General features: G+C 55.1%; 56 protein-coding genes and 1 tRNA gene. 18 read left to right on the forward strand and 39 right to left on the reverse strand.

The window, feature by feature from the left end:
• On the reverse strand, positions 1–906 hold a 906-nt coding region (locus QFX31_RS01135), incomplete at its 3' end, for a potassium transporter TrkG (RefSeq protein WP_348530313.1).
• A 359-nt stretch (positions 907–1,265) separates the two neighbouring features.
• Here QFX31_RS01135 and QFX31_RS01140 point away from each other — a divergent pair.
• Positions 1,266–1,343: transfer RNA gene (locus QFX31_RS01140), tRNA-Glu, on the forward strand.
• A 329-nt stretch (positions 1,344–1,672) separates the two neighbouring features.
• On the opposite strand, the gene QFX31_RS01145 is transcribed toward QFX31_RS01140, so the two are convergent.
• The 4 genes from QFX31_RS01145 to QFX31_RS01160 all read right to left on the reverse strand — a co-directional run bounded on the left by QFX31_RS01145 (position 1,673) and on the right by QFX31_RS01160 (position 5,286).
• Positions 1,673–2,392, reverse strand: coding sequence for an ABC transporter permease (locus QFX31_RS01145; protein WP_348530429.1), 720 nt, complete (start codon positions 2,390–2,392; stop codon positions 1,673–1,675).
• 61 nt (positions 2,393–2,453) lie between these two features.
• Positions 2,454–3,425: an ABC transporter substrate-binding protein gene (locus QFX31_RS01150; protein WP_348530430.1), complete on the reverse strand. Its 972-nt coding sequence runs from the start codon at positions 3,423–3,425 to the stop codon at positions 2,454–2,456.
• A 221-nt stretch (positions 3,426–3,646) separates the two neighbouring features.
• Positions 3,647–4,042 (reverse strand): molybdopterin-guanine dinucleotide biosynthesis protein B, encoded by a 396-nt coding sequence (mobB, locus tag QFX31_RS01155; protein ID WP_348530431.1) that lies wholly within the window; start codon positions 4,040–4,042, stop codon positions 3,647–3,649.
• A gap of 20 nt (positions 4,043–4,062) precedes the next feature.
• On the reverse strand, positions 4,063–5,286 hold the full coding sequence (locus QFX31_RS01160) for an ArgE/DapE family deacylase (RefSeq protein WP_348530314.1): 1,224 nt from the start codon (positions 5,284–5,286) through the stop codon (positions 4,063–4,065).
• Positions 5,287–5,480: 194 nt separating this feature from the next.
• Between QFX31_RS01160 and QFX31_RS01165 the strand changes: the two genes are divergently transcribed.
• Positions 5,481–6,908 carry an MFS transporter gene (locus QFX31_RS01165; protein ID WP_348530315.1) on the forward strand — a complete coding sequence of 476 codons (1,428 nt, stop codon included), beginning with the start codon at positions 5,481–5,483 and terminating at the stop codon, positions 6,906–6,908.
• A gap of 338 nt (positions 6,909–7,246) precedes the next feature.
• Here the strand turns inward: QFX31_RS01165 and QFX31_RS01170 are convergent, their stop codons facing one another.
• Positions 7,247–9,187, reverse strand: a complete 1,941-nt coding sequence (locus QFX31_RS01170) for a NosD domain-containing protein (protein WP_348530316.1) — start codon at positions 9,185–9,187, stop codon at positions 7,247–7,249.
• A 336-nt stretch (positions 9,188–9,523) separates the two neighbouring features.
• On the opposite strand from QFX31_RS01170, the gene QFX31_RS01175 reads away from it, so the two are divergent.
• Together QFX31_RS01175 and QFX31_RS01180 are read left to right on the forward strand one after the other, a co-directional pair.
• Positions 9,524–10,690 (forward strand): FprA family A-type flavoprotein, encoded by a 1,167-nt coding sequence (locus tag QFX31_RS01175; RefSeq protein WP_348530432.1) that lies wholly within the window; start codon positions 9,524–9,526, stop codon positions 10,688–10,690.
• A 64-nt stretch (positions 10,691–10,754) separates the two neighbouring features.
• Positions 10,755–11,402: an N-glycosylase/DNA lyase gene (locus QFX31_RS01180; protein ID WP_348530317.1), complete on the forward strand. Its 648-nt coding sequence runs from the start codon at positions 10,755–10,757 to the stop codon at positions 11,400–11,402.
• 182 nt (positions 11,403–11,584) lie between these two features.
• Here QFX31_RS01180 and QFX31_RS01185 read toward each other — a convergent pair whose 3' ends face one another.
• From QFX31_RS01185 to QFX31_RS01195, 3 genes are all read right to left on the reverse strand, one after another.
• Positions 11,585–13,078 (reverse strand): thiamine pyrophosphate-dependent enzyme, encoded by a 1,494-nt coding sequence (locus QFX31_RS01185; protein WP_348530318.1) that lies wholly within the window; start codon positions 13,076–13,078, stop codon positions 11,585–11,587.
• Positions 13,075–13,995 carry a methanogenesis marker protein 11 gene (gene mmp11, locus QFX31_RS01190; protein WP_348530320.1) on the reverse strand — a complete coding sequence of 307 codons (921 nt, stop codon included), beginning with the start codon at positions 13,993–13,995 and terminating at the stop codon, positions 13,075–13,077. Before mmp11 ends, QFX31_RS01185 begins: the two co-directional genes overlap by 4 nt.
• Before the next feature lie 276 nt (positions 13,996–14,271).
• Positions 14,272–14,661, reverse strand: coding sequence for an ArsR family transcriptional regulator (locus QFX31_RS01195; RefSeq protein ID WP_297759059.1), 390 nt, complete (start codon positions 14,659–14,661; stop codon positions 14,272–14,274).
• 375 nt (positions 14,662–15,036) lie between these two features.
• Here QFX31_RS01195 and QFX31_RS01200 point away from each other — a divergent pair, with 375 nt between their 5' ends.
• Complete coding sequence (locus QFX31_RS01200) at positions 15,037–15,897, forward strand: phosphate ABC transporter substrate-binding protein (RefSeq protein ID WP_348530433.1); 861 nt, start codon at positions 15,037–15,039, stop codon at positions 15,895–15,897.
• A gap of 150 nt (positions 15,898–16,047) precedes the next feature.
• Positions 16,048–16,896, forward strand: coding sequence for a deoxyribonuclease IV (locus QFX31_RS01205; protein WP_348530321.1), 849 nt, complete (start codon positions 16,048–16,050; stop codon positions 16,894–16,896).
• Here QFX31_RS01205 and QFX31_RS01210 read toward each other — a convergent pair.
• From QFX31_RS01210 to QFX31_RS01220, 3 genes are all read right to left on the reverse strand, one after another.
• Positions 16,874–17,278, reverse strand: a complete 405-nt coding sequence (locus QFX31_RS01210; RefSeq protein WP_348530322.1) for a response regulator — start codon at positions 17,276–17,278, stop codon at positions 16,874–16,876. The genes QFX31_RS01205 and QFX31_RS01210 overlap by 23 nt on opposite strands.
• Before the next feature lie 74 nt (positions 17,279–17,352).
• A complete protein-coding gene (gene twy1, locus QFX31_RS01215) occupies positions 17,353–18,279 on the reverse strand; it encodes a 4-demethylwyosine synthase TYW1 (protein ID WP_348530323.1) in 927 nt (308 codons plus the stop codon).
• 51 nt (positions 18,280–18,330) lie between these two features.
• Positions 18,331–19,560, reverse strand: coding sequence for a malic enzyme-like NAD(P)-binding protein (locus tag QFX31_RS01220; RefSeq protein ID WP_348530324.1), 1,230 nt, complete (start codon positions 19,558–19,560; stop codon positions 18,331–18,333).
• 321 nt (positions 19,561–19,881) lie between these two features.
• On the opposite strand from QFX31_RS01220, the gene QFX31_RS01225 reads away from it, so the two are divergent.
• Positions 19,882–20,820 (forward strand): nucleoside recognition domain-containing protein, encoded by a 939-nt coding sequence (locus tag QFX31_RS01225; RefSeq protein WP_348530325.1) that lies wholly within the window; start codon positions 19,882–19,884, stop codon positions 20,818–20,820.
• 60 nt (positions 20,821–20,880) lie between these two features.
• Here the strand turns inward: QFX31_RS01225 and QFX31_RS01230 are convergent, their stop codons facing one another.
• The 11 genes from QFX31_RS01230 to QFX31_RS01280 form a co-directional block, all read right to left on the reverse strand.
• Positions 20,881–21,867, reverse strand: a complete 987-nt coding sequence (locus QFX31_RS01230) for a cation diffusion facilitator family transporter (protein ID WP_348530326.1) — start codon at positions 21,865–21,867, stop codon at positions 20,881–20,883.
• Positions 21,864–22,712, reverse strand: a complete 849-nt coding sequence (locus tag QFX31_RS01235) for a ribose-phosphate diphosphokinase (RefSeq protein ID WP_348530327.1) — start codon at positions 22,710–22,712, stop codon at positions 21,864–21,866. The genes QFX31_RS01230 and QFX31_RS01235 overlap by 4 nt, the downstream gene beginning before the upstream one ends.
• 65 nt (positions 22,713–22,777) lie before the next feature.
• Positions 22,778–24,109: a TldD/PmbA family protein gene (locus QFX31_RS01240; protein WP_348530434.1), complete on the reverse strand. Its 1,332-nt coding sequence runs from the start codon at positions 24,107–24,109 to the stop codon at positions 22,778–22,780.
• A complete protein-coding gene (locus QFX31_RS01245; RefSeq protein ID WP_348530328.1) occupies positions 24,090–24,857 on the reverse strand; it encodes a proteasome assembly chaperone family protein in 768 nt (255 codons plus the stop codon). Before QFX31_RS01245 ends, QFX31_RS01240 begins: the two co-directional genes overlap by 20 nt.
• Positions 24,854–25,036 (reverse strand): RNA-protein complex protein Nop10, encoded by a 183-nt coding sequence (locus QFX31_RS01250; protein WP_348530329.1) that lies wholly within the window; start codon positions 25,034–25,036, stop codon positions 24,854–24,856. The genes QFX31_RS01245 and QFX31_RS01250 overlap by 4 nt, the downstream gene beginning before the upstream one ends.
• Positions 25,037–25,038: 2 nt before the next feature.
• Positions 25,039–25,812 carry a translation initiation factor IF-2 subunit alpha gene (locus QFX31_RS01255; protein ID WP_348530330.1) on the reverse strand — a complete coding sequence of 258 codons (774 nt, stop codon included), beginning with the start codon at positions 25,810–25,812 and terminating at the stop codon, positions 25,039–25,041.
• Positions 25,813–25,817: 5 nt separating this feature from the next.
• Positions 25,818–25,988 (reverse strand): 30S ribosomal protein S27e, encoded by a 171-nt coding sequence (locus QFX31_RS01260; RefSeq protein ID WP_296609665.1) that lies wholly within the window; start codon positions 25,986–25,988, stop codon positions 25,818–25,820.
• Positions 25,985–26,266, reverse strand: a complete 282-nt coding sequence (locus QFX31_RS01265) for a 50S ribosomal protein L44e (RefSeq protein WP_297759471.1) — start codon at positions 26,264–26,266, stop codon at positions 25,985–25,987. The genes QFX31_RS01260 and QFX31_RS01265 overlap by 4 nt, the downstream gene beginning before the upstream one ends.
• The gene (locus QFX31_RS01270) at positions 26,244–26,852 is read right to left on the reverse strand and encodes a hypothetical protein (RefSeq protein ID WP_348530331.1); all 609 of its coding nucleotides are present in this window, start codon (positions 26,850–26,852) and stop codon (positions 26,244–26,246) included. The genes QFX31_RS01265 and QFX31_RS01270 overlap by 23 nt, the downstream gene beginning before the upstream one ends.
• A gap of 30 nt (positions 26,853–26,882) precedes the next feature.
• Entirely contained in the window at positions 26,883–28,070 is a 1,188-nt protein-coding gene (gene priS / locus QFX31_RS01275) for a DNA primase catalytic subunit PriS (RefSeq protein WP_348530332.1), read from the reverse strand.
• Positions 28,071–28,093: 23 nt separating this feature from the next.
• Positions 28,094–28,831 (reverse strand): nitrilase-related carbon-nitrogen hydrolase, encoded by a 738-nt coding sequence (locus tag QFX31_RS01280; RefSeq protein ID WP_348530333.1) that lies wholly within the window; start codon positions 28,829–28,831, stop codon positions 28,094–28,096.
• 198 nt (positions 28,832–29,029) lie between these two features.
• On the opposite strand from QFX31_RS01280, the gene nifB reads away from it, so the two are divergent.
• Entirely contained in the window at positions 29,030–29,929 is a 900-nt protein-coding gene (gene nifB / locus QFX31_RS01285) for a nitrogenase cofactor biosynthesis protein NifB (RefSeq protein ID WP_348530334.1), read from the forward strand.
• A gap of 87 nt (positions 29,930–30,016) precedes the next feature.
• On the opposite strand, the gene QFX31_RS01290 is transcribed toward nifB, so the two are convergent.
• The 6 genes from QFX31_RS01290 to QFX31_RS01315 form a co-directional block, all read right to left on the reverse strand.
• The gene (locus QFX31_RS01290; protein WP_348530335.1) at positions 30,017–30,904 is read right to left on the reverse strand and encodes a hypothetical protein; all 888 of its coding nucleotides are present in this window, start codon (positions 30,902–30,904) and stop codon (positions 30,017–30,019) included.
• A gap of 123 nt (positions 30,905–31,027) precedes the next feature.
• Entirely contained in the window at positions 31,028–32,575 is a 1,548-nt protein-coding gene (locus QFX31_RS01295; RefSeq protein WP_348530336.1) for a hypothetical protein, read from the reverse strand.
• Entirely contained in the window at positions 32,572–33,153 is a 582-nt protein-coding gene (locus QFX31_RS01300; protein ID WP_348530337.1) for a hypothetical protein, read from the reverse strand. The genes QFX31_RS01295 and QFX31_RS01300 overlap by 4 nt, the downstream gene beginning before the upstream one ends.
• Positions 33,150–34,604, reverse strand: a complete 1,455-nt coding sequence (locus QFX31_RS01305) for a hypothetical protein (RefSeq protein ID WP_348530338.1) — start codon at positions 34,602–34,604, stop codon at positions 33,150–33,152. The genes QFX31_RS01300 and QFX31_RS01305 overlap by 4 nt, the downstream gene beginning before the upstream one ends.
• Positions 34,605–34,608: 4 nt before the next feature.
• A complete protein-coding gene (locus tag QFX31_RS01310) occupies positions 34,609–36,222 on the reverse strand; it encodes a hypothetical protein (RefSeq protein ID WP_348530339.1) in 1,614 nt (537 codons plus the stop codon).
• A 278-nt stretch (positions 36,223–36,500) separates the two neighbouring features.
• Positions 36,501–38,798 carry a vWA domain-containing protein gene (locus QFX31_RS01315; RefSeq protein WP_348530340.1) on the reverse strand — a complete coding sequence of 766 codons (2,298 nt, stop codon included), beginning with the start codon at positions 38,796–38,798 and terminating at the stop codon, positions 36,501–36,503.
• 212 nt (positions 38,799–39,010) lie between these two features.
• Here QFX31_RS01315 and QFX31_RS01320 point away from each other — a divergent pair, with 212 nt between their 5' ends.
• From QFX31_RS01320 to QFX31_RS01355, 8 genes are all read left to right on the forward strand, one after another.
• The gene (locus QFX31_RS01320; RefSeq protein ID WP_348530341.1) at positions 39,011–39,361 is read left to right on the forward strand and encodes a hypothetical protein; all 351 of its coding nucleotides are present in this window, start codon (positions 39,011–39,013) and stop codon (positions 39,359–39,361) included.
• Positions 39,362–39,378: 17 nt separating this feature from the next.
• Positions 39,379–39,663 carry a SemiSWEET family transporter gene (locus QFX31_RS01325; RefSeq protein WP_348530342.1) on the forward strand — a complete coding sequence of 95 codons (285 nt, stop codon included), beginning with the start codon at positions 39,379–39,381 and terminating at the stop codon, positions 39,661–39,663.
• A 306-nt stretch (positions 39,664–39,969) separates the two neighbouring features.
• Positions 39,970–41,154, forward strand: coding sequence for a tryptophan synthase subunit beta (trpB, locus tag QFX31_RS01330; RefSeq protein ID WP_348530343.1), 1,185 nt, complete (start codon positions 39,970–39,972; stop codon positions 41,152–41,154).
• Positions 41,141–41,929: a tryptophan synthase subunit alpha gene (gene trpA / locus QFX31_RS01335; protein WP_348530344.1), complete on the forward strand. Its 789-nt coding sequence runs from the start codon at positions 41,141–41,143 to the stop codon at positions 41,927–41,929. Before trpB ends, trpA begins: the two co-directional genes overlap by 14 nt.
• Positions 41,926–42,531: a GDSL-type esterase/lipase family protein gene (locus QFX31_RS01340; protein WP_348530345.1), complete on the forward strand. Its 606-nt coding sequence runs from the start codon at positions 41,926–41,928 to the stop codon at positions 42,529–42,531. Before trpA ends, QFX31_RS01340 begins: the two co-directional genes overlap by 4 nt.
• A gap of 236 nt (positions 42,532–42,767) precedes the next feature.
• A complete protein-coding gene (locus QFX31_RS01345) occupies positions 42,768–44,045 on the forward strand; it encodes an ATP-binding protein (protein ID WP_348530346.1) in 1,278 nt (425 codons plus the stop codon).
• On the forward strand, positions 44,042–44,779 hold the full coding sequence (locus tag QFX31_RS01350; RefSeq protein ID WP_348530347.1) for an MBL fold metallo-hydrolase: 738 nt from the start codon (positions 44,042–44,044) through the stop codon (positions 44,777–44,779). The genes QFX31_RS01345 and QFX31_RS01350 overlap by 4 nt, the downstream gene beginning before the upstream one ends.
• 160 nt (positions 44,780–44,939) lie before the next feature.
• On the forward strand, positions 44,940–45,614 hold the full coding sequence (locus QFX31_RS01355) for a 16S rRNA methyltransferase (RefSeq protein ID WP_348530348.1): 675 nt from the start codon (positions 44,940–44,942) through the stop codon (positions 45,612–45,614).
• Between the two features lie 81 nt (positions 45,615–45,695).
• Here the strand turns inward: QFX31_RS01355 and QFX31_RS01360 are convergent, their stop codons facing one another.
• From QFX31_RS01360 to QFX31_RS01375, 4 genes are all read right to left on the reverse strand, one after another.
• Positions 45,696–45,962 carry a winged helix-turn-helix domain-containing protein gene (locus QFX31_RS01360; protein ID WP_297759402.1) on the reverse strand — a complete coding sequence of 89 codons (267 nt, stop codon included), beginning with the start codon at positions 45,960–45,962 and terminating at the stop codon, positions 45,696–45,698.
• A gap of 679 nt (positions 45,963–46,641) precedes the next feature.
• A complete protein-coding gene (locus QFX31_RS01365; protein WP_348530349.1) occupies positions 46,642–47,109 on the reverse strand; it encodes a hypothetical protein in 468 nt (155 codons plus the stop codon).
• Positions 47,110–47,286: 177 nt separating this feature from the next.
• Positions 47,287–48,609 (reverse strand): heterodisulfide reductase-related iron-sulfur binding cluster, encoded by a 1,323-nt coding sequence (locus QFX31_RS01370; protein ID WP_348530350.1) that lies wholly within the window; start codon positions 48,607–48,609, stop codon positions 47,287–47,289.
• 49 nt (positions 48,610–48,658) lie between these two features.
• Complete coding sequence (locus QFX31_RS01375; RefSeq protein WP_348530351.1) at positions 48,659–49,411, reverse strand: heterodisulfide reductase; 753 nt, start codon at positions 49,409–49,411, stop codon at positions 48,659–48,661.
• A gap of 720 nt (positions 49,412–50,131) precedes the next feature.
• Between QFX31_RS01375 and QFX31_RS01380 the strand changes: the two genes are divergently transcribed.
• Positions 50,132–50,548: an ArsR family transcriptional regulator gene (locus QFX31_RS01380; RefSeq protein WP_348530352.1), complete on the forward strand. Its 417-nt coding sequence runs from the start codon at positions 50,132–50,134 to the stop codon at positions 50,546–50,548.
• Here the strand turns inward: QFX31_RS01380 and QFX31_RS01385 are convergent.
• A complete protein-coding gene (locus QFX31_RS01385; protein ID WP_348530353.1) occupies positions 50,523–50,732 on the reverse strand; it encodes a MoaD/ThiS family protein in 210 nt (69 codons plus the stop codon). The genes QFX31_RS01380 and QFX31_RS01385 overlap by 26 nt on opposite strands.
• Positions 50,733–50,737: 5 nt before the next feature.
• Entirely contained in the window at positions 50,738–50,884 is a 147-nt protein-coding gene (locus tag QFX31_RS01390) for a hypothetical protein (protein ID WP_324302409.1), read from the reverse strand.
• 293 nt (positions 50,885–51,177) lie between these two features.
• Here QFX31_RS01390 and QFX31_RS01395 point away from each other — a divergent pair, with 293 nt between their 5' ends.
• Positions 51,178–52,029: a presenilin family intramembrane aspartyl protease PSH gene (locus QFX31_RS01395; protein WP_348530354.1), complete on the forward strand. Its 852-nt coding sequence runs from the start codon at positions 51,178–51,180 to the stop codon at positions 52,027–52,029.
• 152 nt (positions 52,030–52,181) lie between these two features.
• Here QFX31_RS01395 and QFX31_RS01400 read toward each other — a convergent pair whose 3' ends face one another.
• The 4 genes from QFX31_RS01400 to truA form a co-directional block, all read right to left on the reverse strand.
• Complete coding sequence (locus QFX31_RS01400; protein WP_348530355.1) at positions 52,182–53,339, reverse strand: hypothetical protein; 1,158 nt, start codon at positions 53,337–53,339, stop codon at positions 52,182–52,184.
• Between the two features lie 75 nt (positions 53,340–53,414).
• On the reverse strand, positions 53,415–54,695 hold the full coding sequence (locus QFX31_RS01405; RefSeq protein WP_348530356.1) for an alkaline phosphatase: 1,281 nt from the start codon (positions 54,693–54,695) through the stop codon (positions 53,415–53,417).
• Positions 54,695–55,873, reverse strand: a complete 1,179-nt coding sequence (locus QFX31_RS01410; RefSeq protein WP_348530357.1) for a bifunctional 5,6,7,8-tetrahydromethanopterin hydro-lyase/3-hexulose-6-phosphate synthase — start codon at positions 55,871–55,873, stop codon at positions 54,695–54,697. Before QFX31_RS01410 ends, QFX31_RS01405 begins: the two co-directional genes overlap by 1 nt.
• 359 nt (positions 55,874–56,232) lie before the next feature.
• The gene (gene truA, locus QFX31_RS01415) at positions 56,233–57,036 is read right to left on the reverse strand and encodes a tRNA pseudouridine(38-40) synthase TruA (protein WP_348530358.1); all 804 of its coding nucleotides are present in this window, start codon (positions 57,034–57,036) and stop codon (positions 56,233–56,235) included.
• Positions 57,037–57,058: the final 22 nt, after the last annotated feature.

A 57,058-nucleotide genomic window follows, 5' to 3' on the forward strand; every position in this document is an offset into this window, starting at 1 on the left:
CCTCTCCTCGTATACTGTCCTGTAATGGAGCGCGAAGTTTGCTCCTGCCAGGAACATGAATAAAACTACTATGTATTCGATCACAGGGCTTCCGTAAGCCTCGATGCTCATGGACTGAGGAGAGAATCCGCCTGTGGCCATCGTGGCAAATGTGTTGCATACGGCGTCGTAAAGCGGCATTCCGGCCACTTTGAGGAGAACGACCTCGATGATGGATAGAGCGATGTATATACCCCAGAGCAGCTCTGCGGTCTGTCTTATCCTTGGCCTCAGCGACTCCTTATCAGGTCCCGGAACCTCTGCCCTGTAAAGCTGCCGGCCTGCAACCCCGAGCCTGGGGAGTATCGCGACGAACAGCAGGATGATGCCCATTCCGCCCAGCCACTGGGAGAAAGACCTCCAGAAGAGGAGGCCATAGTAAGTGGGTTGTTCGGGTAGCATCGCAGATACAGTTGTGTTCGTTGTCGCCCAGAGGAGGTACTCGACGGCTCCAGCAACTGCGAATGCAATGCTCTGGTTTGCCAGCTCTCCATCTATGATCCAGTACCCATCGCTGTTGCTCTCAGTGAGCACAGATGCGCCGGTCGTGGTGAATCCGGACATCGATTCGAAGAGCGAGTCTGTGAGCCCCATCCCCAGCAGCATGTATGGTATCGCGCCTATCATCGCAGCGGCCAGCCAGCCGAATGCCACCAGCGCGAACCCATCCTTTATGCCGAGATCTCCCATCTCGCCGCGCCTTCTGAGAAAAGAGCTGGATCCCATCGCGATTATCGATGTGAATGCGAAGGCCACCACGCCCTCAGGCTCTCTGTAGTAGGCTGCGACCATGCCAGGAAAGAGCATAAGTATGCCTATTATCCTGAGCAGGTCCCCGAATGAGTACAGGAGGACTTTTACATTCATGCAGATGCCACTTGATCCAGAGCTACCGGAGCCATCCCAGCGGCTCCAGCACCTCACATCAGGTCCTGGGACATATCATGTTCTTGATCTTATAGCTTACCATTGCAGCATCAGGTGATGATCAAAGGCAGAGCTCAAACACATGTCCACCAGACGGAGCCTGTCATCCAGTTGGCTCGCGTGCTTGAATCACTGAATAGAATTTCAGGAATCAGCACTGACTAGCACAGCAGATCACAAATCCTTAGATGTCACTTGCTGCTGGGTTCGATGATCTGAGCATACAACCTGCGAGCCGTATCCTGAAGCACAGATCCGGCCAAAAAGGTTAAATGATTGAAGGACTACCATTGCTCCGCGCTCCGGTAGTGTAGCTCGGCCAATCATGAAGGACTCTCACTCCTTCGACTAGGGTTCAAATCCCTACCGGAGCACCATTCTTCTGGCAGGGCTGCAGTTGTGGTAGTTGGTTCATGCGGTCGGATCGTTGGATATGCGAATTCTGGTAGTTCCAATCAATGGCATTAGACTCTGTCTCTTTCTACGAGATCACCAGTCCGCTGAATCACCGGGATGAGCCTCCGCCATATTTAGGCAGTCTACCCCTTACTTGTTTCTGGTATTGCCAAGTCACAAGTTCGCAGGGTATCCTGGATTCGGCCAGCCCGGCGGCCATGGTTGGCTGTGGATCCGGGCTGCCAGGACATTCTCGATAAAGATCCTGGACAGCCTGCGGACAGGTGCCTAAAAATTTGCAGGTGCGTGCTCACTGTGTGAGCCCGACCCGCCATCTGAGAAGCCGGTCCTCGATTATGCCCCTGAACGCCTTGTCGATGAAGAGGCCGAGCAGGCCCAGAACGATCATGTAGAGCAGCACATGATCCATCTTGTGCAGATAGTAGTAGGACCATATCCTGTATCCGAGACCGCTCGTGCTGACGCCGAACATCTCGGCTGCAACAAGACACATCCAGGCGATTCCCATCGCGATTCTTATTCCAGCGGCTATGGATGGGAGCGCATAGGGAAGCGCCACATACCGTATCAGATCCCTGTCCCTCGTCGCTCCCAGGACCATCGCAGATTCCACATAGACCCTGGGCAGGTTCCTGAACCCGACATATGTGTTTATCAGTATTGGGAAAACAGCGCCCACGAATACTATGAATCCCGCCGATTCATGTGTGAGCCCGAACCAGACGATCGCGAATGGTATCCAGGCCAGGGGTGGTATCGGCCTGACCACCTCCACTATGGGATCAACGATCCTGTCCAGTGACCTGGACCATCCCATGCCCATGCCAAGAGGCATTGCTATGACCATGCCTGAGAATATCCCCAGGAAGAAGTGCAGAAGACTTACAGGCAGATCCTGAAACAATATGTCCCCCCAGCTGGAGCTGAAGGCGCTCACCACATCGAGAAAGCTTGGAAGCACAAGCGAGTCGTTCACGAGCATGGCAGAGATCTGCCACACTGCCAGCATTCCTATGAGGGAGAGGGGCTGAGCCCACTCCCTTCTGAGCTTACCGGATCCGCTGCTTATCTCACTCACCCCTTGCCTTTTCGTAGAAGCTCACATCGAAGAGCTCCTCTTCAGATGGCATTCTGCTTATGTACTTCAGCTCGTAGTTGACTCTGGCGTACTCCATCGTCGATGGAATCTGCACATGAGGATCGCTTATCCAGGTGCCATCCCAGTGCCTCATCGAATACTCCACAACGCTCAGATCCTGCTTCGTGCGGTTGGCGTAGATCCTGGCCGCCTCCTCAGGATGCTCGTACACATACTCTGTGGCCTTGATGTGCGTCTTTACGATCTGCTCAACAAGCTCCGGATGCTCCCTGATGAGCTTGCCGCTGACGACCAGGCTGCAGCAGGCATGGTTCGGCCACATCTCTCCGGAGTACACAACGACCTTCCCTTTGTTTGCCATCTCAATCACCGATGGCGATGGCTCTGGCAGGAATGTGCCATCGACCTGGCCGGCGAAAATCGCTGTGACAGCATCACCCGGCCCCATCGGAAGCACCTTCACCTCAGACGGATCGACGCCGTTCTCCTTCAGCCACTTTTTGAGGACTGTATCCTGAATCGAGCCTGGCGGGAACGTCGCTATGCTCATGCCCTTCAGCGACTGGGGGCCCCTGTATTCCTTATCGGGAGCAAGTGCAAGCGCAGAGCCGTTGGTGTTGACTCCGGCGACTATCTTCGCATCGAGACCTCCAGCGATCGCAGATATCGGCGGGGCAGTGCCCACATAGGCCACGTCCAGGCTGCCGGCCAGCATCGCCTGCATCTCTGGCGGTCCTGATGGAAACTCGTACTCCTCAACTGCTGTAACTCCAAAAGGCCTGAGATCCTCGAGCCACCAGCCCTTCTCCATCGCGACCATCTCCGCTATCTGATGGGTGCTCGGCTGGTAGCCGATTCTGAGTGTTATGTTCTCGGAGGGTGTTTTTGTTATGCAGCCAAGCGAGGCCACAACCACCACCCCGACGATCAGTAAGACAAGCATGTACCTCAATATCCTCACCGCTCTACTCAGGAGATCGCTCGCTATAAAGTGTTTTCCATAAAGTGGAAAAAGGTTTCCTGATTTGGAGAAAACACTATAATGTTTATACAAAAATGAAAAATTGCTGCGTGAACCGGCAGAGCAACTCCACGCACATCATCAGGGATCGTGTAAAAACGCATCCTATGGAAGATCTGCGTCTGAATGTGCCACTGACGGCATCACAGCGAGAGAATCATTCTCACCAGATGATTCACAGTGGAATCGCTCACATCATGCACATCGCATATCTTGTTTGGTACATCTATCCCGCCGATGGCTATCTTCGGGTACCGGCTGCTCTTGAACCCCTCGAGTATGACGAAATCGATACCTCTGGTTTTCATCTCCTCTAGAGCAGACTCGAGGCTCCCGTCTGGGGTCACCACGATCTGACCCAGCCCGATGCCAACGACAACATCTGCTCCGGCCATGAGATGCCTGTGCGTGTCGCCGTGGTCGACATGGTGCCCCGGCATGTGCTTCACAGTCCCGACGCGGCCATGCTTCTTGAGGGCTTTTACGAGAGCCTCGATCAGCGTGGTCTTCCCTGATTTGTGGTGACCGACAACAGCCACTACCTTCAACCCATCATCACCTAAAGAAGAAGCTCCCCGATGAACCGCATGTAGCTCACGAGATCCTCGATCCTGACGTTCTCATCGATTCCATGCGCGTTGCTCTCGAGCTGCCTCCCGACACCGTAGACCGCTGCAGGGATCTTTGTGACCTCTGTCGCATACGCCTGATCAAGGCTCCCCTGTGCTCCCGACAGATGCGGCTCTGATCCCGTTGCTCTTCTCACCGCCTCCCTCACCTCAAGAACCCACGGGTGCTCCGGATCTATCCTCATGGGAGGATAACCCGGCCACATTCTAATGCTGATATCCGGGCCGAAGCGTTTGACGATATCCTCAAGCTCATTCATCGCATCCTCCATCCTCTCCTCCGGAATCACCCGCCTGTCCCCACGGAAGACGCATCTGTCAGGCACGATGTTCTCCTTTATGCCGCCATGTATCACGTTTATGTTCAGTATCGCCATCATGCGATCTATACCCTTACCCCTCAGCACAGAGCTTGCGGGAAGCGAGGATCTCTTCTTCTCGACCTCACGCTTGTGTTTGAGTATCGCGTCGATCACGGGAAGCGACTTCTCGATCGCATTGTCTCCGAGAAAGCTGGATCCGCTGTGCGCCGCTCTTCCTGTCACAGTGACCTCCCATGTGATTATGCCGTTCGAGCCTATCACGACATCATCAGAGAACCCATCCATGCAGAGCATCTTGTCTCCCCGGACCAGTCCGGAATCAGCGAGATAGCACAGCCCGGAGTAGCCACCGACCTCCTCGTCAGTGGTCAGAAGCAGGCGAAGGTTGTACTTCGGCTTTCTGTTTCTCAGAATACCTCTGAGGGAGGCGATCAGCGCTGCAACAGCCCCCTTCGAGTCCGAGACGCCCCTGCCGTACGCTCTGCCGTTACTGACCGTCAGGGAGAACGGATCTGTGGACCAGCCGTCTCCAGGAGGCACGACATCGAGGTGAGTGTATATCACAAGCCACTCTGGCCTGCCGAGATCCATATCTGCGATCAGATTGACCCTGTCCCCTGAGAGCCTGGGATCAGAGCATCTGGACTCGAAGACATCTGAAGGCATTACAAGCTTCTTCGTCGCAAACCCCATCTCACTGAGCAGCGGAACAAGGTAATCCACTATCTCATGGTAGAAGCTGCCAGGTGGTGCAACAGTCCTGAAGGCCACGAGATCTCTGAGGAGATCCAGCATGTATCCAGAGTCGAACATCTCGTCAGCTGCGCTCATGTGTGTCCCTATGCCAACGCGGTTTAAAGTTTTAACTCGGCGGGATGGTGAGGTCAATCTTAACAGCGACGATTCGTAATGAAATTTATTTATGTATTGCTTAACAGCTGCACGGTGTCTCATCTGATGACATCCGCATTACCGAAAGCAATACATCCTTGCAGATGCAAATGGGCGCATGAGCAGGTATCAGCATGAGTCTCTGCCGAGAGGATAGCGAAACAGAACGCCTACAGAGCTGCGCCCTTGTTGTCTCTGTGATCGGCTCATTCCTCACAGCCTTCATGTCTTCATCCATAAACATTGCGCTGCCAGCTATCAGCAGTGAGTTCTCGATGGATGCTGTGATGCTCAGCTGGATCTCAACCGCGTTTCTTCTGGCTGCTGCTGTCTTCCTGGTCCCGTTTGGGCGTCTGGCCGACATATACGGGCGGAGGAGGATCTTCGGCTACGGGATCGCGCTCTTCACCCTGGCGTCGATACTCGCGCCCGCTTCTCGATCCGCCAGCATGATCATAGCCGCAAGATTCGTTCAGGGAATCGGAGCTGCGATGATCTTCGGCACCGCTGTCGCGATACTGACCTGCGTATTCCCTATCCGCAAGCGCGGCAGGGTTATCGGGATCAATGCGGCCTCTGTCTATCTCGGGCTCTCACTTGGCCCCGTCCTCGGCGGGATTCTCACCCAGTATCTGGGCTGGAGAAGCCTGTTCACAGCAACGGTTCCTCTCGGAGCTCTGGCGCTTGCACTGCTGATTCTGAAGCTGAGGGGGGAGTGGGCTGATGCGCGGGGCGAGCGGTTCGACCTTGCTGGATCTCTCGTCTACGCCATATCCATCATGGCCCTCGTGTATGGCATGTCGCTGCTCCCCTCCAGCGCCGGTCGTTTTGTGGCAGCCGCTGGATTGGCCGGGCTGATCCTGTTCCTGTATCTGGAGATGAGAGCCGAGAGCCCTGTTCTCGAGGTCGATCTCTTCACATCCAACCGTATCTTCGCCTTCTCGAACCTCGCGGCGCTGATAAACTACAGCGCGACCTTCGCGACAGGGTTCCTCCTGAGCCTTTACCTGCAGTACATAAAGGGTCTGGATCCCAGAAGCGCGGGCCTGGTGCTCCTTGCACAGCCGCTGATGATGACGATCTTCTCCCCCTTTGCCGGCAGGCTCTCCGACAGGATGGAGCCGAGGCTTGTCGCCTCTGCTGGCATGATCATAACGCTGCTAGGCATTCTGCCGTTTGTGTTTCTCGACGAGCGGACACCGGTGTGGCTCATCGGCGCTGTGCTTCTCCTCCTCGGATTCGGGCTGGCCCTCTTCACGTCGCCAAACACAAACGCGATAATGAGCTCTGTTGATAGAAAGTACTACGGGATAGCATCAGCGACGCTCGGAACAATGCGTCTTCTGGGCCAGATGCTAAGCATGAGCCTGGCGATGGTGATCTTCGCCATATATATCGGAAGGGTCGAGATAACCCCTGATACCTATTCCAGCCTCATGGAGAGCTGCAGGATCGCCTTTGCGATATTCTCTGTGCTCTGCTTCATAGGCATATTCGCGTCTCTGGCCAGGGGAGAGCTTCGCAGCGGCTCTGCAGCGCGTGGAAGTGGAGAGGATCTGTGAATTCATGACGCTCTTTGAAACGCTGCATGCGACATTAGAGGCGTGCCAAAAGGATGAAAGCGTTTGAGATGCGGGTTGGTTTCGTCCAAACAACCCGACAAGGAAGGTCAACCCTCCATGTCGTGCTTTCATGGTAAATGATCTGTTCTGCTGTGAGCTTCGCCGCACACCAGCATGTTTGATGCAGCTGAGTCGCCTCGAAACTGCATCAGCAATGAACTGCGATCTGTGATCTCAGCGCCTCGGTGATCCAGACCCGTCATGAAATCCATGTATGGCTGCTGGCTGTTTGAGCAAGGCTTGCGTAAAAAGTGAATGCGGAGGCGAGGACATCGCCTCTACACCACCCGCACGACGTTGCTGGCGCCCATGTGCTTCCTGTAGACGTTGTTCTCGAAGAGCCTGAAGTCGTAGTTGCCCTTGCCGTATGGAGCCCTGAATGTCAGGGTCCCGCATGACGGGCCGCCGGTCGGCTGCATGTTTATCCAGAACTTGTCCGGCCTCGTGACCCCATACATCCCTATGACGCTGTCAGGCATCGCACCCCAGAAGTGCACGTATATCGCCTGGCCTGGAGAGACCGTCTCCGGCTCAGCCACTATCCTCACTCCTGCGTTCGGCTTCACCGTGACAGAGTCGCTGATAGCTAGAAGCCTGTAGCCATCATCCGCGAACATCCGCACGTTGTATGTTCCAGGTGTGCTTGGCGTGTACAGCACAAACGAGCCGTTTGTGCTCCCATCGAGGTACTTTCTGGAAAGCGGCGAGCGATCGCCTGCACCCACAGAGAACATCCCTATCCAGTCACCCTCGTAGCCCGGAGCCCCTGAGTAAGTCACGTTGATCGGCTCGCATGCCTTCACCTCTGCAGGTGCGATATGAACCTCAGGGATCTCAACGCTTATCGGGAGAGATACCAGCTCCTCCGTGGAATACATCCGTATCTCGTAGGATCCCACCATCCTAGGAGCCTCGAGTGTTATTTCCCTCAGAGTGCTGTTCGCGGTGGTGTAGGATATTGCCTTCGCCCTGTCGGGAGCGCCATGGGGCTCGCCGGCAGGCAGTATTCCTATCCAGGCGGTGATGTTCTCAGGAACAGAGAGCCTGAGATCTATCCTCTCACCGGGCATGAAGACCATCCTGTCCAGGCCGAGGTACGCGCCGTTCTTCTTTGACATGAACCTCGCCTTCATCGGATCCTTCGGCGAGAGCGGATGCCTGTCTGTGGACATCCCGCCTTCGATCTCGTGAGCAGAATCGCACATACCATCGCGGTTTCTGTCCCTGCACCCCTCCTCGGGCTCATCGAAATCGCTGTAGTGGTTCCCGAGTATGCCGTTGTCCCACTGGTTGTTCCCATCGTCGATGGCGTTCACCTCGTTGTCGATGAGCGTGTTGTTGTAGATTGTGTTGGTCGTGTACGCGCTCAGATCCTTGTCCCTGACGTCGTAGCTCTCGATATCGCTGTTCGGCTTGTACTTTATCGAGACGCCACCGTACTTGCCCGGATTCTCAATGGGACGGATGGATTCCGTGTCATTGCGGTTTGCTATTTTTATCCCTATGCTGTTGTTGCTGGCGAGGTTCCTGGTTATGTTGTTCCCTCTGGAGGTCTCCAAAAAGACGCCTATCTGGTTGAATCTGATTATATTATCGGAGATGAGATTCCTGTTGCTTGATCTCTCCACAGAGATGGCTTCAAGGGTGGTATTCGATATGCTGTTTTCTCTTATAGTGTTCGACTCAGATGATACCAGTCTTATGCCGCGGATGTTGTTCTCCAGCCTGCTTCTGATGATGTTATTGCCCGTGGAGTTGTCGAGGAGTATTCCCGCCTCGCTGCTTGCCTCAGCCAGTATGTTCTCAAGCGTGCAGCCCTCCGCGAAAGAGAGCACTATCCCGTATCTGTTGCCTGAGACCTGGCAGTCAATCACGCGGTTGTTCTTTCCCGTTACGAGTATCCCCGCGTCCATCGAGGCCATCCCCGAGCCGGTCGCCCTGATCCCAGTGATCACAACATCGCTTCCAGAGATCGTGACAGCCGTTCCGGATCCGCCTGCGTTCACCTCAGGATACCCGGATGTGGTGTTGCCTCTTATGATCAGGCTCTTATCCACCGCTATTCTCTCCGAGTATATGCCACCCTGAATCTCTACTGTGTCTCCGGATGATGCTGAGTTTATAGCTGCCTGGATGCTGCTGCCGGGCGTTACCACAATGGTTTCCGCTTCTGCTGTTGTGATCAGAAGGAGCACAAGAAGACAAGGTGCGTATCGCATGTGCATAGGTTACGGGGAGGATTTACAGGTATAAAGAGTATCGGTGCACCGATGAGTGACAGGGCGTCCATTTCGCATCTGAAAAGCCAGGCCGCAGGATCGAATCAACTTGCCTGGCAGGCAACAGGTCCGCAGCATAAGGACAATATGAGCATGCGAGTGGTGACTTCCTCTCCGGCCTGAAGGCCGGAGCTTGCACCCTGTTATTCTCTGCCACATGCGATCGATCTCGAACGCAAGATCACATCAAACACGTTCCTAATCCCCAGGTGTCCACTCCCAATGGCTAATGTTAAGTTGGATGAGTGCTACCTTCAATTAAAGGTCGGGTTGGACATGATCCGAGAGATATGTAAGAACGTCTTCCAGGTGGGCGCGATCGACTGGGACAGGCGGCTCTTCGATGCGCTCATACCACTGCCGGAGGGCACCAGCTACAACTCGTATCTAGTAAAAGGCAGCGAAAAGACCGTGCTGATAGATGCGGTTGATCCCAGCAAGAAGGACGTGCTGCTTGAGAACCTCCAGGTGCTACATGTTGATCACATCGATTACATAATCTCCCAGCATGCGGAGCAGGACCACTCCGGCGCGATAAAGTTCCTGATCGAGAGGTACGGTTCCACAGTTCTCGGATCGCAGAAGTGCATCGAGCTTCTTCTCGACTTTGGCATCGCCTCAAAGGATCACCTGCGCTCTGTGAGCGATGGCGAGACACTCTCCCTGGGAGATATGACACTTGAGTTCATAAGCGCGCCATGGGTCCACTGGCCTGATACAATGTTCACGTATCTCCGGGAGAGGAGAGTGCTCTTCACATGCGACTTTCTAGGCGCACATCTCGCGACCAGCGATCTCTTCGCATGGAATCATGAGAGCGCAAAGAGGTACTACGCTGAGATAATGATGCCATTCAGGGCTAACGCGAGGAGGCATCTCGAGCGTGTCAGAGCGCTGGCACCAGAGATCATCGCGCCGAGCCACGGCCCGTTACACAACAGGCCAGATATCGTGATGAATGCATATTCAGATTGGACATCTGATGATGTGAAGAATCTGGTCGTGGTCCCGTTTGTATCGATGCACGGCTCCACGGAGAAGATGGTGACCCATCTGGTAGATGCGCTGATCGATCGAGGTGTCTCAGTAAGACGGTTCGATCTCACGAAGACCGATACCGGCGCGCTTGCAGCATCGCTTGTGGACGCTGCCACCATAGTCTTCGGGACTCCTGCGTTCATAACAAGGCCGCATCCTCTGATCTCATACGCTGCCATCCTGGCGAATGCGCTGAGGCCGAAGGCGAGGTTCGCATCGATAATCGGATCCTATGGATGGGGGGCAAGGATCGTTGAGGAGATGAGATCGCTCATGCCAAACCTGAAGATGGAGATCATTGAGCCTGTCATAGTTAAGGGATATCCAAAGGATGACGATCTCAGGGCGATCGAGCGGCTTGCAGATGAGATCCTGCGGAGGCACAGGGAAATCGGGCTGCTCTGAGCTCCTGAGCCATATGCTGAGCACCCAGATTTGACGCCGGCGATCACAACGAGATGGTTGCACCATGACCACACACGAGATCGAGCAGCTGAAGGAGCTGCACGGTGAGCTGGAGGATGTCATAGAGGCCAGGCTGAAGGAGTTCGATCAGCTCTGGCTGAATGCCGATGAGGATAGGCTCTTCGAGGAGCTGGTCTTCTGTCTCCTGACGCCACAGTCGAGAGCAAGATCATGCTGGGCAGCAGTCGAGAGACTATCATCGATGGGAAAGCTCCGCTGTCCAGCTCATGGTGAGATACAGAGGGAGCTGAGAGGAGTCAGGTTCAGCCGCAGGAAGGCAGAGTACATATGCATGGCTAGGAAGCTGTTCACAGTGGATGGAAGGCTCTCGGTGAGATCTCACGTGGATCCCAAGAATCCATTACAGACGCGCGAATGGCTCGTCGGAAACGTGAAGGGGATGGGATACAAGGAGGCGAGCCACTTCCTGAGGAACATCGGCCTTGGCAGGGATCTGGCAATACTCGACAGGCACATCCTGAAGAGCCTGGTCCGGTTTGGAGTTATACCGGACATCCCGAAATCGATGAGCAGGAGCAGGTATCTCAAGATAGAGGCAGCGATGGCGGATTTCGCGCGCAGCATCAGCATACCGATGTCGCATCTCGATATGGTCCTGTGGTACATGGGTGCTGGGGAGGTGTTCAAGTAAAATCCAGCTGCGCACATGAATTATTGTGCGATGCTAATGCCTCATGAAACCTGGGTCATATCAGCCAATAGTTCCCGAATTTTATCCTGAACATGAAACCAGCGCAGGCCTGCATGTAAAATTTGGGGATCGGCTATTTGCCGATCAATCGCCGCATTTGTTTCGCTTTGCCTGACGGCAGATCAGGAGGGATGCACATAGACATCATGTTCACCTGTCGACTCATTCGCATCCTGCGGACTGATCGATCGGCTGCACCTGCCCTTGAATATCACAAGCGATACTCCCGGGGACCTGAGCTCCTCTCTGAGAATCCGCTCGATCTCCTGCTCCGGTGCTGGCATCTCCACAACCCTCAGCCAGGGAACAAGAGCTTTGAGGATAGGCTCGAGATCGAAGACCTCCTGGAAGCCGGTCATTGCAGCGACGCGGTTCCAGATCACGCCCACAAGCACATTCTTTCTGTGCCAGATCGCATTGATCAGTCCCTGAAGGCCGGTGTGAGCGAGCGCGTAATCCCCAACGATCGCGATCCCCTTCTCCCTGAAGCCAGATGCGACTCCGATCGATGAGCCGAGGCCGTAGACCATGTCCACGGCCCCCATCCTCAGGGAGAGTATCGTGCATCCCGCATCACCCGCGATCGGGAGATACATCCTTGAGAGAACAGCGTAGAGGGGCATAAACGGACACCCCTGACAGATGGATCTCCTTGCGGGACGGCCGGCAGCGGTCTCCATCTCCATGCTTCCTCTCAGATCGGAGATGTGGATCAGGCTGATCGCAGTTCTGAGATCCTTTTCTTTGATGGATCCATACGGCAGATGGCCTGTAAGCCGCCCGCGCACGTCTTTCAGATGAGACTCCATGAACGGCGCCGGGCCCTCTGCCACAAGGACGAGCCGGTGCATGCGCAGGAACCGCTCGATAGCCCTCATGGGAAGCGGATGGGAGTAGAGCGTGGCCAGCAGCGACGATCCGGTCTCCTCGCAGACAGCCTCCGCCAGCGGAACCACAGAGCCAGAGGCTATCACGCCCGTATCCCCGCGTAGCTTTATGCGGGTTGATGACTCAGAGGCCTCGCTCAGAGCCGGTAGAACCCTCACAAGGTGCCTCTGGTGGCGCCCCTTTGCTGTCAGATCCCAGATGGATCGGTCGAAGCGCCTGGGCGTCTGCTGGAGAGATGCAGGTATATTCTGCCCGGTAGCTGGCTCAGTGCTTGAGTCCTCCAGCACATCTGATGTGATTCTTAATATTGCAGGTATGGATAGCTCCTCTGATACCCGGAATGCCTCGGTAACAGCTCTGTAGAGATCTTGAGCTGATGGATCGAGAACCGGCAGCTCTGTCAGCGGGCCGTAGTACCTGCTGTCCATCTCGACCTGCGAGCCCCTCGGGCCGAGATCGTCGCCGACCAGGACCACGATACCAGCACCGGTGGTGTGGGTCGCGGAGATGACAAGCGGATCAGCGAGTATGTTCATGCCCAGCTGCTTCACGATGACCAGAGATCTGACGCCGGTGGCGGACGCCCCCAGTGCGCACTCGAATGCGACCTTCTCGTTCACAGCGATCTCTGCGCCTAGGGACTGAGCGAGATCTGTTACCGGATAGCCTGGCACATATGCCACGTAACCCACGCCCACATCCCTCAGGGCCTGATGTATCTGCTTCAACGCTCCTCGCATAGCCACTCCGGCACAACAGATCTATCAGATTCTGCAAAGTACGGAACCGCAGCGACCGCGCCGATGAGGCCCTGCCCGTCCATCACGATCTCCAGCCCCGCGCTCCTCGCAGCGTTCAGAGCGTCCTCATAGCTCACCCTTTGCAGCCTGCACCGCTTTGCGTATTCAAGCAGCATGGAGGGGTCAAAGCTTCTGCACACCACCATTCCCGTCTCATCAGAGACCGTGTATCTCTCAAGAAGCTTCCTGAAATCCTCGACCATCTCCCTCTCCCTTCCGGGGATGCAGGCGAACTCCACCGCGGTCGAGACGCAGTTCTGGGTCTTCGTGGGCACAGGGAAGAGCTGGACCAGCGAGTGGGAGATGTACCTGGCCTCGTATCTATCAACCTTCTCTGCGATGTTGTGCACAAGAGACCATGTCGCCCCTGTGGTCTTCGAGTCTGTGTTGTCAACCCCTATCACCAGGCGCTCCCTTCTCGGGACAACTATGGTCCCAGTCGCCACCCTCCCCCCGCCGGCCTCTGTGGTTCTCGACCTTATCACGTCTCCAGCCCTCGCCCTTGTGAATGTCGCACCGACTCCACCTCCGCCGAGGCCGGTGTAGGTTATCTCGACCTCATCGCCCTTCACGAATACAGAAGAGATGCCAGCAGATCTCCTGGAGGATATGAGATCAAGATCCACCTCTCCCGTTCTGACAAGATACCTGAACCACTCGCCGAGGTTTCTTGAGGAGACAACAAGAGGGCCCTTGCTGTAGTGATACCTGGCCCACGCAGAGCCGCCATAGCAGCTGGACCTCTCAAGTATCTCCACCATCTCCCCGGACGGGCTGGATATGGCATGGATCTGCCTGTATGCCACTACATAGGGATCATCCAGATCGAGGACCACCCGAAGCACCTCTCCAGATCATGTAACCACGAAAGAGCTCATCTGCAATCATAAAAGATCCAGCAAATCGAACCCAATATCCAAATACATCAATGGGAGTGATGGCTCACCCCCATAAAAAAGCTCCGCTGGACGAGAGCATCTCCAGCAGCGTACAATCAGCGGCACAGCTCAGAAAGTGACTTTCTGTCCGGCCTGAAGACCGGAGTTTGCGCCCTGTTTATTCTCTATCACACTGCTCTCAGCCGGTGAATCTCCACGGGCAGGGGGATGGCGGATCATTGTTCACGAGGATCCGCTCTGGCTGAGCAGGGCTCTGAGCTTCTGTATCCGCTCCATGGCTCTGTTCGCCTCCTTGAGCTTCTCCTCCTCGTAGTACTTCAGTATCTCGTCTATCGATGCTCTGAGCCTGTAAACCTTCACCGGCCTGCCTGTGCCGTCGTTCCTGCGCACGCTCTCCTCGATCCAGTTGTGCTTTCTCAGGGTCCGCAGGGCTATGCTCACCTCTGGCTGCCTCAGATCAGATCCCCTCTCGATGTCTCGAGACGTGGCCTCCTCCACGTTTGCCAGGTAAGCAAGCATGTTCGAGACCTTTCTTGGAACCCCCAAGCTCCGAAGGATCTCGACCACCTGCATATCCCTAGAGTCGAACTTCATCACATATGACTCCTTCATGCTACTCCCTCAAGATTGTACCCTTCAGGATGTAAGGTGGAGTTTATACTATAAATAGTTTATTTCTGTTAAATAATTCTAATCAATCTTTGATACTTTGGTACATGATATTAATAGTAAACAGCATATGCGCAGCCACTTGAGAATGAATTTTTGAGCTTTCATGAATACATAACATACGATCAAATCTCGGCATGTCTGTGGAGCGTTCTGATTATGCCAGGAGATGCTATCGCATTCGATTGCTTACGAACGCCACCTTCCTGTTTTGTTCATCGCCCGGTCGCCAGGCAACCGTAAGAGGATGCGATTTGTCTGCGATCACCCCATGCGACCGCAGCCGGACGATCCTGCTGGACGTCGCAGTTATATATGATGCTGGTGAGAGTGACTGCAATGGTGGCCTCTAAGTCAGTGGTTTCAGTCAGCATGCTCATCCTCATGCTCATCCTGCTCGCCATTCCATCAGACGGTGTGGGGCGGGTTCGAGTATCCGGATCCACCACCGTCATGCCCCTCGCAGAGCTCTGCGCCGAGGAGTTCAACTTCATGTGCAGGGAGTACATGGTGACCGTCACAGCTGGCGGATCCGGAGTGGGGATAATCGACGCTGCCGAGGGAAGAGCGGATATAGCAATGTCCTCCAGGGAGATTAAGCCCTCGGAAAGGGCGCGTTACGAGCGGCCTGACCGCAAGTTCCGGGAGATTGTGGTCGGATACGATGCGATAATAATAGTCGTGAGCCCGCAGATATATAACAGCGGTGTGCAGAGCCTCACATCGACAGATGTCAGAAGGATATATTCCGGGGAGATAAGAAACTGGAAGTCCGTCGGAGGGCCTGATAGAGAGATCATGGTGGTTGGAAGGAAGGCGGGCTCCGGTACTAGGGACACATTCAATGAGATCATCATGGGATCCGCGGCTGCTGAGACGCCAGGCGTGAGCATCGAGGCCATGGACAGCTCGGAGGTCAAGACCGCGATAGTCGGGAGCGACAGGGCCATAGGCTACCTGGGATACAGCTACGTCAGGGCCGGCGGGGTTATGCCAGTAGCTCTGAATGGTATTCATCCAACTATGGACAACATAAGGAGCGGAAACTACACGCTCGCGAGGAAGCTGTACTTCTACACATTCGGCGAGCCGACCGCCGGAGCGAGGACATTCATAGACTTCGTTCTCGGCCCGGAGGGCCGCAGGATAGCGGAGATGAACGGATTCATACCGCCATGAGCTGAATCACCTGAGGATAAAGGGGTGACTTACGGAGATATCGGTTATACACGATAACTCTCCCTGAGCAGAGCATGTTGCGGATGGAGGAAGCACGAAACGGATCATCTGTAAAATTATGGGATGCCAGAATGCTCCGGGGATGGTAGCTTGGCGAGATTTGGAGTGCATATATCGATAGCTGGTGGCCTGCACCTCTCTGTGGGAAGGGCGGTCGAGCTGGGCTGCGAGACATATCAGATATTCACATCGAATCCGAGAGGATGGCGCAAGAAGAGGCTTTCAGAGGACATCATAGAATCTTTTAAAAGCCAGCTCAGCAGCTCGGGAATATGGCCTGTGGTTGGTCACATGCCGTATCTTCCGAATCTATCCTCCCCAAAAGAGAGCGTTTACTCCAGATCCGTACAGGCGCTGAGGGATGAGCTTGTGAGATGCAGCGCCCTGGGGATTCCGTATCTGGTAACGCACATGGGAAGCCACCTTGGATCTGGAAGGGATTCTGGCATATCTCGCATAGTCAGCGCGATCGAGGCTGCCCTCTCTAATTCAGATGGCACGAAGATCCTGCTTGAGACCACATCCGGATCGAGGAACAGCATCGGTGGCAGGTTCGAGGATATCGCAGATGTCCTGGAGAGGGCTGGCTCCGATCTCCTCGGCATCTGTCTGGATACATGCCATGTATTCGCTGCTGGCTACGATCTCAGAGATGAGAAAAGCCTGGATGAAACTCTAAGGGCATTTGACCACACTGCTGGACTGAAAAATCTCGTGCTGATCCATCTCAACGATTCCGTGGGCGATCTCGGATCCGGCCTGGACAGGCACGAGCATATCGGCATGGGGAAGATCGGACTGAACGGGTTCGCAGCTGTGATAAACGATCGCCGTCTGAGAGAGCTCCCCATGATAATGGAGACGCCTGTCGATGATAGGAGGGACGACCGCGGGAACCTGGAGGTTGTCCGTGGACTCAGCCGAAGAGGGCCCTCATGACCAGCATCATCGCGTCCCTTGAGACCGGCTTAACGAGATATGTGCTCGCTCCAAGGTCGTAGCTCCGCTGGATGTCAGAATCCGCGTTGGAGCATGTCAGCATCACCACAGGTATCCTGGAGAAACGCGCATCGCCCTTGATGCTCTTCAGCACCGTCATGCCGCCCATGTCCGGCAGGTTGATGTCGAGAAGAATCAGATCCGGAAGGTGCTCTCCCGCTCTGAACATATCCTCAAGAATGCGCAGAGCCTCCGCGCCGTCTCCTGTGATCTGCATGTCTCCATCGAGACCGCTCTTCCTCAGAACCTTTCTTGTGAGGAAAACATCCTCCGGGTTGTCCTCCACAAGGAGTATCCTGAGCTTTCTTGTATCTTCAACCATAACGCAAGCACTTCTTGAGCCCATACTGCACCTGAGCTTTCTGAATCTTTTTAGCAGGCCCTTGGTCCTTCACCTCAGGGTTTATCTAGTTTTCTATGGATATCTCCTCTCGATAAAAGCGCAACCCTGCTGAGGCTCACCTGATCCTCCAGGGAGTATCCGATGGATTCGGAGAGCTCTGATGCGAAGCTCACGACCTCCTCATGTGATGGCATCGCGTCTCTCTGTAACCTGTATCTTGATCTGCCGAGATGCATGTAGGCCTTGACCTCTATGAAGTCCGGCTCTGCGTCATCCAGAAGTTTGGCGTATGCCTCAGGAGCAAACATGTTCAAGCCTCTTACGAGCGTGATCCTGATCACGGTCCTGCACCTCAGATCGTGCATTATGGAGAGGCTCTCCAGGATGCGACCCCAGTATCTTCCACCAGAGACCTTCCTGTAGGTATCCTCGTCTGGGGCGTTCAGGCTGATGTAAAGCTGTGTCGGCTCCAGATCGTCCAGAGCATCCGGATTGGTGCCGTTTGTGACCAGGAAGGATGTCATACCCTTCGCCTTTATTGCCTTGATCAGTCCTCTGAGATGCGGGTAGAATGTGGGCTCCCCCATGAGCGATATCGCCACATGTTTTGGTGTGGACGCCTCGTGGAGCCTCGCGCGGTCGACGAGATCAGAGCCCCAGTAGCCTGAGAGTATCCTCCGCTGCTCCCTGAGCACCTGCTCGAGAAGATCCTCCGGCTCGGTCCACCTCTCAGGCAGTGGGATCGCCTCATCCACAGGCCGCCAGCAGTGGAGGCAGAGGTGGTTGCAGTGGAGCACCGGCGTCATCTGCACGCACCGATGGCTCTCAATCCCGTAGAAGTGATGCTTGTAGCACTGCTCCCCTCCTCTAAGACTTCTCTTCAGCCACAGGCAGGGTTTCACAGCGCCCTCTCCCACAAGATGGTAACCCTGTCGCTCAAGCACCGCGGGATCCATACCGTCTCCGTTCAGCTCGCGCATATCTCTTCAGATCACTCGCTGTCCTGATTCTAAATACTATCTGAGTTATCACTACAGCGATCGACCCCACTCCTTCGATACAAGCTCTACCGTATGAGCCCTCACCTCCGAGGGGTCGAGAGGCACGCGCGCCACGCCGCTCTCAATTGCGGCCTCTGCCACCGCCTCTGCCACCGCAGGAACAACTCTTTGATCCAATGGGGATGGGATTATGCGGTCCTCACCGATCTGATCCACCAGGGACGCTATGGCCATGGCGGCAGCCTTCTTCATGCTCTCGTTTATATCGCTGGCCCTGACATCTAGCGCGCCGCGGAATATGCCCGGGAAGCCGAGAGCGTTGTTCACCTGGTTTGGATAGTCGGACCTTCCGGTGGCGACTATCCTGGCGCCCGCCCTCTTCGCCTCGTCAGGCATTATCTCAGGCACGGGATTGGCCATTGCAAACACTATCGGATCCCTTGCCATACCCTCGACCATATCCCTGGTGACTATTCCACCGGCAGAGAGCCCTATGAAGACATCCGCGCCCCTCATCGCATCTCTCAGTGAGCCGGTCATTCCTCCTGGATTCGTGAGCTCGGCCAGCATTCTCTTTATGGGGCTGAGATCTTCCCGCTCTCTATGGATTATGCCCTTCCGGTCGCAGACCCTGATGTCCCTGACGCCGAAGTCCAGGAGAAACTTCGTCACAGCGACCCCTGCGGCACCGGCTCCTGATACAGCGACCGATATCTCCTCAAAGCTCTTGCCGACGAGCTTCAGCGCGTTTATGAGGGCTGCAACCGCAACAACGGCGGTTCCATGCTGGTCGTCATGGAATACGGGAATGTCCAGCATCTTCTTGAGCTCATTTTCTATCTCAAAGCACCTCGGCGCGCTGATATCCTCCAGGTTTATGCCGCCGAAGACCGGAGAGATCCTCACCACGGTCTCCACGATCTCTGATGGATCTGTGGTGCTCAGAGCGATCGGAAATGCATCGATACCCGCAAGCCTCTTGAATAGAAGCGCCTTGCCCTCCATGACGGGTATCGCCGCCAGCGGACCTATGTCACCGAGTCCCAGAACCGCGGTGCCGTCTGTGACGACCGCCACCATGTTTCCCTTCGATGTGTAAAGATACACATCATCCGGGTTCCTGCTTATCGCGAGGGACGGCTCTGCCACACCGGGTGTGTAGGCGAGGCTGAGATCGTCAGCATCTTTCAAAACGACTCTGCTGCAGATGGCAATCTTGCCCATCCTGTGGTACCTGAGAGCATCATCTTGAAGCGACATCGCTGGGCATCTGGATGCATTTGAGATAAATATTGCTGTGAATTCTGATGGTGCCAGGGCCGGGGGTTAGATTTACCGGAAATTGGTACGAAAATGGTCATTGAATGCGGACCATTTTTCATCCACAGGGGTGACACTGCGTCATGTGCGCTGGAACTGGTATCCAGTGGCAGAATACCGAGTTCTGGGAGCCAACATAGTGTCGATCCCATGGTTCGAGTGCACATTGTGGGCAAACAACAAGGTATGGCTCCGGGTCACACTCATATGCAAAAGCCCGACCAGCAATTTGATCTACGATCACTTTAAGAGAAACCTGGGATGCTCGACCTGCTGCTCAGAGCTCTGGACACCGCGATACCTGTGCTGGTGACCATATTCCTCGGGCTGTTTCTAGCGGGCATGCTCATGGAGCTTGGCATTCTCGATCGACTCTCAGTCCTATCAAAACCGCTCGTGTCCATGGCGAACCTGCCACCGATATCCGCATCATCTTTCCTGGTCTCTCTCGGCTCAGCGGTCGCAGCAAACTCGATGATCGCAGAGTTCAAGATGCGTGGCGCCCTCGACGACCGCGAGACAGTGCTATGCGCAATGATGAACAGCATACCTGTGTACATCCGAGAGATACTCACATACCAGATACCGGTGGTTGTCCCGCTTCTGGGACCGGTGGTCGGTGTTTTCTATGCTGGCGTGTTCATAACAACGGCAATCGTCAAGATCATCATAGTGATAGTGCTCGGCAGGCTGATGCTGAGAGGGAGAAACGGTGCGGAGATCCACTGGCAGCCACCAGAAAGAAACGGGAACCCGATTGAGGCCACGCTGAAGATCCTTCGCACACAGATGAGGCCTTTCGCCAGGATCTCCATAACATACATGACCATGACTCTGCTGGTCCTCTCGCTGAACGATCATGGATTCTTCGAGAGGCTGAGTGTTCTCCCGATAGCCCAGACATTCGGCCTCTCCCCTGAGGCTATAGTGCCCCTTACGACATACGTCGCGAGCCCGCTCATCGGGATATCCCTGCTCAGCCCGATGATCCAGAGCGGTTCCCTGACAGAGATACAGGCAGCGACCGTGCTCATGCTTGGCAGCATCTTCATGCTCCCGATCTTCGCCATGAAGAGCATGGTGCCGAACTACACCGCGATATTCGGCGCTCGGGTCGGCCTCATGATCGTCACGATATCAACAGGCCTGAGCGTCATGGTGCGCGCCATCTTCCTGCTGGCGCTTCTGAGCATCGGATGATCTTGTTCGTGACATCCTCGCCGGCCTGGAGACCGGAGTCTGCGTCATTCTGTTCTTCGATCAGTCGGCACTGACCGCTCTCATCCCACGTGCAGACCCCTCGATCTCTCTTCTCTCATCCTCGCTCAGGATGCATCCCTCAACACATCCCGGGTCACAGCAAAGCCTGCACGGCTCCACATGTATTGTGACGAAAGAGCACGGGTACTGCTCGCGTATGGCCCTGGTGAGCATATCTGTCAGCTGATGCGATTCCTCAACAGTCATGTCCGAGTCCACCAGGATGTGGAACTCAGCAAACCTGTACGAGCCGGAGCGCCTAGTTCTGAAGGCGTGAAAGCCACGAACGTCCGGCTTCATGGAGACGATCTTCTCCTTTATGAGGGTCTTCTCATCCTCAGGCAGGCTCGAGTCGAGGAGATCGCGCGCAGAGGCGATTGTGAGATGGAGAGCAGCCTTCAGGATCAGCAGGGATACTAAGATTGCGGCAAGCGGATCCAGAATCCTCAGGTCCATGGATATTCTCTCGCCCATCCAGATAGCCACGAGCCCCAGCATCACGCCCAGGGATGTGTATACATCGGTTCGAAGATGCCACGCGTCCGCCTGGAGGGCAACAGACTCAGTTTCACGTCCTACAGAGAAAAGCCTGCGGGAGACGAGTGTGTTTACAATCGCAGAGACGAGCATGACGCCAGCGCCGAGCCACACCGTCTCGATCTCCGTGGGGTTCATGATCTTCGACCAGGCCTCGGAGAGTATCCAGTAGGCGGCGAGAAAGATCAGCAGCGCCTCCACGGTGCCTGAGATGTTCTCGACCTTCCCGTGGCCGAAGGGATGGTCATCGTCCGCAGGCCTGCCGGCGATCCTGACGGAGAGATATGCCATGAGGGCTGCGATGAGATCCACTGCAGAGTGTGCGGCCTCCGAGATGATCGAGACCGAGCCGATCATCAGCCCGACGGCCAGCTTGAGGGCCACAAGAAATGTGCAGGCTACAACGGAGAGCCTGGCCGCCCTTCCCTTTACCTCTGCTCTGCTAATCATTTCGCTCCGGCGATCAGCGGCGCTACAGAGACGGTGCTCACCCCGCGATCGAGCGTGTCTGTGGCTATGACCCTGTCAACGCCGGCGTGATAGAGCTTTAAGAGCGCGTTCCCAGTGAGCACAGGATGGACCGCTGCCAGATGAACGCTCTGAGCGCCCTGCCTGCGGAGCATCGAGATCGCAGTGGCCATCGTGCCTCCTGTCGCTATCATGTCATCCATTATCACGACATCCCTGCCCCTGACATCGATCTCCTTCGGCGCGATCGAGACCTCTGTGCCGCTGTGTCTGGTCTTCTCCAGATGATCGAACTCGCATCCAAGGATCTCAGATGCCCTGGATGCCATCGCTATCGCGCCTTTGTCCGGCGAGATCACAACAGGATCCCTCAGATCGAGCCTGCGGATCTCCTCTGCGAGAAGAGGAGTCGCATCCAGGCTCTCTGCTCTGCACCTGAAGTGCGAGAGCACAGACTGCGCGTGAATGTTCACCGTGAAGACCCTGGAGCCGGCATCAAGGAACGGGTTCAGGGCGCCTGCGATCGCCCTCGCGGTCAGCGGCTCCCCGGGCTTGAATATCTTGTCCTGCCTTGCGTACCCGAAGTAGGGTATGACCAGCGTCACATTCCTTCCTCTGACTATATCGAGGAGCTGGAGAAGATAAACGATATCCCTGTCCGACGGGGTGCTCTGTATGACAACAACATCATCATCGATCTCGGACTGGAGCTGCGTGTATGCTTCCCCATCCGGGAACGTCCTGTACTCGCAGAGCGCCACCCTCTCACCGAGGATCGAGGCGACCCGCCCGGCGAGCAGCTGCGAAGATGGACCTCCTATGATCATGATAACCTCCCACGGCGCAGGTGCAGCGAACCCCGGTGATAGCGGGTATGACCACCTGGCCGGTGTCAGCACACCACTCTCATCCGCACCCTGACGAATGGAGTCAGGATCGGGCCGACAGCTCTCGCGTCTCCTCCGACATCCATATGCTTCATGAGGTCGAATATGTTCCCTGCGATCATGGCAGATCGAACAGGCTCTGCGACCTCACCGGCGCGGATGCGAAATGCGTTTCTTGCCTCAACTGAGAAGTCTCCGGATATGGGGTTTGCGGTGTGCGCCCCTATCACGCTGTTCACAAGAACGCCCTCGTGCACACCCTCCAGCACATCCACAGGCTCCTTTGAGGATACGATCAGGTTTCGGATCCCGATCCTGGGCATCTCCGAGTAGCCTGATCTGACGGAGTTTCCTGTGCTCGCCCTCCCCTCCTTTCCGGCTGTGTAGGTATCATAGAGGTAGCACCTCAGGATTCCGTCCTCAAGGAGCACATTTCTCTGTGATGGTACACCCTCTCCGTCGAACGCAGAGCTCCCCATGCCCGCGGGGAGCGCTCCATCATCAATCAGCTGTATCCTGGGATCGGCTATGCTCTTGCCCAGCATGCCGGCAAGCGCTGACCTTCCCTTCTGGACGTTCTCTGCGGAGACCGACGGAGCAAGCGTGTTTTCAAGGATCTCCGCAAACGCAACCGGCGAGAGCACAACATCGTAGGTATCGGTCTTTATAGATATGCCATCAATAGAGCGTCTTGCGAGATCCGCGGCTCTCTCACCCACAGCTCTTGCATTTACGCTGAAACTGCGCGAGTTATCGAACTCGCTCCCGGTCGCAACCTCAGAGCCCTTTCTGGTGATCGTCTCCAGTGCGATATGTATCGATGTGCCCTCATCAGAGAGGTCAACACCTCTGGAGTTGATCAGGATCTCCAGGCTGTGCGTGCATGATATGCCGCCTGATACCGGCTCGACCCCCTCAACAGAACTGCATCCGCTGAGAAGCTCCTCCGCGATCTCCAGCAGCGCATCCGCCTGGACCTCTGCGATCCTCCTGTCGAAGACGCCCTCCACAGGGGTGACCGGCGATCTTCCTGGGAGACCCTTCCAGAGGCTGTCCGGCCCGAGGATGCGGGCAGCGCTCACCGCAGCTTTAGCAACATCATCGATCCTGCTCAGATCTGATGTGCTTGAAAAACCAACGCCGCCATCGATAACAGCGCGCAGCCCCAGTCCCCTGAGAACGCTCTCGCTGACGCTCTCCACTTTCTCCCTCCTGAGCTCGAGCGTCAGGTTCCTGCTCCAGACCCCGAAGACCTCGGCCTCATCAGCCCCCAGGCGCAGAGCCTTCTCGAGCAGCCTCTCCGCAGCTGTTCTCAGATCATCCGATGTACCTGAGATCCTCCTCGCCCCCGCTCTCGTAAGGTACCTGTGCCCTCTCCATCTCCTGGAGCTTGCTCACTATCCGCTCCATCTCGCCCGCCCGCTCCTCGAGCGCCTGCATGCTGACCTCGATCCCGAGCGCCCTGCAGAGTATCTTGAGGACAGCATGCGCAGACTTCGGATCAACCAGATACCCGCTCGTGGTGCCCATGAGACAGATGGCATCGATGCCCCTCAGGCCGCCAAGCCCCACAAGGAGACCGCTGACCCCGATGATCCCTCCGCCAGGCTCGTTCTCGTGGAAGACCACCCCCAGCCCCTTCATTTCCTCAACAAGCTCCGGCCGGTTCGTTGCTCCGATCACCTGCGGCTCCACGAACTGGCCTGTCCCGTAGCCCCCGAGTGTGTAAATCCTCCGGACGCCGAACTCCTCTGCTATGTCAAGAAATATTCCGGTGAGCTCGTAATGCCCCTCATTCGTGGCGCTCTGGTAATCTCCCACAAGGATCAGCAGATCCGGCTCTCCGTCAGCACCCTTGTATGCGTAGATCTCGTTCCTGACCTGCCGGACTGTGCCATCGGCCTGGACAAGGACCTGCGGAGGGAAGTGCGGCGAGTATATCTCGATGATCTTCTCAGCTTTGAGCTCCTCTATGAGATGCTCAGCGACAAGCTTTCCAACGTGCCCGACCCCGGGCAGGCCCTCCACCAGAATGGGGCTATCAAGAGATACTTCCTTGAGCCTTCGAACAAGAGTCTTCTTCATGTTTTTCCCTCTTCACGCCCGCTTTCGGAGAACAGAGCACGCCGGTACCTGCCGTACCGGTCCTCAGGCGAGAACCTGGCCGGCTTCGTGCCGCTTGTGCGGGATCCACATCTCGGGCAGGTCTCCTTGAGGGTGTAGAGCCTGCACCGCTCGCATCTCAGTATCTTTGATCTGACCAATGCTAGGCCTCTCTCACGAATGCGCCCTCTCCACCGTGCTGCTCAATGTACTTTATCGCAGCCTGTGCCGACTTTTTCAGGGCAGCCTCAGCATGCTTGTAATCGGGGGCGATCACCTTTATCCTGTACCTCGGCGCGCCGACGTACCTTATCTCGAGCGTCGCATCCTTGTCCCGTATACGCTTTGCCTGCTTCAGAGCCTTTTTGATGATCTCCACACCATCCGGCGCGAAGGATCTAAGATCCACATATCCGGAGATCTCGACCGTCGGTATCTTGACGTTCTCCTTTGCTAGGCGGGAGATTATCTTTATGTCCTCCTCTGTGAGGCCACTCTCGGAGAGGCTCTCCTCGCCGCTCATCGCGGCCTCCTCCAGGGCCCCGTACAGGCTGCTGTAGTTTTTCATCAGCGTATCCTTGACGCGCTTCAGATCCTCCTCCCGCCCCTCATACGCCATCTGAAGCCATTTCCAGGCCTTGAGGTCGGCCTTCCAAGCCTGGATCTTCTCCCTCCGCTGGTGCTCGTTGACGTCCTTCAGGGAGAGATCGATGTGATGCTTCGATTTATCGACATTCAGGACCTTGCAGACGATCTTCTGCCCCTCCCTGACGTGATCGCGGATGTACTTGATCCAGCCGCTCGCCACCTCTGAGATGTGGATGAATCCCTTTCTATCGACATACTCATCCAGCGTGACGAACGCACCAAAATCCAGGACCTGATCAACGGTGCATACAACCAGATCCCCAGGCTCCGGCCAACCTTCGCGCTGCATTCAGATCACTCTAAGACCTCGAGAACCTCTGTCTTGATGTCAGCCTTGCCGCCTCTCGGCTCAGCAAGCGTCCTTCCGCAGACTAGGCACTTCACCACAGTGGCCGCCCTGCTGAATATCACCTGCACGTTCTCGCAGTCGTTGCACTTGACCCTGAGAAACTTCGACAGACTCATCCCTCCACAAGCTCGAATCTTCCGAGGCGTATTCCCTTCCTGTTATGAGCCTTCTTGCACAGGCCGCACCTGTATCTGAGGTTGACCCTCTTGGTCGGCTTGTCGCCGCCAGGCACCTTTGAGAACTTGCCCTGGTTGCCCGTACCATTCGCCCTGGCCTTCTGCCTCGCGATACGCGTCATGGAGCGCGCCTGTCCCCTTCTGACCCTCTCCACAGTATGGGTTGTGTGCTTGTTGCAGAAAGGACAGTGAGCCTCAATCTCCTTTGGCATCTTCATGATTCATCCTCACTTCCACAGCAATCTTTTTGCTACACAGGTTCCTCGCATGGATCTCCGGGAGCATAACAACATCATCTTTCCTCAGAGCATACCGCTTCCCGTCGACCCCTACAAACATCGGGACTGTCTCCAGCAACCTCACAGCGATGTATTCCTTGGCTATATCTTTTTTGCCCGTTAAAGGTCTTTCGGTGCCGGGACGCGCGAGATGCGAGAGTATGTTCTCCCTGCATCTTGTCAGCGCCTCCAGTATGGTCTTGTAGAGCTCGACCTCCTCCTCTGTCATGCCGTCCGGGGGCTTTGAAGGCGTCGAGGAGCTGGCCTGCATCATCGCCTTCTTTGCTATCTTTTTTATCCTGAGATCTATGAGCTTGCTGATGCTCTTCCTGCTGGACTTCAGCTCATCCTCTATTATCTGAGCCTCCACGCTGAAGTGGTCCTCGAGCTTCTCCAGATCCTTCTCGAGAGACGCTATGTGCTCTCCAGCAATCCTGTAGAAATCGCCCTCGAGATGCTGGAGCTCTGCCGACCGTCTCTCTCCCCTCAGGAGGTTTGCCAGGTCAAGCTCCATGATAACCCGCATTAGTTCTCTCAGACCAGCACTTAACCTTTATCAGCCCAGCTCACCGAGACCTCTTGCCATGAGGAAGACAGCGGCATACTCCGGAATCTCTGTATTTCCCTCGATGAGATCGAAGCGCTCGCCCATCAGCTCCAGGGTTGCAGGGCGGATGATCCTCACGGAAACAGGATCATCTCCGAAGACGACCGCATCATTCAGCGGGTCAAACGCGCGCAGCGAATCGATGCTCAGCTTCGTGACCCTGAGACCCGTGCCGCCATGCAGGCTCTCCGGGAAACGTATGAGACGGTGCACATCTGCTGTCACAGGCTCATCTGTCTCGCCGCTCAGAGCGCGAACAGACTCCTCCATGAGGTAAGGTATTATCAGCTTCCATATACCTGAGGCGTGCTTGAAGAAGTCGAGGTTTCCGGCGCGGATGCTCTTTATCGCGTTCTCCTCTCTGATCTGCGAGAGGAACAGCCTGGCCTTCTGAGATCCTATACCCTTCACGTTTTTCAACAAACTCAGCGCCTCCTCATCATCAAGCTCTCTGAGATGCACGACCATCGACTCGATCGCTTTGTTGATCCTTCCGCCCCACCCAGGAGTGTCGGATGCAGGCCCACGCAGGGATCTCGCCCTCTCGACTCCGGCGTCACCATCGACATCGATCTTGTGGATGAACCTCTCCGGATCCAGGCCTCTTCCTGTGAGGTAATCCACGATCTCGCGCCTGGCATCGCTTTTCATCTTTAAGACCGAACCATCGCGGACGTGTATGTGGTAGCCCCTGCCTCCGGAGAAGACCACACTTATCGTCCTCTCATCAAAACCGAAATCGCCCAGCAGGAACTCCAGGAGCTTCATGGTCTCTCTTTTAACACGCTCCAGCATCTCCCCGTAGTCTCTTCTCCCAGAGTCCCTGTACTCTGCGAGGTGATCAGCATCCAGATCGAAGATCAGATCCGCGCCCCTCCAGATCTTCTCCTTCATCGTGGGAGCATCCGGCTTTAGGTAGTACGCAGCTGAGTGATATACATGTGCAGGCACAGTGCTCCTGATGTAATCGACCAGCTCCTTCCTGCTGCTGAAAGACCTGTGCCGCCGCATCCCAGGCATGTCGTAGAATATGAACCCCCATTCCCTGGCCTCCATTCCAGGCGGAGCATCCATCGATGCTGTAAGATAGTATTCCCTGAACCTGGCGCGCAGGTAGCTTGCGGTCCTGCTCTCCAAATCACCACCTCAGCAGATGCCACTCAGTATAGCTCTGGCCTTCTGTCCTCCCAGCATGTGATGGATCTCCTCAAGCGATCCCTCTCCCCCGGATCGATATCCGCGATTATGACACATTCCTCATCGTCTGCCTCTGCAAGCACCTCACCTCCGGGTCCAACTATCATGCTCGATCCTCCTGCTGATCCGCAGGCGTTGCACGCGATATGGTGTATCTGGTTCTCTATAGCTCGCGCGATAACGAGAGACCTCCAGTGGTGGATCCTCTCAGCAGGGAACTGAGCGATCGTGACAAGCAGATCCGCTCCCGATTCGCAGAGCTTTCGGGCGACCTCAGGGAACCTCATGTCGTAACAGATCTCGAGCCCGATCGATAATCCGGAGATCTTCACAGGCGCGATGATCCCCCCGGGAATGAAGTGCTTCTTCTCGTCACCAAATGGATGCGTCTTGGAGTAAAACCCCATCTCAGCTCCGGCCAGGCAGAAACCCATATTGTGGGTCCCGCGGTCCGATGATGACATGATGGAGCCCACAAAGATCGCGCCTGAATCGACGGACAGTGCTCTGAAGGGTATCAGCGATGGATACGGATATCTCTCCGGCTCTATATCGTAGCAGAAGCCCGTGAGGAACAGCTCTGGAAGGACTATGATATCAGCGCCACTGTCGGCTGCATCAGATGACAGCTGTAGAGCTCGCCTCTTGTTATTGAACACATCACACTCTCTCACGGAGAGCTGCACGCAGGCAGCACGCATGAGTGCTCATACTCGCTCCATGTATATAGAGCAAGGGTAGCCAAGGACGCAATTCTCTGTCTATAGTGTTAAGTCCAGGGTAGCGGAGGCTTCATCGCAAAGTTCATCGCGCTGCTGGTTAACACAGAGCATGCAGAACCGCTTTTCTACGGATAGGCTTTTAGCTGAGGCATGCCAAGAGAGCTCAGGTGAATCCAGATGGAAGAATACCCGACGGCCGTTGTAGCTGACAGGGAGGTCCCCTACGATCCGGAACAGCTCAGGAGGATCCGGGAGCATCCGTGCTTCAGCGAGAAGGCATGCCATGCCTTCGGGAGGATGCATCTTCCGGTCGCTCCGAAGTGCAACATTCAGTGCAAGTACTGCATAAGAGATTTTGATTGCGTTAACGAATCGAGACCAGGTGTGACGAGCAGGGTTCTGACCCCGCAGGAGGCGCTGGAGCGTGTCGATGAGGTTCTCTCTAAATATCATTATATAAAGGTCGTGGCTGTCGCAGGACCCGGGGAACCTCTCGCAAACGAGGAGACCTTCGAGACGCTGAGGCTCGTCGGGGAGAAGTACCCGCATCTCATACTCTGCATAAGCACGAACGGCCTCCTACTTCCGGACAGGATCGAGGATCTCGACCGTATCGGGGTGACAAACATCACTGTAACGCTGAACGCGGTCGATCCAGCGATTGGGGAGCAGATATACGATTACGTCATCTACAAGGGAAAGCGGTATGAGGGGCTGGAGGCCGCGAAGATCCTGCTCGAGAACCAGCTCAGGGGGATCGAGGAGGCTGTGCGACGGAAGAAGATAGTCAAGGTGAACACAGTCCTGATCCCGGGAATAAACGACAGGCATGTCTTTGATATCGCGAGAAAGATAAAGTCGATGGGTGTGTTCATTCACAACGTGATGCCGCTCATACCCCAGTACAAGTTCGCTCACATTAAGCCTCCAACGCCGGAGGAGAAGAGGGCGATACAGGATGAGCTGAACAAGATAATAAAGCAGATGCGCCACTGCAGGCAGTGCAGGTCTGATGCAATCGGCCGGCTGGGATGCGACATACAGCAGGAGCTCGAGAAGGGCAAAAAGATATCCTGAGATGCTCTCATCCGCCTGGCGTCCGCCGGACACATTCACCAGGGCGCATGGCCGGAGAGCTACCGATGCAGCAATCAAATGAGCGTTCTAGGATTCTGCATCACGCGCGGCACGCACCCTGGCCAGGCGCTCCTTTGCTGCGGCGACCCTCCCCTTGACGCTGTTCTCATTTACAGCACACCTGTTGCACTCCCCGGATGAGTTCTGCTCTGCAGATGTCTCTGTCGTGTTCTCGCACCTCCCCTCGGTTATCACTATTATACCATCCCCGTATGAGAGGTTGTAGAGCAAAAGCGATGGAATGCTTGATGGCGCGAGGTACCTGAAACGCACCACTCCCCGGATGCTCTCGTTGGCGCTCAGCGTTTTTGGTTCAAATCCATCAGTCGCCCTGTAGCCCCAGCCCCACTGGTCCACGAGGGTATAGTTCTCAGGGGAGACCTTCAGAGGAGATGTGGAGTTGTTTCTTACAGATACATCTATATCCAGCACCTTCCGGCTGTAATCAAGCCTGGATCCAACGATGCCATAGTATGTGACCGTGATGTTCTCATCCGAGTAGTTCAGCGGCTCTCCGAAATCCACCTTGAACACCTCCCCGATTCCGGAATCCACCACCAGGCTCTTCGGGATCGCCTCTCTGGGAACTGCGAATGCGAGAAGCTCCCGTCCCGGAGAGATTGGCCTGCTTGATGCCGCATCTCTGATATAGCTCCTGTCGTTTCCGTCGATCAGAACATACCTGACGCGGGGAAGCACCGCATAGCTCCCGTTGCTCCATCTCAGGCCCGCATCCAGGTACAGAACCATCCTGTCAGCATCGTAAGAGCCTCCCTGATACAGAGGCCCCTTGAACATGTCGAAGACGGTGCAGCAGAGCGCTCCGTTGCCACCCGTCACAGGCAGTCCGGATGCGGAATTCAACACAGAGAGCATCAGTATGAGCATGACCCCCAGGGCTGCTGTTCGTATCATCTCAGCCACCACAGGTTTTATGAATTACTTCCAAGATATATTGTAACAATATATTTACTTTTCCGGTGGGCTGCAGGAGAGCCGCAGCTCGCCTGGCTTAAATCAGAAGGAGGCAGGAGAGCATCACACAGCCGCTGGAAGCAGCTTCCTGAGCTCCTCGCGCACGATTCTTCTGATCGCCTCCTCCGAGAGCGCGTGGTTGTTCTGAGTATTGTTATCCTGTACCGGTCGGTTCTCAGGCAGATCCTCAAATATCCTGAGCTCATTCACAAAGAATGGCTTCTCTCCCTTCCTGAGCCTGGACTTCGCCGCGTTCAGCTCTATAACCAGGCGATCGAAGTACCTGCTCAGAGCCTCTGTAGTCAGATATGTCAGGCTCTGATCATCGCTCTGCTTCATGTGAATAAGCTCTTGCCTGTTCTCCTCTATGTAATTCAGGGCGAATGATACCACCCTGTGCATCCTTTTTTCAAACGGCCCGCTGCAGCCTGAGCCATACGGGTTTCTCAGCAGTATCAGAACCTCGCTCTCCCTGTTTTCTCCTAGCTTCCTCCATGTGAATATATGGTTCGTATCGAGTCCGGTGATGCTCTTTACAGACGACTCCAGCTTCTCAGCGGAGAGGTATCCTCTCGAGAAGACGAACGCCCTGTCTGCCATTGAAGGATCGCATGGGAAAAGCGGGCCGCATCCATCATTCTGCACGCTTCCTGTGAGAGCCTTTGAGACCAGCTCCTCTTCAACGGATTTCTTGCTGTTCAACGATGCGTAGCATGGAACCATGACAGGGGGCCTGTTCAGGCCCTCAGTGAAGTTCTGCGCCAGGGAGAGAGACGGTGGGTCCTCCTGTGGAAATGCGCGGTCTGCCAGGAATGGTTTCATTACCTTAAATATGTAATTATTTATACTTGTGTAGTCCTGTTTGAACCTCTCAACGAGGATCTGGTTATCCACGAGAATCAGTGCATCAACGCCCTCTTTTGCGCTTTTGGTGAGCAGATCGTACATGGAGATCGTTGCGCCGAGATCTCTCCGCGCCTCCTTCGACTGCTGCTCCCTGTCTGCCTCATCACCCTGCTCTGTGAGAACGCCAAGTACGAAGACCGGGTAGTCCTGGCTACCTCCGGATCTTATGTAGCGCAGGATCGGATTTATGAACCCCGTTCCGGTGCCGCCGCCCAGAGATACTATGAAAAGTATGTTATCGCATCTGCCCCCGCTGAGGGTTGTGAATCCCTTTATGGCATTCCAGGCGTTCTCGAGGATGGGATTGTCCTCCCCGAACTCCTCTCTGGCAACATTTCTAACCTCATCATCGTTATCGAATATCTCGAATATCGCCTTTAGGTACTGAGCCTCCCTGAAGAACCCCTGCTTCTTGACATCATATCCGTACTTGCGCATGACGAGGGAGTGCGTCTTCGATCCCACATCTATTGAGTCATGTGGTATGACATACCCCGGGTACCCTTCCCTCAGGTTCTTGAAAAAGCTCTGCTTGTTAACCGCGGCGTTGACATCTGCCTCCAGCCATACACCCTCGATTCCGCCGAACGCAACATGCACGGCATTTGTTAATTTTGACAGGATCTTTATTACATCCATGGAATTGAGAAAGACCATGAGCAGATTGCCGCCACATCCACCTATGCCAACACAGCATGATCTCATCGACTGGCCTCCACGAACTCCTTAAACACGGGGATGAAAAGCAAAATCAGGGCTGCCAGAAGCAGCAGCCAGGATAGAGTCTCAAGCGTCCTGTTCACGAAGGGATAATTGACAAAATTGTAGATTGACAGTCCTGCCGAGCCCACAAGCACAAGCACCGTGGCTGCGCACAGAGACTTCTCGTTCCTCGATATTGGGTATATTCTGTAGATCTCAGAGAGCCTCAGCCATACAGGAAAGTTTCTGCTTGCCCATAGCAGGATCGATGCCAGTGATGCAGCGATCACAGCGAAAAGGACCAATCCGTAGTTGCTGGCAATTGGAAACCCCAATCGAAGCAGCCAAGGGATCATTTTTGGAAGAAGGTAATACATGAACGCTACGAAGAACGCGACCCAGGAGGAAAAGACCATGGCAGAGAAGTTGGCTCCGTGATCTATGGACAGCAGCTCATACAGCTTATCCCTGGAGACGCTAGATGAGAGATCGGAGAGCCTCCGGTATATGCGCTCGAGGTTCATCCGGTGAATCACCAGTCCTATGAGCAGCAGGATGAGCAGCACCGCAGCCCAGATCATCTACTCCCCTCCTGGTTGCCCTTAATCTCCTTTTTCCTTCCTCTGCTGTTGCTCACGCGTTCCACGAGCACGCCGGCAGAGAGGAACATTATCAGGGGCAGGATCACATTTGCGATGCCCACTGGTGAGAGTATCGAGTAACTCACGATCTTCGGGTTTATCGGTTTGTCACCTATGAGATCCATGCTCGTCCTGCCGTTCTGATCCGGCTCTGAGTATGAGAACCTGTACGCGAATGTCTTGTTACTGTAAGATACGTCAAAGCTCGTCTCAAACGAGACCGTCTGTTTCTCAGGCGTCACTGTGATCGGCTTCGAGCCGCGGAGCTTCCACGGGCTGGACGGTGTGCTGGTGTAGAGGTACACCGTCAGCGGGAACGAGTTCTCATCCTGGCTCTTCACGTCTATGCTGAAGTTGTACCTGCCCCACCAGTAGTAGTTCTCATCCTCTGCAACCATCCTCGGGCTCTCGACGAGGAGCTTCGGGGTGGGCCTTATCTCAGGGCCATCTGCGATCTTCGTTGAGGTCACATTGATCCCATCGCCCACAGTGTAGTAGTAGCGGAATGTCTTCCCTGCATCTTCCTTTCCGAAGAAACCGTACTCGCTGTTCCTGAACCTCACCGTCCCGCTGCCACGTAGCTCCTGGGTGACGTTCATCCGCTCAGTGCTGTTATCCTCATTCAGTATGTGGAGCGTCACATTCAGAGTATCACCATCGGGATCCATGATATCAGCTACATACTCTATCGGATCGCTGTATCTCGGTCTGTACGTGACATTCGTGTAATTCACCTGCGGAGGATTGTTGATCACATCCAGCACAAGCACAGGGAAGAGCTGTGGGGATGAGATCGACCAGTTGGATGAGTACATCTTGTACAGGCTATCAGTGTATTTTATCCTGAAGCGGACCTTGCCCACCTCTTTCAGGCTGCGCAGATCTGCTATCTCTGGGAAGCTCCTGTATGTGTAATTGATACCATCCGTGGAGAAGTATTCATTTACCTGCACGATCTGGGTCTGGCTGCTGACCTTCCTGAAATCCTCCCCTGGCGCGGCCATCTCGAGGTCTATGTAAATAGGCCGTCTTATCTCAAGCTCGTTCTCATTTGTCACATACGCCTGTATCTCCAAGGGATCGCTCCTGCGAACCGTTGTGTTTCCCCTGTAGTAGATGAGCACCGCAGGAAGCTTGTACTCTCCGGGAGGCGTGTACTCCTTCCAGAGCAAAGTCTGGAGATACTCAAACCTCTTCGGATTCTGCTTCTTCCCCTGCTCGAGCGCCTTTATTATCTTCTCCATATCTGTCTGCCTGTGGCTGCTCCCGCCTCCTCCGCCCCCTTCAGATGGGGTGGGAGGGGGAATGTCTATTACCGGACCTTCCGCAAATGCTGATACCAAAAACATGATGAGAACGATGAAGAGCAGAGCGAATCTCCCGTGTATCATTAACCTATCTCCTCACGTCGAACTGGACGCTTTTATACCAGGGGAGGTTGTTCCACGATAGCTCAGTCCAATTACCTGGTGTGTTGTAATTATGGAGGAGCCCTGAGCGTATCCAAGTTTTTCCGTCATGTGTGTAGACTAGCTCGACGTCAATCGGCCTCAGAGCTTTGACCCAGACTTTGTAGTTGAATCTGTCCGTGTTGCCTATCTTGCTATATGTCATGTCTTTAAAGCCAACATCGAACTCAGGCCCGAGAAACTCACCGAGCACATTGTTGTCGAGAACGAACCTGTACATGGCTGTTCCAAGGAGACTTGCATCATTGACATCGAATGTGACGTTCCTCCACACAAGTGTGCTGTTGGAGCCCGTGTATGTCACCATCCCCCTGGAGACCCAGAGGTCAGATTCCGGAGGCTTTATCTGAAGCTCCAGATCGCATCTCGGTTTAGTGGTCTCGATCTCTGCTGTGTAGGTGTATGATGTGTAGGCGCTGCCCCTCTCTGGCGATACAGTCGTGTTCTTCACCCACACCACAACCAAATCAGGACCCGCGTAGTATCTTCCGATCATGTCCTTTGTTGTGGCGAAGGGGGACTCTGCATCGATGTAGTGGAAACCGTAGTAGTGCTGAGACGATCCATATGCTTCAGGCGTCGCTGTAACACGCACATCATCCCACTCCAGCCTCTCCCAGGTGGAGACGTTCCTGTACGTCCGCCTTCCCGCTGAAACGAAGCTCTTCGATCCGACATCCCACACATTCAGCGAGACCTCTATCTCCTTGGATGAGTTGACCTCGAGAGCGTACCTGAACGGGGTGTCAGAGAGCCCTCTATCCGGAGAGAGGCTCGCGTTTCTGAACTCGACCGAGACAGGCCAGAAGGGGCCGTCGAAGGTCTTCTCCTTTCTCCCCACAAATCTGTAGTAGGCAGAGCTGAAGTCGAAGTCCAGGGACACGTTCTGCCATCTCAGCACCCTCCAGCTCCCAGGTGTGGTGTACTCCTGTGTTCCCACGGGCGTCCAGGGACCGTTCTTCGATGGAGCGACCTCAAGCGTTATGTTGTCAGGTGCCGTGGAGAAGACGCTCACCTCGTATGTGTAGAGGTCCTCCCTGGTGCCCTTTCGTGGGGTCACAGAGGCGTCCCTGAACTCCTCGAAGACCTTCACCAGCGTCGGATGGCCGGTGTAGTCCTCCCTGACCACCGGCTTCTCAAAGGGGTCAAGCGATGTGACTGTTGCCTTGTACCATGTCCTGTCCCATATGCTCGTGTCGTTTTTGTCCGATAACCATCTCCCGAAATCGCCCTTTCTGAGATCCGGAGACTGGAAGTTGACCTCGAATCTGAGCACGCCCGTGGCACCTGGATTCAGATTCAGCTTCTCCGTGAAGCTCTTCGAGATCGAGGTATCAGATGAATCCGGACCGACCGTGAGCTCCACGGTGTACATCATCGAGTTCTTCGCGCCGGAGAGCTCCACAACGTAGACCAGGCTCTTGCCGACATCCAGAGGCTCTCTGGGCGTGCCCTCCTGAGAGAAGTAGATCGATGCATCTATTCCACGGGAAGATGTGATGGCAAACACAAGCAGTATGAGACACAGCAATCTTCTCAATCACCTAACCCCCATGCCCACACACTCACCCGACCGCTATGATTCGCATCTGCACTCGCTGCCCCTATCCGAGGGCCTGCTCTCACATCCCTTACACGATAATAACATTTAAAGCCTTCTGCAGGTGATGGATCGCGATTGTCACTCTCATGTATTCAGAAACCCATGCAGGCGTGAATATCAGGAGAAACAAATAAAAACCGCGCCAAGCAATCCATTGCGGTACAAGTGATTCTGTAGCGCCTATAGAATAAAACTGCCGGGAATCGATCCCGGCCTCAGGAACGTCTCGTGTACAGATATATCGCCATCAGGGAGAGCACACCCAGCAGCACCTCGAATCCGGGCTGTGTCCTCTTACCCGCCGGTGCCTCTGGTGTCTCGCTCGCCTCTCTGCTCTGCTGCGTCTGTTCAGCCACTGCTGACGTCTTGCATGGCGCTCCGCAGGTTATCCACATTCTGCCCTCTGCAAGTGGCAGCTCGTAGTGCTGCCTCCGCGGTGCTGCGCATGATAGCGCCGGCCAGTCGAAGTCCACTCTGGAGTAAGGCGTGCTGGAGCTGATGTTGCCGCCGAATCCGGATCTCCTCTCCGCGACATCCACAGGCAGCTTCATCTGTACCGATGTGTCGATCGTGGCGCTCCACCGCTCTCCGGTGTTCAGGGTCCCGATGTTCCATCTGAGCGTCGTCGAGCCATCTCTGTTATGGGTAACCGCAGATGGCACTGGATCGGCGCCGGTGTACCTGAGATACGGGTAAAGCGTCTCGGTGAGTGTGACGTTGTTGACCCACGGCCCCTGTGCGCATCCACCCATCCTCTCCAGCACCGTAGATAGTAGGTTCCCGGCGGTGAGGCTCTCCGGCGCCGCTGTGCCACGCTGCAGGGGATCGCCGTACATCGCAATCTCAGTCAGGTCCTTCAGCTCCAGAGGATAACCGTTCAGATCTGTGCCGATGTAGAACGGGAAGATGCCCTCGAACCCTCCGCGGATCAGTGTGCTGTTCCTTGGGATCGTATAAAGCACGCTGGATTTCGAAATCCCCTTGAACTCGCTGCGGCATGTTATGAATATTATGAACCGCCGGCTGTCACAGCTCAGCGGATCGTCCGCCTGCGAATTTATGCGGCTGTGCATGATACGCATCGCTTTCTGCAGCCCTGCCTCGTAGAACGTAAGATCCGTCTCCTTGCATGTGCGTTCGTTGTACTCCTGGATCGTCGCCGCTATTCTTGGATCTCCGATCGTGAGCCACTGCGGGTCAAGTGTTGTAATCCTGTCGTAATCATCAGTAACATTCAGGTCGTCCCAGCTCACGATGGCGATCCTCGCATTCCTGAGCTCAGGAGTGCTCGCTGCCGCATTGAGCATCTCATAAAGCGCATCCTGCATGATCTCGAAGTTCGCTCTGCCGCTGCTATCGCGATCCCTCATGCTACCGGATTTGTCTATGGCAAAAAGGATATCCGCGTTGCATGATCTCTCTGGTGTATCAAGCGTTATCCTCAGCCTCGGGCAGTCAGGGCAGGGTGCATTTCCGTTCGGCAGGACTTCTTTGCTCACGCTCAGCACGCTGATGTTCTGTACCACAGATGCATTGCTTCCGCCGATGCCGCTGCCCTCCAGGCTGAACGATCCGGGCGGGCTGACCCTCAGGGTCGCGGGAGGAATTGCAACCGCTGAGCGTGTGTTGTCGCATTCGGTGTAGCTGACCGCTGTATCGGGAGCTGTGCCGAGGACGAACGTGCCGGGATCCGGCGAGCTCACATCAAATGAGAGGGTCCTGCTCTGGTTTGCCAGAACCGTCCCGATCTGCCAGGTCAGAACAGTCAAGTCACCCTCCTTCCTCAGGGATGCCACAGGCTGTGTTCCAGTGTACGGGGAGAGATTCACACTCAGGGACGATGGCAGCACATAGCTTACAATCACATCCCTCGCCGCGATGCCGGTGATGCTGCTCCTGATCCTCTGGTATATTCCGGCCAGAGCGCTCGCATCGGGTGCGCTGTAGAACTCCCCACCGGTGCTGTGTGCGATCTCCGTGAGGTTTCTCGCATCAGCATCAGGACCGAGAGCTATGGTGAAGACCATGATCCCCTTCGCTCTGGCCTCATCCACAGGAGATCCCGGAATGCCGGGAGGTGTGTAATGGCCACCATCTGTGCTGATGCCATCTGTGAGAAGCACTATCACCTTTGATCCGCTGCTCTCCGAGAGCAGATCGATCGCAGACTCCAGGCCTGTATCCAGAGATGTATATCCATCAGCACCGATGCTCTCTATCGACGATTCGATATCTCTGAGGTTGTTCGTGAGCGGCCAGGATACTGCTGATGTGTTCCAGCTGACTACACCGACCCTGTCCATGCTCAGATCCAGGCCTGAGACGAACTCCCTGGCAGCAGATTTTCTCAGATCATGAGGATCGCTTGTCGTCATGCTGCCAGAGCTGTCTATCGAGAGAACAACATCTATCGGACTGGCGCAGGGCGCCTCCCCTCCTTTGAGGGTTATGCTCACAGTGGTGGTCTCAGAGGGGGAAATGACATTCCTGCTCAGATGCTGTTCAGCATTCACCGCTGAACCCAATGCCCCGTCAGTCAGGACTAAAACAAGGATCACCAAAACGACCTTCCGTCTGATGATTTTACCTCCTACATCTCAACTGTATGCAAAAATATCATCTCAAACTATTTTATCCTATCCACACTCTAAAAATATCTTTTTATATATTCACATCAGTATCTCTGCCAACATCCTTTTATCCTACCCTTTACGTCCTCAGGCTCATGAATGGATGCAGGAGATTTGCAGCTGCGCTGCTTCTCATCCTCTCGCTACAGTGCGCCATGGCAGAGATCCAGGGAAACGTGAGCTCTGGGGATAGATTCCAGAGCGTCAGCGGGGATTTTGGCAGGGCATGGCTGATGAGCAACGTAAACACGACAAGCAATGTGACCCTGAGCAATGACCTCTGGAGCTGGGGTGGTGTGCCAAGGGGATGGAAGATCGTCAACGGCGTGCTCGTGAGGGACATGAACTCGACTCAGATGCAGATCGGCTCAGACTGGCTGGGGAGCACATCAGACAGCCTGTACACGATGGCGTACAACGAAAGCAGCTGGGTCCCACCATTCTGACATCAGAGGCTGGTTTGATGGAATCATGGGATCTGGTTGGCATCGCAGCGGGATCCCTCACGATGTTCGGTTTTTACCCTCAGATAATCAAGATGTACAGGACCAAGCTCGTCGGAGATCTGAGCCTGCCGATGCTTCTGCAGTACACAACAGGCATCTTCCTGTGGCTGCTCTATGGGATATATCTTAAGAACAGCATCCTCATAGTATCAAATGCAGTGTCGCTGGCAAGCTTTTTATGCGGAATTGCGCTATATTTAAAATATAATAATAAGAGTCGTGGGATGCCGGGAAAGAGATGATCGTGTCCTGGAAGCGCTCTCAGCAATCCACGGTGCAGCTTTTCTGCCTCCATCACGCGGACGATGTGTACTCGAATAGCTGAACGATTCAGCTCTATTCGAGAGCCATGAACAAGATATCCATGAGTCCGGCTGGACTGGTGATGCGGATTTCAATGATGCAAGTACAAAACCCAAGCGAACGATCTGGCGCTGTTATTCATGCTCGTCCTCAAAGTCACCCTTCGTCTGCCGGCAGTTTTAAATATAATGTACTATTAAGTTCAACAATGTACTTTGTTATACATCAAACTGGTGGCGTGATTTATGGGTGAGATATCCTGCGAGGTCAGGTTCGGCAGATACGGTGGCAGGTTCGTTCCCGAGACTCTTGTGCAGCCGCTCGCCGAGCTTGCAGAGGCGTTCGAGAGGCTCCGGGCGGATCCGGGGTTTCTGGGGGAGCTCTCGGGGCTCATGAGAAATTTCGCCGGCAGACCGACTCCTCTCTACAGAGCTGAGAATCTCAGCAGAGCTCTTGGAAGGACTGTGTACCTGAAAAGGGAGGACCTGCTCCACGGCGGGGCGCACAAGATCAACAACACCCTCGGGCAGGGCCTTCTGGCTAAATACATGAAGAAGAAAAGACTGATCGCCGAGACTGGCGCCGGCCAGCACGGAGTCGCCACAGCGATCGTGGGCGCCCTTCTGGGATTTGAGACGGAGATATACATGGGCGAGGTGGATATCGAGCGGCAGCGCATGAATGTCTTCAGGATGGAGCTTCTGGGCGCCAGGGTGATACCTGTGAGATCCGGCTCTAGAACGCTGAAGGATGCAATAAACGAGGCGCTCAGGGACTGGGCTGCCAGCTACGAGAGCACGCACTATCTGCTCGGAACCGTCGCCGGTCCTCACCCGTATCCATCGATGGTGCGGGAGTTCCAGAGGGTCATAGGTGATGAGACTAGATCGCAGATCCTCGCAGAGGAGAAGCGGCTTCCGGACTCGATCGTCGCATGCGTCGGCGGAGGATCGAATGCGATGGGAATATTCACGCCGTTTCTGATGGATGACGTGCGGCTCATTGCAGTCGAGGCTGGTGGGAAAGGCCCCTCCGTGGGGGCTCGGAGCGCGGAGCACGGGGCATCGCTCGGACTGGGGGAGCCAGGGGTGCTTCACGGGGCCATGACAAAGGTGCTGCAGGATCCCTACGGCCAGATTCTGGAGTCGTACTCGATAGCTGCGGGCCTGGACTATCCGGGGGTGGGGCCTGAGCTCGCTCATCTTGCGGAGACGGGAAGGGTCAAGACGGTGATGGCATGCGATGAAACCGCGATCGTGGGGTTCAAAACTCTATCAAAGCTGGAGGGCATAATACCGGCTCTCGAATCTGCCCATGCTGTCGGATATGCGATAGAGCACCCTGAGATGCTGGGGGAGCTGAGCGTGATAAACATCTCCGGCAGAGGCGACAAGGATCTCCACACGGTGATGGCATATGAATCTGTCTGATACGTTCAGGAGATGCAAACCCCTCATAGTCTACATCTGCTCTGGAGATCCGTCGCCGGATCAGACCGTGGAGATCGCAGAGAGAATAATACGCGCAGGTGCCGATGTGCTTGAGCTCGGCCTCCCTCACTCGGATCCGATCGCTGACGGTCCGGTGATACAGGCTGCATCCCAGAGGGCAATAGCATCTGGCATGAACACAGACCTGTACTTCGATACCGCATCAAGAATTGAGGGCGTGCCAAAGGTATTCATGGGATACTACAACATGGTTTACCGGCGTGGCCTTGAGAGGTTTGTGTCTGACTGCAGGGCCTCCGGGATATGCGGGATGATTGTGCCAGATCTGCCGATGGAGGAATCGGGTCCCCTCAGAGAGGTGGCGAGCCGCCATGGCATAGATCTCATAAACATGATAGCTCCGAACACCCCTGATGAACGCATCCGTGAGATCGTCTCTCTGAGCTCAGGTTTTGTGTACCTCGTCGCCAGGGCAGGGGTCACAGGCGCGCGCGCCGATCTCCAGGAGTCGACAAAGCATCTGATTGACAGGGTTCCTCCCGTCATTCCAAGAGCCGTTGGCTTTGGGGTCTCGAGGCCGGAGCATGCCGCTGAGCTCATCCGCGCCGGCGCAGACGGCGTCATAGTCGGATCCGCGTGTGTTGATCTTATCGGGAGAAACGAGCTCGATCAGCTCGAGGATCTCATAAGACGGATGAAAAGAGCGATGACCGAGGCAAGAGTTAAGTCCACTCCCGCCATTCAACGTTCATGAGCCGATTCACGAGACGCACAGTCGATGCACTGAGATCTGGATGTGATGTTGTGATTGTCGCATTCGGCGACTCGATCACAGCGGGGTATGCGGTGAGGCATGGCTTTCCGTACTTCTGGAAGCAGGCGCTTCAGGAGAGGTACCCTGACGCCAGGATAGAGATGCACAACGAGGGCGTCTCGGGGGATACGAGCAGGGACGGACTGGCACGGCTGGAGCTCTCGGTTCTCTACCACAGGCCTGATCTGGTCACGATAAACTTCGGCATCAACGACGCGGCCTACGGAATATCTTTGGATGAGTTCAGATCGAACATCTCGAGGATGGTGGATATCATACTCTCAGAGTGCCGCAGCGAGATAATCCTCCTGAGCTCACAGCCTCTGCTCACTCCGTATTATGATAAGCTCGTGCTCGATTACTACCGTGCCATGGGTGAGATCGCAGCCGCGATGGGTGTGGGGTTTGTGGATGTCCATGCGGCCTGGATGGAGCGCGTGAGATCCGGCATGCCTCTCGACTCGCTTGTGATTCCCGGACTCGATCACCCCAACGAGGACGGATACAGAATAATAGCAGAGGAGCTCATGAAGCTCTTCTGATCGCATGTCCTGTGCTCAGCCCAGCCAGACTCATGGGATATCCCGCACACGGCTCTCTAATCCAGCAGGATCATTCAGCTGTTCGAGCGCACGACCGATCCACCGGAGGCATCAGGAAACGGGCTTGGGACCGGTGCGCCGTCGGGCAGGTCCCAGGCATCCTGCGCGGCGAACGGAAAGGTTTATCTCTTTTTATAGGCCACCAATTACCTCCAGTTCTGAATGGAGTTCTGAAGATGGGTTCCGAGATACCCGGTTCTGTAGAGGTGACCGAGCTCCTGCTTACGGCAGAGATATACAACAGGTTCGAGAGTCTCACAGAGGATGACCTGCCCTCAAGGATAAGAAAGCACTACTTCGACCCGGAGCACAGGGGAGTGAGACGCCCCATATACGTCACCATCTCTGATGTCGAGAAGATCTACAGCATAGAGGACGTGAGGAGCATCGCGAAGCGCCTCCCGTTCATCGATATAGAGGAGTTCGGATCCCAGCTGAGGCTCACAGTATTCGATCTCGGTGCCAGGTGGTTCGCCAGGGAGGGCATCGAGCGGGTGAGATCGAACCCCGTACTCGCTTACTACTACGAGAACTACGATCATCTCGATGTAAGCTACGCAGAGGCGAGGCGCGCGAACAAGCCGAGGTTCGCGGACCGCGAGTGGATCGAGGCCAAGATCAAGGAGCTTCAGGAGTCGGTACAGAACTCAGAGGATATGCTGAAGCTCGTCCAGATAAGATCTCCCGAGGATATCAGAGAGCGCATCGAGGATCTTGTGCTGACCGATGAGCAGAGGGCCGAGATATCAAAGATAGAGAAGGCGATAGAGCACAGGGAATACCTTAGAAAGGTCGGGCTGAGGGAGATAGGAAAGAGCCTCTTCGTCGGATCTCCCGGCACGGGTAAGACGACGACCGCGAGGGCGATCGCAGAGTGGCTTGGCATACCGCTCATCGAGGTCCGGCTATCTATGATCACCAGCCAGTACCTGGGCGAGACATCGAAGAACATCGACAAGGTCTTCGAGCTGGCCAAGCGGCTCAGCCCCTGCGTCCTCTTTGTGGACGAGTTCGACTTCGTGGCGAAGACAAGAACCTCAGATGAGCATGGCGCTATCAAGCGGGCGGTCAACACGCTCCTCAAGGCGATCGATGAGATAAGCCTGGTCGAGGATGGGGTTCTCTTCATAGCTGCAACAAATCATCCACAGCTTCTGGATTACGCTGCGTGGCGCAGGTTCGATAAGGTCCTGGACTTCCCGCTGCCTGATGAGATGATGCGCCGCAGGATTCTGGAGAAGATACTGTCCAGGATCGATGCTGAGGTGGATATCGATGAGATCGCAGGCCTGACCGATGGTTACTCCGGCTCAGATCTGCGCCTGGTTGTCCGTGAGGCGGTGCTGAACGCACTTCTGGAGGATCGCAAAACCCTAAGGCATATAGATCTCCTGCGCGCCATAGAGGACTTCGAGCACAGGATCAGGGAGCACAGAGGCAGAGTGGCTTTATGAGAGTCGTGATGCTCGGGACCGGCGATGCGATAGGCACTCCGAAGATAGGATGCAGATGTCCAGCATGTGTCGATGCTCTCAACGGCGGAAGGAGCCGGAGGCTCAGGTTCTCGATACTTCTGGAGAGTGAAGACGGCAGGGTGCTCATCGATACGAGCCCGGATCTGAGGTGGCAGCTCATCAAGATGGGCATAAGCAAGGTGGATGCTGTCATCTGGACGCATGCGCATTACGATCACTACGCCGGCTTCGGCGACTTTCACAGGGTGCAGAACCATGTGCCTGTATACGCGACCCGCAGCACGATGGACTACATAATCAGCTATCTCTACTTCCTCAGGCCAGAGCGGCATGATGTGAAACCCCTGGAGCCATTCGAGATCGCAGGCATGGAGTTCACGCTCTTCGAGGTGAACCATCCGCCGGTCGAGACTATGGGGGTGCTGGTCTCCGATGGTGGCAAAAGGGTCGTCATAACGAGCGATACGAGCGATGCTCTCCCAGAGGAGAGCCTGGATCTCATGAGAGACGCAGATCTTTTAATCGCGGATGCAATAATGCCACCCGGATACAAGCTAAACAAGCACATGAACGCTGAGGAGGCTATGTCTCTGGCGAGGAGGGTGAAAGCTAGGCAGACGGTGCTGACGCATCTGAGCCACCTGTATCCGCCGCATGATGAGGCAGTGAAGAGATGGCCGCTCGCACATGACATGATGCCCATCACGCTGTGAAAGGAGCAGATCGCGCTGGCATCCGGGCGATGAACTTGTATCCGTGTGCATTGTTGATAACGTCCTTAGCACTTTAATGTCTTAGCAATGAATTGCACCAGCAACATTGCTGGCGAGAAGAAATGCTTTCAGCAGTTTGCTTGAAAGCTGGAGAGCGACCATGATAAGCATGCTGCTTGCGGATTCCGAGCTTGAGCTCGTTCCGAAAGAGATCGTGGGGTATCCAGCGGTGCGGCTCAACGCCAAGAAGAGGAACAAATCTCCGGCGAAGAGCCTTCTGGATGCCAGCCTCCATCACTCAGCGATGCGGGCTCTCCCCATGGGAGATCGCCGCGGTAGGCCGGATATAGTCCACATCTTCCTTCTTGTGGCGCTGGAATCTGTGCTGAACAGGATGGGCCAGCTCAGGGTCTGCATCCACACTAGGAATAACGAGATGATAACAATCGACCCAGCGACAAGAATACCAAAGAACTATCCCCGCTTCGTTGGCCTGATGGAGAGCCTCTTCGAGGCCGGGAGTGTGCCGGATAGGGAGCCGCTTCTTGTGATGCATAGGGATCGTGATATAGACGCATGCATACGCGAGATGCCTCACGAAAAGGTCGTCCTTCTATCTCCTGATGGGAGGAGGGTCAGGCTAAGTGATCATGTGAGGGGATGCGATGGCGCTCTCTTCATACTTGGTGGCTTTCCGAAGGGGGATTTCATAAGCGATGTTCGCTCCCAGGCAGACGATACGATATCGATCTACGAAGAGAGCCTGCCGGTATGGACTGTGGCATCTGAGATACTTGTAAACTACGAGAACCACGTTCTGGAGACGGAGCAATAAATTGCCATCTCCAAATCTGCTGCAAAATGCAATTGGATGTTGATGGCATGCCGCCATCACGCAGTTCTTGCAGGGTCCCTGTTAATCCTGCTCAGGTGTCTCCTTCAGAACGTCATGCACCCTCTTCAGGTCCTCGAGGAGCTTGACGCCCTTCTCTGTAGTTGTATATGTAACAGTTGAGCCCTGAGAGACCTCAAGGAGACCACGGGCGATCAGAAGATCCAGGTACGGGTTGACAGTCTTGAAGTTCAGGTTCACCTGATAGACTATGGCGGTCTTCGTGGCACCGCCAATGCATTTCTGAAGTATCTCTGATATTATGCTCAGCTTGTCTCTTTTCAGCACCATCTTCTCATATCCAGGATACGAGATCAATTTAACATTATGACTTTGAGCCCCTCTTGCTGTGGGCTTAACTCACACATGAAGACATGAGTTTACGCCCTGGAACTCTCTATCATAAATGTATCAGTCATCTCTAGCAGATGTTATATAAAGATTTTATCGCTGCTCAGACCCGCTGTTTAGTCCCGAAACCTTTGACATTATATAGGCCGGCGTTTTGGCTGTGGGGGTCGTATTAGACCGTGTACTCGCATCATTGAAAGGCTGCATGCGACGTTAGAGGCGTGCCAAAAGGATGAAAGCGTTTGAGATGCGGGTTGGTTTCGTCCAAACAACCCGACAAGGAAGGTCAACCCTCCATGTCGTGCTTTCATGGTAAACGCTGGCATACGACATTAGAGGCTGCCAAAAGGATGAAATCGCAGCACTCAGTCCAGCCGGACTCATGATCTATCTTCGGATGTGCAGATCCCAGCATCTATACACAAAACAGCATGGTGACTTCCTCTCCGGCCTGAAGGCCGGAGTTTGCGCCCTGTTTATTCTCTATCACCATTAAGGCATATCCATGTGATTCAGCAGATCGGTGATCTCAGAAAGAGAGCCTACTGCCGCTGATTGAATCTACCAAGCCCCTCCGACGATTCTACCTTATGGGCCAAGACAAAAATGGCACCGTCATTCAGAGCTTTCTTATGCGCATCCTGCATCCGTTCTCAGAGAGCTCCGTATCCAGGCTCATGCCCATCTCCCGGAATGCGGATTTCCAGTGAACCTCTGAGCATGTCCTGCAGTGCTCCTTTGCGACAAGTGACGCTCCGAGCCTTGAGAAGGCCTTTGCACCCTCGAGAATCGCACACCGCTCTCTATTTATACCCACACATCCGTCGCTCTCCACCACCTCTATCTCGGAGCCGAACATGTTCTTCTCATTCGTCGCTATCGCAACCGCCACATCCAGCGGCTCTGTGAGATCGAGCCGCTTGAATGTCGCCGCCACCTGCCTGGCGCCAAGCTCCAGGAACTCCCTGACGCCCTTCTTTCCGAGCCTCTTTCCCACGTAGCCTATACTACCGTAGTAGTTTCCGAGCCACCATCCGACAACGCGCTGCTGTATCTCCGACAAAGTCAGTAGTGGTATGTCTGTCATTTTGCTCTACCAAACTCTAGATCTTTGGATATAAGAGGACCTCGGTGAGTCTCGGTTCAACCCACATGTTGAGGATCCCGGCGATTATACAAATGCGGACAGCGTATACACAGATCTCTCGCAGAAACCCTGGCGATGCAGAATCCGAATCTGTGCGATAAATTTGTGGCAGGAGGCCTAATGGGCCTCGCCGACGATGTCCTTTCCTGCTTCCTTGCCCATCACTGTCTCCAGCTTGCAGACATCCTTGCAGACGATCGTATCCTGCTCCTGGTACTTGGTATAGGGGTTCTCCGGAATCGTCACATCGAGACCCATCGCAGCTGCCACGAGCTCCACGACATCCAGCACCTTTATTGGAGATTTAACCGAGTTCCTGCCGTCCATTATGTTGCGCCTGCAGAACGGGCACGTGCTCGCTATGATATCAGCTCCAACCTGCTCAGCATCCCTGAGCCTGTTGACGGCGCAGTCCAGCGCCAGGTCTGGAAGCCCTGCCTTCACGCCGCCTCCGGCGCCGCAGCACCTCTGGAACTCCCTGCTCCTCTCCATATCGATGAACTTCAGGCCTGGAATGGACTGAAGAACCTCTCTCGGAGCCTCGAACGACCAGTCCCTGCCGTTTATGTGCATCAGGTGGCGACCGTTGTGGCAGGGGTCGTGGTATGTGACCTTGTAATCCACTGTTCTCTTGTAATCGACCGCACCCTCCCTTATCTTGTCTCTGAGGAATACCGACAGTGGCATGTTCTTGTACGGTATGTATCCCTCATACCACCTGGGCCAGTCGATCGTCGCTGCCCTGAGACATCCAGCACATGCGTAGAGGACGGTCTCGACGCCTCTGTCCTTCAGAGCGTCTATGTTGTGAACAGCATGCTCCTTCATCACAGGCCTCTGCCCTGTCCTGACCAGCGCTGAGGCGCAGCACCACTCATCCTTGCCGAGCATGCAGAAGTCCACACCGAGCGCATTCAGAACCCTCACCGTCGCAACACCGAGCGCCTGCTGTCTGTATGCCGCTGTGCATCCTGCGAAGTAGGCGATCTTCCCCGACTCATCGACCTTGGCGTCCTTCGGGACCCAGCAGAGCCTCTCCTCCTGCTTTGCCTGATACGGGTTTCTATCGGTCTTGAGCAGCTTCGGGAAGAATGACTGCTTTCCGTATGGGCCGTTGCCTCTGGCCACTAGATTCGGCCTTATCGCCTCCCAGAGCTCCACGGTGAGTATCGCGGACTCACAGACTGTCCCACAGACGCCGCACGTGGTGCACATGTATGTGTCTTCTGTGTACCTGTTCACCTCATCCTCATGGATCGGCTTTGGACCGAAGAGCTTCGCTCTGAGACCGTACTGGCTGTCGAGCATCTCCCTGAACTTGGCGATCTTGTACATCGGGGTTATCTCAGGCCTGTCCGGCCTCACAGCGTAAGTCGGGCACCAGTTCATGCACTCCTTGCATCTCGTACAGGCGTTCAGCTCCATGAGCTGTGTTGACATCAGGAAACCTGATATGAGAGGCTTATTGTTGGGCTTGTTATCTGCCACTTTACTCGCCTCCTCTGTTTGCGAGGATCGTCATCGGCGCTGCTATGACGTGAAGGTACCTGCTCCACGGGAGTATGAATGCAAAGAGGCAGAGCGCCAGGATCGTGTGTATCAGTGCGAAGTGCGGAGCGTAAACAGGATTTGCGAAGACATTTCCTACAAGGAACGCGTTTCCGCGCATCCACTCTGCATAGAATCCAGTTATCGTTATCAGGAAAACGCCTCCGATGAGCACCACATCGTAACCTGTTGTTGCATCCCTGACCTCCTTGAGCAGGATCCTGCGAAGTATCGAGATCGTTGAGCCGAAGAGCAGCAGATACCCGAAGATGTCAAAGGGCAGCTCCATAGCCTTCTTCACCATCTCAGCCTGATGGGCCATGCCAAGAATGTTATAGTGCTCTATAATATCCATGAAAAGACCGAGACCCGAAAGCGCAGCAAGTGTCACAAATCCATAAAAGATGGCCATATGCATGACCCATCGGACCGGGCTTCTTCGCAGCGTTCTCCTGAGAAGAAGCACGTCCAGTATAAGTGTTCTTATAAAGACCCATACTCCGTCCTTGAATGCCTCATGAATCCAGGTGGCAATGAACAGCCAGAAGCTGTGGGCGAGCGGCTCTTGGTATCCTGTGGAGCCAATGCCCCACTTTTTGAAGTTGAAATACATGCCGTAGAGCCAGACCGCCAGCACAACGACTGTCAAAGCTATCACGATGGAGAAGGTGAGGCCCAGTGTGTAAAACGCCATCTGATTTCCTCCTACGCCAAATCTGTTTTACGAGCAGCCGTTATCGGCGAAATAGTTACCTGTCACTAATACTTAAACATTCCTCCAAGCGGGCTCTGATGATCCCCGGGTACAGCCAGTGATTCCAGATTGCTGCAATCAACAGCTTCAGACATCATGCAGATGCACCATTCAGGGTGTGCAGGCCTCTTTAGGGAGACTGTCAGCGCTCCGGTCTTGGGTTCGAATAACTGAGTGTGCTCGAAGGTGTCGTGTACTTGAATCAGTGAATGGAAATTCAGGTATCTGCATTCACAGGCAGAAAAGATCACAAGTCCAGCAATGCCAGATGCTGCTGGGCTCGGTGATCTGAGTACATGACCCTCTGAGGAACCAGCCTGAACCGGCATAATGCCAGATGACTCCCACATGGTCACGTGCTGATTTAAGCAGTCGCTCTTATGTATCCGGCAGCGTGGAGGCCGTGCAGGGAGGTTGCTGGAGGCACGCATTCAATCGCCACGAACGCATAGCACCGCCACTATCTCTCCGAGCAAGTTATCAGATGGATAAGAGAGTAAGCAGTATGAGTACACAGCCTGTGGCAGACCACAATAGCCGTTATTCTACAGAGGATCATGGATGAGATTAATATTACTAACATATAGATTATGATTGCACAAAATAAAGTATTTATATTATAACAACAATACACAATGCTAAAAGAAGATTGTGATGTGCATGAGACAGTTCTCAGTAAGGGTTCTTGATGAGAGGGACGCTGAGTTTGTGGAAACCCTGGTATCCGTGGGCATACCCAGAAATGTGGCTGCCATGATAACATATCTCTCCAACGTTGAGGAGGCCACATCCAGGGAGATCGAGATAGGCTCAAACCTGAGACAGCCTGAGGTCTCAGTTGCGATGAGAGTGCTCAGAGCGAACAACTGGGTTGAGGAGAGGGAGCTCAAGAAGGACGGCAAGGGCAGGCCCATGAAGGTTTACAGGCTGACCGTGAGCCTTGATGAGATCATAAAGCACTTTGAGGAGGAGAAGAAGAGAGAGGCTGCAAAAATAATGGAAAGCATACAGAGGCTGAGGGAGCTGAGCACGAAGATCAGCCCGAAAGGATCTAGCCAGCAGATACAACCCGGATGATCTCGATCTCGCCTGGAATAACCACGTCGTTAAATGGAACAGGGACCCCGTCCCTAGTGATCACCACGGTCTCCGGGTTTATGCCAAGGAGATCCAGAAGCTCATAGTACGAGGTCCCCTCAGGCAGCATGATCTGCCTCTCAGCCTCGACATCGGCGAATATCCTCACAGATACAGATATCAAAACCTCTACTCCTCACCGCCTGCGCCCTTCAGCTCATCCAGGTGTGTCTTCAGCAGCTTCTCCTCAAGGCTCTCCATCTTCTTGCCGCCCTTCCTCTCGGTCTCGCGCTTCTTGAACTTAGGCACAAGCACCACCAGAAAGTAGGATGTCATCAACTGTATTAAGTTTTATCCTTATTTTTAAGGACGGACAGGATAATGGATTTGATGTGAATTATAAAGCATATCGTTATATCTAGATTCCAATTGATTCCATGGCTCATCCCAGTGATTCAACGGATCGGTAGTCTTGCAGAAAGGCGAGGTCGAATGCTGCTGGTTGTGGTTATCAGGTCTCGCCTCTCCAACAATTTGACCGTTATGACCTTGAGAGCACTGCAACTGCATCATGCTTCCGGGCAGATCCAGGGAGAGCCTTTTTAAAATATGAGCTGCATCTTTTCACCATGGGAAGACGAGCAGAGCGTCCCATGCTGTGGATGCTGCTTCTGATAGTCGTGGTTCAGATCCTCTCGCTTGGCATGATGCCCGCGCTCTCGGCGAGCGAGGTCCGGGTATTTGAGGACCCCTCCGCGACGTCTAACGCCGTACTCTACATAGTTCTGGTGCTGATATTCACAGGATTCCTGCTCCTGGCTACTAAGCTCGGCTGGGTCTGGCTCATCTCGGGGACGATCCAGCTCTGCCTCTTCCTCAGCGTCTTTTATGTTCTCGGCGTATACCTGCCATGGCTGCTGGCATTCTCGATCTCCATTGTCCTGATGCTTGCGATGATATACTATCCGGAGTGGTACGTGGTGGACTCGCTGGGGATTCTGGTGAGCGCAGGAGTCAGCGTTCTCTTCGGGATCAGCATGGAGACCCTGCCCGTGCTCGTTCTCCTCTCCATTCTTGCTGTTTATGATGCGATATCTGTCTACAAAACAAAGCACATGGTCACGCTGGCTGAGAGCGTGATAAAGATAAGAGCGCCTCTGCTCTTCGTCATCCCGAAGAGCAGAAGCTACAGCTTCCGTATCCAGGGAGCAGATGGAAGGGGGGCGTACTTCCTGGGTCTGGGGGACGCGATAATGCCATCGGTGCTGGTCGTCTCCGCGAACTGGTCTCTACCAGCGAATCATGCCATCTTCGGCGTCACTCTGCCGGCGATCGGCGCGATGCTCGGGACATACATAGGGTTCATGGTTCTCGCGGCGACCTCGGGCGAGAAACCGCAGGCTGGACTGCCCTTCCTCAACGGCGGAGCTGTGATCGGATTCCTCACAGGATGCATGCTATCGGGCGTGCGGCCGTTCTGAGCGAGACGCAGCTGGTTCTCTGGGTTCAGAGTGGTACGGCACTGCGCTGCGGGGCCCACTGAGTCCCAGGATGTTCTCGCCGCCTCTGGAATGCTGATGCGGTGAATTCCCCTCAGGCCTGAAGACCGGAGTTGGCGGCCTGCAGATCTCCATCATCGAGGTGCAACCTGAAAGTCCACCCTGCTCCTCCTTCCCAGGAGATATGGGGCAGATGAGTAGCGCACCATGAATTTAAGACCGCTATGAAGCGCCTCTGCAGGGTCCAGGGGTTCCACGACGGAGATGTCGATATGCTCGCCGTCCATCTTCCGCACGACCTCTGATGCCATCTGGAGCCTCTCCGAGTACTTCAGATCGATTATCTCACCGCCATCGATAAAGACCGCATCCCAGATGACGATCATGGGCTGGATTGACGACCGCCTCGAGCTCCTTCTACGGTTTATCAGCCGGGTGATCTGAGCGCGACCCCCCTCTGCATGCATCTCTCCCTCGAGCATTGCAGGTCCGATCATATCTGTTTCGAGCCCGCTGACAAGATGGCTGACATCCCTCCGCCTGGTGGTGAAGAGCCTGGAGCTCTCCTCGGATACATGGAGCTGGACCCTGATGCCTCTTCTCGCATAGCAGATGTGATCCGATCCGGTAACGAAACCATGCGCAGATGTGGGCTCCACCGTAGGGATATCCATCATGACGAAAGGAATACCGGGGGCGAGCCTTATCCCATCCAGAGAACCGGAGGATGCAGCCTCAGCGACCAGCCCCATCTCCGGCAGCCTCGAGTATGCATCCCATACCTTCTCGACATCCACCCCAAAGGCTCTTGATATCGCCGTCGCGATCGTCCTCGGCCCGATACCGGATCTGAGCCCTGCTGCTGTTAGCGCTATGCACCTTCCCTCAAGCGGCTCTGAGGAGAGCAGGAGACCTGTCAGCATCGACCTGCGCCTCCCCTCAGAGCCACGCCCCTTTGACTTCATGACCCTGTTGAGCACGCTGTGGACATAGCATATGTCGAGAGATGCTTCGCCTATGCCGGTCTGGCGCCTGTGGCGGATCGCATGCTCGGCCATCTCCCCGAGGTCGCCACCCTCGATCTGGTCGGAGATCGAGAATAGTACATCCATCATCACATCCCTTCCGGTGAGCTCCCCCGGACTCCAGCTCGGCCTTATATCCCCAGTCAGGAGCCGCACCGCCGGGCATATCTCCTCTCTGGATAACGATCTCAGCAGAGATGTCAGGGCGCCGATCCTGTCTCTGCTCCTGGAACTCAGGAGCTCCGCGATTCTCCTGTATTCAGTCATAACCCTCCAGGGCGCCGGGACGGCAGAAGCGTCAGGCAGCGGGCTGGATTTACTGTCCCGACCCATCGATGGCATTCATCGTCTGAGCAGCCTCAATATCACGGCGATCCCACACACGTTTATGGCCAGTATCAGGAGAGAGCCCAGGAGCCATCTCGGAACAACCCCTGAGCTGGACTCACGCAGGTCCACAGTGGTGTCATCGGAGAGCACGATGGATCTCAGATGGCCGTTGAGATACAGATCGTAAACTCCCCGCTCCAGCCCCCGGAATGTATAGCTTGAGGATCCACTCTCTCCTGCAATAACAGAGCCGTTTCTGCGAACCTCCACGCTGCCCGGCCGCGGCAGCTCCACACGCAGGGTGTATGTCCTTCGTATGGGCAGACTCCTTCCATCGCTCATCGCCAGATCTCCCTCGATGCCGAGCAGCGCCAGAAGCGTCGGAGCGATATCAGCCTGCGACCACTTTCCGCCGAGGACAACATCGTCGACGCCAGGACCGATTGCTATCAGAGGTATCCTGAGGCTCTCCAGGCAGTTCGAGTAGTTCTCTCCGGCATGCCCACCGCGTGATCCCTTGAAGGACATGCCGTGATCCGCGGTAACAATGAGAAGCACACCCCTCTCCCTGCATGCGCGAACTAGCTCTCCCAGCCCCACATCCAGGGCCCTCACCGCCCTGATGTACTCATCGAACCCCCTGTAATGACCTGCGGAGTCGATGCCGCCGAGGTTAACGATCAGCAGAAACGGCCGGTCCAGCCTTCTCACCATGTCTGAGGCCGCATCGAGCCCCCAGCGATTGTATCTGGAGTAGCCTGAGCTGTAAAAGCGGTAGGCGTGCATCCACTCCTCCATGATCTCCCTCACATCCTCCGGCAGATCGCCTCTCGATCCCATCGTAGGATCCCCCGAGAGGGAGTTGTTCTCGAAGAAAAGAACACCATCCTGCTCCAGGAGCAAGTTCATGAAGTCGCCCCTCTGGAGCAACGCGAGGCAGATGTACCCGCTGCGTCGAGCTGCATCGAATATCGTGGCGTTATCTATTCCCACCAGGATCTCATCCGCAACCGAGCATCCTGTGACAATCGTGCTGTGCCCCGGGACGGTGGACGGCGCCGGCGCCCGGATGTCGAGAACCCTGGCGCCATCGCTGAGGTTGAACAGCACCGCCTGCTCCAGCGGTCTTCCCTCCACTGAGTACGGCATGTGCTCAGGGTAGATGTAGCTCGACCCGAGCCCATCGACGATGAGAAGAACAGCTCCCCTAGGCAGCGCTTCACCGCCCGTGTACACGCCATCACTGGCGCAGATTGCTGGAGATATGAGAAGAAAAAGTATGAGCGAAAGCATCAGAAGTCTGTCATGATCCTGTACTGATCGATCTCGCTCTTCTTCAGCTGGCTCAGGAACTGCTCCGTCATATCCCTGACATCCTTCGATCTCGTTATCGCCCTGCCGACCACGATTATGTCAGCTCCAGCCCTGAGCGCATCCCTGACGTTATCAACCCTGATCCCGCCAGCAACCGCAACCAGAAGTCTCTTCCCGAGAGATTTGATCTCAGGGATGCTCTGCCAGGCATGCTCGCTGTTCTCCATATCGATCGCCCTGTGGAGCTCAACGACATCAGGAAGCACCGAAAGGCTCCTTAGAACCTCAACAGGATCGCTCACGTTGAGCATGTCCACTATGGAGTATATGCCGGTCTTCCTGGCCTCCCTGATCGCAAGCTCTATGGTCTTCCTGGGCGCCAGTCCGGATATGACAACAGCATCAGCGGACGCATCAGCAGCGAGCCTGACCTCGAGATTCCCCGTGTCCAGGGTCTTCAGATCGAGTATGACGAACGATCCTGGCCTTGCTCTCCGCACCTCCCTCACGACCTGAACACCGTGCATCTTCACCAGCGGCGTGCCGATCTCAATCAGCACATGATCGCTTCCTGGGATCTCAGACAGAACCCTCTTCACCTCGGCGAGATCGACGATATCGAATGCTATCTGCAGGTACGGCGGATCCCAGAGCCTCATTACCCTGTAGCCCATCACAGGATGCACGGATCTGTCCTTCTCGTAGAGAACCTTATCGACATCCGGGAATCCCTCCATTGCCCTCTGTATGGCGAGCTTCGTCGCGCCGTAGTTGTATCTGTAGATCGCATCGTAGTCCTTAGCATCCGGATGAATGAACACTGATACTATTATCACCAGCTCCTCGGCACGCTCCTTTGGGATCACACCCTCCTCCACCGAGTCTGCAACTGCCTTTGCCACAGCACTCTGAGCTGGACCGAATATGATGGCTGCCTGCTCCATGTTCTTCACGGTGACCTTCGGAACTATCAGCGTCGATGGCTTTGCCGGCAGGTTCGGCCTTATGACAGATAGAAGCGGTGTATGCCCGGCTGATAGCTGCGTGAGTCCATTCGCAAACGCAATGCCCACCGGACCGTCCTTATCCCCGATAAGCAGATCGATGTGAGCTACCTCGGGCTCCTTCCCGATAAGAGCCTCTCCTACTAAAAACAATCCTACACCTCTCATCCCGATCAAGGCTGCTGACGTATTAATCTTTCCGCCTGTCTGATAAAGCATGAGATGCTGGATTCCGGTCCAGGCGGCACTCTCAGATTCCACACGCTCCACCCCGGACCTGCCTGCCATTTCAGGAGGTCTGACGGTGACAGGAGAGCTGCTCTTACCAGAATCTCTGAGATTCTACACATGAGCCTGATGGGGCGGACTCTCTGAAGAATGCTCATCTCCGCGAATTATCGGAGGTCTGGATTGAGCCGGGTTTCCGGGATCGCTGGAGGCTATTTTTCCATCAATCCGCAGTTCGACCGGATGAGCCCTGAAGAAACCTCCAGCTCTGTCTCCATGTGCTGTCAGGAGATGTCTCTCATCTGCCAGAGCATCTCCTGGACGACTCCGGTCATCGCCGCTCTCCTTCTTGCCTCACTGATGAGCATCCTTGAGACGCGCTGCTTCGTGTAGAGATCCTCCTCCCACTCCAGATCACTGTAGCCGACGTCCATCAGCATCAGCCCCTCCGGCGGTGCGGTGGGAGCGCCGTGCGGGGTCGATGGATCGAGAAGCTCCTGGATCCAGCCCGCAGGTTTCTCGCCCGTGCCGATCAGCTCGAGGGCTCCGACGATACGCCGGACCATGTTCCAGAGAAACCCATCAGCTCTTATATCGAATACTACGATCCCTCCACGCTCGTTCACATCTATGGACATAACCCTGCGAACCGTGTCCACCTTCGAAGTGGAGAAGTTCCTGAAGTCATGGGTGCCGACAAGATGCTCTGCAGCCTCTCTCACTGAGCTCAGGTCCAGATCCGGAGAGAACAGAAAGTACCTGTACTCCCTCCATAAGGCGCTCCACCTGGCGCTGAAACCGACCGGCGCGACAGCCCTGGCCCATGCCCACACATCGGATGGCAGGAAACCGTTGATCACCCTGGGATATGAAAGATGCGCGCTCTCCTCATCAATCCAGAAGTCGATGACCTGGCCGAGCGCGCTGACGCCTCTGTCTGTCCTTCCCGCATAGCAGAAGTCCCCGTTTGCAACCCCGATTCTCAGGAGAGCATCTCTTATGACGGATTCCACCGTCCGGAGACCCGGCTGCCTCTGGAATCCGTAGTAACGATCTCCGAGATACGCGATCTTCAGTGCAACCTTCATCGCATAAGAGATGGATTTGCCG

The sequence above is a fragment of the Methanothrix sp. genome (genome assembly GCF_030055635.1).
In the GTDB taxonomy this organism is placed as follows: Archaea; Halobacteriota; Methanosarcinia; order Methanotrichales; family Methanotrichaceae; genus Methanothrix_B.

What these genes read in the sequence shown, in the direction of transcription:
- QFX31_RS01145 (WP_348530429.1), bottom strand. Translation starts at nt 2,392, where the DNA reads ATGCTGGCAGTGTGGCAGATCTCTGCCATGCTCGTGAACGACTCGCTT.
- QFX31_RS01150 (WP_348530430.1), bottom strand. Translation starts at nt 3,425, where the DNA reads ATGCTTGTCTTACTGATCGTCGGGGTGGTGGTTGTGGCCTCGCTTGGC.
- QFX31_RS01160 (WP_348530314.1), bottom strand. Translation starts at nt 5,286, where the DNA reads ATGAGCGCAGCTGACGAGATGTTCGACTCTGGATACATGCTGGATCTC.
- QFX31_RS01165 (WP_348530315.1), top strand. Translation starts at nt 5,481, where the DNA reads ATGAGTCTCTGCCGAGAGGATAGCGAAACAGAACGCCTACAGAGCTGC.
- QFX31_RS01170 (WP_348530316.1), bottom strand. Translation starts at nt 9,187, where the DNA reads ATGCGATACGCACCTTGTCTTCTTGTGCTCCTTCTGATCACAACAGCA.
- QFX31_RS01175 (WP_348530432.1), top strand. Translation starts at nt 9,524, where the DNA reads ATGATCCGAGAGATATGTAAGAACGTCTTCCAGGTGGGCGCGATCGAC.
- QFX31_RS01180 (WP_348530317.1), top strand. Translation starts at nt 10,755, where the DNA reads ATGACCACACACGAGATCGAGCAGCTGAAGGAGCTGCACGGTGAGCTG.
- QFX31_RS01195 (WP_297759059.1), bottom strand. Translation starts at nt 14,661, where the DNA reads ATGAAGGAGTCATATGTGATGAAGTTCGACTCTAGGGATATGCAGGTG.
- QFX31_RS01200 (WP_348530433.1), top strand. Translation starts at nt 15,037, where the DNA reads ATGCTGGTGAGAGTGACTGCAATGGTGGCCTCTAAGTCAGTGGTTTCA.
- QFX31_RS01210 (WP_348530322.1), bottom strand. Translation starts at nt 17,278, where the DNA reads ATGGTTGAAGATACAAGAAAGCTCAGGATACTCCTTGTGGAGGACAAC.
- twy1 (WP_348530323.1), bottom strand. Translation starts at nt 18,279, where the DNA reads ATGCGCGAGCTGAACGGAGACGGTATGGATCCCGCGGTGCTTGAGCGA.
- QFX31_RS01220 (WP_348530324.1), bottom strand. Translation starts at nt 19,560, where the DNA reads ATGTCGCTTCAAGATGATGCTCTCAGGTACCACAGGATGGGCAAGATT.
- QFX31_RS01225 (WP_348530325.1), top strand. Translation starts at nt 19,882, where the DNA reads ATGCTCGACCTGCTGCTCAGAGCTCTGGACACCGCGATACCTGTGCTG.
- QFX31_RS01230 (WP_348530326.1), bottom strand. Translation starts at nt 21,867, where the DNA reads ATGATTAGCAGAGCAGAGGTAAAGGGAAGGGCGGCCAGGCTCTCCGTT.
- QFX31_RS01235 (WP_348530327.1), bottom strand. Translation starts at nt 22,712, where the DNA reads ATGATCATAGGAGGTCCATCTTCGCAGCTGCTCGCCGGGCGGGTCGCC.
- QFX31_RS01245 (WP_348530328.1), bottom strand. Translation starts at nt 24,857, where the DNA reads ATGAAGAAGACTCTTGTTCGAAGGCTCAAGGAAGTATCTCTTGATAGC.
- QFX31_RS01255 (WP_348530330.1), bottom strand. Translation starts at nt 25,812, where the DNA reads ATGCAGCGCGAAGGTTGGCCGGAGCCTGGGGATCTGGTTGTATGCACC.
- QFX31_RS01260 (WP_296609665.1), bottom strand. Translation starts at nt 25,988, where the DNA reads ATGAGTCTGTCGAAGTTTCTCAGGGTCAAGTGCAACGACTGCGAGAAC.
- QFX31_RS01265 (WP_297759471.1), bottom strand. Translation starts at nt 26,266, where the DNA reads ATGAAGATGCCAAAGGAGATTGAGGCTCACTGTCCTTTCTGCAACAAG.
- QFX31_RS01270 (WP_348530331.1), bottom strand. Translation starts at nt 26,852, where the DNA reads ATGCGGGTTATCATGGAGCTTGACCTGGCAAACCTCCTGAGGGGAGAG.
- QFX31_RS01280 (WP_348530333.1), bottom strand. Translation starts at nt 28,831, where the DNA reads ATGCGTGCTGCCTGCGTGCAGCTCTCCGTGAGAGAGTGTGATGTGTTC.
- nifB (WP_348530334.1), top strand. Translation starts at nt 29,030, where the DNA reads ATGGAAGAATACCCGACGGCCGTTGTAGCTGACAGGGAGGTCCCCTAC.
- QFX31_RS01290 (WP_348530335.1), bottom strand. Translation starts at nt 30,904, where the DNA reads ATGATACGAACAGCAGCCCTGGGGGTCATGCTCATACTGATGCTCTCT.
- QFX31_RS01295 (WP_348530336.1), bottom strand. Translation starts at nt 32,575, where the DNA reads ATGAGATCATGCTGTGTTGGCATAGGTGGATGTGGCGGCAATCTGCTC.
- QFX31_RS01300 (WP_348530337.1), bottom strand. Translation starts at nt 33,153, where the DNA reads ATGATCTGGGCTGCGGTGCTGCTCATCCTGCTGCTCATAGGACTGGTG.
- QFX31_RS01305 (WP_348530338.1), bottom strand. Translation starts at nt 34,604, where the DNA reads ATGATACACGGGAGATTCGCTCTGCTCTTCATCGTTCTCATCATGTTT.
- QFX31_RS01320 (WP_348530341.1), top strand. Translation starts at nt 39,011, where the DNA reads ATGAATGGATGCAGGAGATTTGCAGCTGCGCTGCTTCTCATCCTCTCG.
- QFX31_RS01325 (WP_348530342.1), top strand. Translation starts at nt 39,379, where the DNA reads ATGGAATCATGGGATCTGGTTGGCATCGCAGCGGGATCCCTCACGATG.
- trpB (WP_348530343.1), top strand. Translation starts at nt 39,970, where the DNA reads ATGGGTGAGATATCCTGCGAGGTCAGGTTCGGCAGATACGGTGGCAGG.
- trpA (WP_348530344.1), top strand. Translation starts at nt 41,141, where the DNA reads ATGAATCTGTCTGATACGTTCAGGAGATGCAAACCCCTCATAGTCTAC.
- QFX31_RS01340 (WP_348530345.1), top strand. Translation starts at nt 41,926, where the DNA reads ATGAGCCGATTCACGAGACGCACAGTCGATGCACTGAGATCTGGATGT.
- QFX31_RS01345 (WP_348530346.1), top strand. Translation starts at nt 42,768, where the DNA reads ATGGGTTCCGAGATACCCGGTTCTGTAGAGGTGACCGAGCTCCTGCTT.
- QFX31_RS01350 (WP_348530347.1), top strand. Translation starts at nt 44,042, where the DNA reads ATGAGAGTCGTGATGCTCGGGACCGGCGATGCGATAGGCACTCCGAAG.
- QFX31_RS01355 (WP_348530348.1), top strand. Translation starts at nt 44,940, where the DNA reads ATGATAAGCATGCTGCTTGCGGATTCCGAGCTTGAGCTCGTTCCGAAA.
- QFX31_RS01360 (WP_297759402.1), bottom strand. Translation starts at nt 45,962, where the DNA reads ATGGTGCTGAAAAGAGACAAGCTGAGCATAATATCAGAGATACTTCAG.
- QFX31_RS01365 (WP_348530349.1), bottom strand. Translation starts at nt 47,109, where the DNA reads ATGACAGACATACCACTACTGACTTTGTCGGAGATACAGCAGCGCGTT.
- QFX31_RS01370 (WP_348530350.1), bottom strand. Translation starts at nt 48,609, where the DNA reads ATGTCAACACAGCTCATGGAGCTGAACGCCTGTACGAGATGCAAGGAG.
- QFX31_RS01375 (WP_348530351.1), bottom strand. Translation starts at nt 49,411, where the DNA reads ATGGCGTTTTACACACTGGGCCTCACCTTCTCCATCGTGATAGCTTTG.
- QFX31_RS01380 (WP_348530352.1), top strand. Translation starts at nt 50,132, where the DNA reads ATGAGACAGTTCTCAGTAAGGGTTCTTGATGAGAGGGACGCTGAGTTT.
- QFX31_RS01390 (WP_324302409.1), bottom strand. Translation starts at nt 50,884, where the DNA reads ATGACATCCTACTTTCTGGTGGTGCTTGTGCCTAAGTTCAAGAAGCGC.
- QFX31_RS01395 (WP_348530354.1), top strand. Translation starts at nt 51,178, where the DNA reads ATGGGAAGACGAGCAGAGCGTCCCATGCTGTGGATGCTGCTTCTGATA.
- QFX31_RS01400 (WP_348530355.1), bottom strand. Translation starts at nt 53,339, where the DNA reads ATGACTGAATACAGGAGAATCGCGGAGCTCCTGAGTTCCAGGAGCAGA.
- QFX31_RS01405 (WP_348530356.1), bottom strand. Translation starts at nt 54,695, where the DNA reads ATGCTTTCGCTCATACTTTTTCTTCTCATATCTCCAGCAATCTGCGCC.
- truA (WP_348530358.1), bottom strand. Translation starts at nt 57,036, where the DNA reads ATGAAGGTTGCACTGAAGATCGCGTATCTCGGAGATCGTTACTACGGA.